General features: G+C 73.7%; 46 protein-coding genes (2 of these 46 cut by a window edge). 24 read left to right on the forward strand and 22 right to left on the reverse strand.

Going from position 1 to position 57671, the window contains the following annotated elements; all coding sequences use genetic code 11:
• From lanM to AB0I79_RS46305, 10 genes are all read right to left on the reverse strand, one after another.
• Positions 1–1590 carry the 5' portion of a type 2 lanthipeptide synthetase LanM gene (lanM, locus tag AB0I79_RS46260; protein ID WP_357887647.1) on the reverse strand. It extends 1584 nt beyond the left edge of the window, so the window shows 1590 of its 3174 coding nt (coding positions 1–1590); its start codon is at positions 1588–1590; its stop codon lies beyond the left edge, outside the window.
• 1 nt (position 1591) lies between these two features.
• The gene (locus tag AB0I79_RS46265; RefSeq protein WP_357887650.1) at positions 1592–4144 is read right to left on the reverse strand and encodes an ATP-binding cassette domain-containing protein; all 2553 of its coding nucleotides are present in this window, start codon (positions 4142–4144) and stop codon (positions 1592–1594) included.
• Positions 4141–6387 (reverse strand): cysteine peptidase family C39 domain-containing protein, encoded by a 2247-nt coding sequence (locus AB0I79_RS46270; protein WP_357887653.1) that lies wholly within the window; start codon positions 6385–6387, stop codon positions 4141–4143. The genes AB0I79_RS46265 and AB0I79_RS46270 overlap by 4 nt, the downstream gene beginning before the upstream one ends.
• Positions 6380–7093 carry a biotin/lipoyl-binding protein gene (locus AB0I79_RS46275; RefSeq protein WP_357887656.1) on the reverse strand — a complete coding sequence of 238 codons (714 nt, stop codon included), beginning with the start codon at positions 7091–7093 and terminating at the stop codon, positions 6380–6382. Before AB0I79_RS46275 ends, AB0I79_RS46270 begins: the two co-directional genes overlap by 8 nt.
• The gene (locus AB0I79_RS46280) at positions 7090–7407 is read right to left on the reverse strand and encodes a hypothetical protein (protein ID WP_357887659.1); all 318 of its coding nucleotides are present in this window, start codon (positions 7405–7407) and stop codon (positions 7090–7092) included. Before AB0I79_RS46280 ends, AB0I79_RS46275 begins: the two co-directional genes overlap by 4 nt.
• Positions 7408–7502: 95 nt before the next feature.
• On the reverse strand, positions 7503–7841 hold the full coding sequence (locus tag AB0I79_RS46285) for a hypothetical protein (protein WP_357887662.1): 339 nt from the start codon (positions 7839–7841) through the stop codon (positions 7503–7505).
• A 133-nt stretch (positions 7842–7974) separates the two neighbouring features.
• Positions 7975–8754, reverse strand: coding sequence for a hypothetical protein (locus AB0I79_RS46290; RefSeq protein ID WP_357887665.1), 780 nt, complete (start codon positions 8752–8754; stop codon positions 7975–7977).
• A gap of 276 nt (positions 8755–9030) precedes the next feature.
• Positions 9031–9366, reverse strand: a complete 336-nt coding sequence (locus AB0I79_RS46295) for a hypothetical protein (RefSeq protein ID WP_357887668.1) — start codon at positions 9364–9366, stop codon at positions 9031–9033.
• Positions 9367–9585: 219 nt separating this feature from the next.
• Positions 9586–11616 carry a DNA/RNA non-specific endonuclease gene (locus AB0I79_RS46300; protein WP_357887671.1) on the reverse strand — a complete coding sequence of 677 codons (2031 nt, stop codon included), beginning with the start codon at positions 11614–11616 and terminating at the stop codon, positions 9586–9588.
• A 346-nt stretch (positions 11617–11962) separates the two neighbouring features.
• Entirely contained in the window at positions 11963–12505 is a 543-nt protein-coding gene (locus AB0I79_RS46305) for a TetR/AcrR family transcriptional regulator (protein ID WP_357887674.1), read from the reverse strand.
• 110 nt (positions 12506–12615) lie between these two features.
• Between AB0I79_RS46305 and AB0I79_RS46310 the strand changes: the two genes are divergently transcribed.
• Genes AB0I79_RS46310 through AB0I79_RS46320 form a run of 3 tightly spaced genes read left to right on the forward strand, consistent with a single transcriptional unit; the run spans position 12616 to position 14339 of the window.
• On the forward strand, positions 12616–13029 hold the full coding sequence (locus tag AB0I79_RS46310; protein WP_357887677.1) for a DUF6463 family protein: 414 nt from the start codon (positions 12616–12618) through the stop codon (positions 13027–13029).
• A 3-nt stretch (positions 13030–13032) separates the two neighbouring features.
• Positions 13033–13434 (forward strand): hypothetical protein, encoded by a 402-nt coding sequence (locus AB0I79_RS46315; RefSeq protein ID WP_357887680.1) that lies wholly within the window; start codon positions 13033–13035, stop codon positions 13432–13434.
• Entirely contained in the window at positions 13431–14339 is a 909-nt protein-coding gene (locus tag AB0I79_RS46320; protein ID WP_357887683.1) for an NAD(P)-dependent oxidoreductase, read from the forward strand. Before AB0I79_RS46315 ends, AB0I79_RS46320 begins: the two co-directional genes overlap by 4 nt.
• A 17-nt stretch (positions 14340–14356) precedes the next feature.
• On the opposite strand, the gene AB0I79_RS46325 is transcribed toward AB0I79_RS46320, so the two are convergent.
• Complete coding sequence (locus AB0I79_RS46325) at positions 14357–15175, reverse strand: ABC transporter permease (RefSeq protein WP_357887686.1); 819 nt, start codon at positions 15173–15175, stop codon at positions 14357–14359.
• A complete protein-coding gene (locus AB0I79_RS46330; RefSeq protein ID WP_357887689.1) occupies positions 15172–16116 on the reverse strand; it encodes an ATP-binding cassette domain-containing protein in 945 nt (314 codons plus the stop codon). Before AB0I79_RS46330 ends, AB0I79_RS46325 begins: the two co-directional genes overlap by 4 nt.
• Positions 16117–16203: 87 nt before the next feature.
• On the opposite strand from AB0I79_RS46330, the gene AB0I79_RS46335 reads away from it, so the two are divergent.
• Positions 16204–16989, forward strand: a complete 786-nt coding sequence (locus AB0I79_RS46335; protein WP_357887692.1) for a TetR/AcrR family transcriptional regulator — start codon at positions 16204–16206, stop codon at positions 16987–16989.
• 115 nt (positions 16990–17104) lie between these two features.
• Here the strand turns inward: AB0I79_RS46335 and AB0I79_RS46340 are convergent, their stop codons facing one another.
• From AB0I79_RS46340 to AB0I79_RS46350, 3 genes are all read right to left on the reverse strand, one after another.
• Complete coding sequence (locus tag AB0I79_RS46340) at positions 17105–18178, reverse strand: saccharopine dehydrogenase NADP-binding domain-containing protein (protein ID WP_357887695.1); 1074 nt, start codon at positions 18176–18178, stop codon at positions 17105–17107.
• Positions 18175–20121, reverse strand: coding sequence for a phosphopantetheine-binding protein (locus AB0I79_RS46345; protein ID WP_357887698.1), 1947 nt, complete (start codon positions 20119–20121; stop codon positions 18175–18177). The genes AB0I79_RS46340 and AB0I79_RS46345 overlap by 4 nt, the downstream gene beginning before the upstream one ends.
• A gap of 72 nt (positions 20122–20193) precedes the next feature.
• Entirely contained in the window at positions 20194–21318 is a 1125-nt protein-coding gene (locus AB0I79_RS46350) for a class I SAM-dependent methyltransferase (RefSeq protein ID WP_357887701.1), read from the reverse strand.
• 112 nt (positions 21319–21430) lie between these two features.
• Here AB0I79_RS46350 and AB0I79_RS46355 point away from each other — a divergent pair, with 112 nt between their 5' ends.
• From AB0I79_RS46355 to AB0I79_RS46385, 7 genes are read left to right on the forward strand one after another with little or no spacing between them, the layout of a single operon-like run.
• On the forward strand, positions 21431–25384 hold the full coding sequence (locus AB0I79_RS46355; RefSeq protein ID WP_357887704.1) for an amino acid adenylation domain-containing protein: 3954 nt from the start codon (positions 21431–21433) through the stop codon (positions 25382–25384).
• Positions 25381–31869 carry an SDR family NAD(P)-dependent oxidoreductase gene (locus tag AB0I79_RS46360; RefSeq protein ID WP_357887707.1) on the forward strand — a complete coding sequence of 2163 codons (6489 nt, stop codon included), beginning with the start codon at positions 25381–25383 and terminating at the stop codon, positions 31867–31869. The genes AB0I79_RS46355 and AB0I79_RS46360 overlap by 4 nt, the downstream gene beginning before the upstream one ends.
• A 2-nt stretch (positions 31870–31871) precedes the next feature.
• Complete coding sequence (locus AB0I79_RS46365) at positions 31872–33398, forward strand: ABC transporter substrate-binding protein (protein ID WP_357887710.1); 1527 nt, start codon at positions 31872–31874, stop codon at positions 33396–33398.
• A gap of 10 nt (positions 33399–33408) precedes the next feature.
• On the forward strand, positions 33409–34341 hold the full coding sequence (locus AB0I79_RS46370; RefSeq protein ID WP_357887804.1) for an ABC transporter permease: 933 nt from the start codon (positions 33409–33411) through the stop codon (positions 34339–34341).
• On the forward strand, positions 34338–35198 hold the full coding sequence (locus tag AB0I79_RS46375; RefSeq protein WP_357887713.1) for an ABC transporter permease subunit: 861 nt from the start codon (positions 34338–34340) through the stop codon (positions 35196–35198). Before AB0I79_RS46370 ends, AB0I79_RS46375 begins: the two co-directional genes overlap by 4 nt.
• Positions 35195–36637, forward strand: a complete 1443-nt coding sequence (locus AB0I79_RS46380) for an ATP-binding cassette domain-containing protein (RefSeq protein WP_357887716.1) — start codon at positions 35195–35197, stop codon at positions 36635–36637. Before AB0I79_RS46375 ends, AB0I79_RS46380 begins: the two co-directional genes overlap by 4 nt.
• Positions 36624–39092, forward strand: a complete 2469-nt coding sequence (locus tag AB0I79_RS46385; RefSeq protein ID WP_357887719.1) for a class I SAM-dependent methyltransferase — start codon at positions 36624–36626, stop codon at positions 39090–39092. The genes AB0I79_RS46380 and AB0I79_RS46385 overlap by 14 nt, the downstream gene beginning before the upstream one ends.
• A gap of 48 nt (positions 39093–39140) precedes the next feature.
• Here the strand turns inward: AB0I79_RS46385 and AB0I79_RS46390 are convergent, their stop codons facing one another.
• Positions 39141–40064, reverse strand: coding sequence for an NAD(P)/FAD-dependent oxidoreductase (locus AB0I79_RS46390; protein WP_357887722.1), 924 nt, complete (start codon positions 40062–40064; stop codon positions 39141–39143).
• Positions 40064–40789 (reverse strand): class I SAM-dependent methyltransferase, encoded by a 726-nt coding sequence (locus AB0I79_RS46395; protein ID WP_357887725.1) that lies wholly within the window; start codon positions 40787–40789, stop codon positions 40064–40066. Before AB0I79_RS46395 ends, AB0I79_RS46390 begins: the two co-directional genes overlap by 1 nt.
• A gap of 226 nt (positions 40790–41015) precedes the next feature.
• Here AB0I79_RS46395 and AB0I79_RS46400 point away from each other — a divergent pair, with 226 nt between their 5' ends.
• The gene (locus AB0I79_RS46400) at positions 41016–42143 is read left to right on the forward strand and encodes a serine hydrolase domain-containing protein (RefSeq protein ID WP_357887728.1); all 1128 of its coding nucleotides are present in this window, start codon (positions 41016–41018) and stop codon (positions 42141–42143) included.
• Positions 42144–42335: 192 nt separating this feature from the next.
• Here the strand turns inward: AB0I79_RS46400 and AB0I79_RS46405 are convergent, their stop codons facing one another.
• Positions 42336–42893, reverse strand: coding sequence for a hypothetical protein (locus AB0I79_RS46405; RefSeq protein WP_357887731.1), 558 nt, complete (start codon positions 42891–42893; stop codon positions 42336–42338).
• A 122-nt stretch (positions 42894–43015) separates the two neighbouring features.
• Here AB0I79_RS46405 and AB0I79_RS46410 point away from each other — a divergent pair, with 122 nt between their 5' ends.
• Both AB0I79_RS46410 and AB0I79_RS46415 read left to right on the forward strand, forming a co-directional pair.
• A complete protein-coding gene (locus AB0I79_RS46410; protein WP_357887734.1) occupies positions 43016–43588 on the forward strand; it encodes a TetR/AcrR family transcriptional regulator in 573 nt (190 codons plus the stop codon).
• Between the two features lie 271 nt (positions 43589–43859).
• A complete protein-coding gene (locus AB0I79_RS46415; RefSeq protein ID WP_357887737.1) occupies positions 43860–44897 on the forward strand; it encodes a LysR family transcriptional regulator in 1038 nt (345 codons plus the stop codon).
• Here AB0I79_RS46415 and AB0I79_RS46420 read toward each other — a convergent pair.
• From AB0I79_RS46420 to AB0I79_RS46435, 4 genes are all read right to left on the reverse strand, one after another.
• A complete protein-coding gene (locus AB0I79_RS46420) occupies positions 44884–45627 on the reverse strand; it encodes an SDR family oxidoreductase (RefSeq protein ID WP_357887740.1) in 744 nt (247 codons plus the stop codon). The two genes, AB0I79_RS46415 and AB0I79_RS46420, sit on opposite strands and share 14 nt — an antisense overlap.
• Before the next feature lie 101 nt (positions 45628–45728).
• Positions 45729–46502 (reverse strand): SDR family oxidoreductase, encoded by a 774-nt coding sequence (locus AB0I79_RS46425; RefSeq protein ID WP_357887743.1) that lies wholly within the window; start codon positions 46500–46502, stop codon positions 45729–45731.
• Positions 46503–46722: 220 nt separating this feature from the next.
• The gene (locus tag AB0I79_RS46430) at positions 46723–47670 is read right to left on the reverse strand and encodes a LysR substrate-binding domain-containing protein (RefSeq protein WP_357887746.1); all 948 of its coding nucleotides are present in this window, start codon (positions 47668–47670) and stop codon (positions 46723–46725) included.
• Positions 47671–47701: 31 nt separating this feature from the next.
• Complete coding sequence (locus AB0I79_RS46435; protein WP_357887749.1) at positions 47702–49012, reverse strand: MFS transporter; 1311 nt, start codon at positions 49010–49012, stop codon at positions 47702–47704.
• 173 nt (positions 49013–49185) lie between these two features.
• Between AB0I79_RS46435 and AB0I79_RS46440 the strand changes: the two genes are divergently transcribed.
• The 10 genes from AB0I79_RS46440 to AB0I79_RS46485 form a co-directional block, all read left to right on the forward strand.
• Complete coding sequence (locus AB0I79_RS46440; protein ID WP_357887751.1) at positions 49186–50619, forward strand: 2-hydroxymuconic semialdehyde dehydrogenase; 1434 nt, start codon at positions 49186–49188, stop codon at positions 50617–50619.
• Between the two features lie 8 nt (positions 50620–50627).
• Positions 50628–51431: a fumarylacetoacetate hydrolase family protein gene (locus tag AB0I79_RS46445; protein ID WP_357887754.1), complete on the forward strand. Its 804-nt coding sequence runs from the start codon at positions 50628–50630 to the stop codon at positions 51429–51431.
• Complete coding sequence (locus tag AB0I79_RS46450; RefSeq protein ID WP_357887756.1) at positions 51428–52165, forward strand: fumarylacetoacetate hydrolase family protein; 738 nt, start codon at positions 51428–51430, stop codon at positions 52163–52165. Before AB0I79_RS46445 ends, AB0I79_RS46450 begins: the two co-directional genes overlap by 4 nt.
• On the forward strand, positions 52162–52590 hold the full coding sequence (locus tag AB0I79_RS46455) for a RidA family protein (RefSeq protein WP_357887759.1): 429 nt from the start codon (positions 52162–52164) through the stop codon (positions 52588–52590). The genes AB0I79_RS46450 and AB0I79_RS46455 overlap by 4 nt, the downstream gene beginning before the upstream one ends.
• Positions 52587–53132: a 3-hydroxyanthranilate 3,4-dioxygenase gene (locus AB0I79_RS46460; RefSeq protein WP_357887761.1), complete on the forward strand. Its 546-nt coding sequence runs from the start codon at positions 52587–52589 to the stop codon at positions 53130–53132. The genes AB0I79_RS46455 and AB0I79_RS46460 overlap by 4 nt, the downstream gene beginning before the upstream one ends.
• The gene (locus AB0I79_RS46465; protein WP_357887764.1) at positions 53129–54112 is read left to right on the forward strand and encodes an amidohydrolase family protein; all 984 of its coding nucleotides are present in this window, start codon (positions 53129–53131) and stop codon (positions 54110–54112) included. The genes AB0I79_RS46460 and AB0I79_RS46465 overlap by 4 nt, the downstream gene beginning before the upstream one ends.
• Positions 54109–55299, forward strand: coding sequence for a carboxylesterase family protein (locus AB0I79_RS46470; protein ID WP_357887767.1), 1191 nt, complete (start codon positions 54109–54111; stop codon positions 55297–55299). The genes AB0I79_RS46465 and AB0I79_RS46470 overlap by 4 nt, the downstream gene beginning before the upstream one ends.
• Positions 55296–56204: an acetaldehyde dehydrogenase (acetylating) gene (locus AB0I79_RS46475; RefSeq protein WP_357887770.1), complete on the forward strand. Its 909-nt coding sequence runs from the start codon at positions 55296–55298 to the stop codon at positions 56202–56204. The genes AB0I79_RS46470 and AB0I79_RS46475 overlap by 4 nt, the downstream gene beginning before the upstream one ends.
• Complete coding sequence (gene dmpG, locus AB0I79_RS46480; RefSeq protein ID WP_357887773.1) at positions 56201–57208, forward strand: 4-hydroxy-2-oxovalerate aldolase; 1008 nt, start codon at positions 56201–56203, stop codon at positions 57206–57208. The genes AB0I79_RS46475 and dmpG overlap by 4 nt, the downstream gene beginning before the upstream one ends.
• Before the next feature lie 372 nt (positions 57209–57580).
• Positions 57581–57671: the start of a D-alanine--D-alanine ligase family protein gene (locus AB0I79_RS46485; RefSeq protein ID WP_357887776.1), read on the forward strand. Its footprint extends 866 nt past the window's final position; only the first 91 of its 957 coding nucleotides appear in the window; it begins with the start codon at positions 57581–57583; the stop codon falls past the right edge of the window.

Raw genomic sequence — 57671 nt, forward strand, 5'->3', positions numbered from 1 at the left:
GAGCAGCTCGACGCAGTCCCAGGTGCTGCGCCAGATGTAGCGGACCGGCGCGTCCTGGAGCAGCGCGAACGGGCCGCGGGCGTCGGCCAGCAGGTCCCGGTTGCTCGCCAGGCACTCCTGCATCTGCCGGTAGCCCTCGGCCACCTCGTCGGCGTAGTGGTTCGGGTGGGCCAGCTCGCCCGCGCCGTACGTCGGCCGGTACGGCGGCGCCTCCCAGCCCAGCGGATACCCGGTGGAGTTCACCGCGACCTGCTCCTGCAGCCCGGCCATGCAGCCGATGTCCTGCGCCTGGACGCCGCCCGCGATCACCCGGGGGAAGCTGATGACGGCGGTCTTGGCCACCGTCTCCTCGACCTTCCCCCACAGGGACCGGATGCGGTCGCCGATGAGGGCGGGCTTGCCGATGCGGGCCTGCAGCACGTTCTCCAGGTCGATGAAGACCGGCGTGTCGCCCTTGGCCACCAGGTTGTCCGCCCACAGGTCGCGGCACTCCAGGAACTGCGCGAGCCTGGCCAGCATGCCCAGCCGCGTGTAGTAGCGCCGGACGCTGTCCTCGTCGGCGGCCGGCTCGGAGGTGACGTACTCCTCCCAGCCGTAGCCGTCGCGGCAGACGACCGTGCGCGTGTGCAGGGCCAGCGGCAGCCCGTGGTTGTTCAGCAGCGTGCACACGTCCATCAGCCCGACCACCGAGCGCAGGTCCTTCGGCTTGTAGACGACCCGCTCGCCCGAGGCGAACGTCAGCAGCGTGACCACCCGGCCGTGGTTGTGCGGGTCGCCGGAGTCACCGGAGTAGCCGGTGACCGGCCCCGGCGCCCGCCAGCCCCACAACGTCCTGCGCAGCTCCGGCAGGTCGGCGTTGAGCCGGTCGAACAGCTCGTGGACCACGCGCCGCCACTGCAGGCAGGTCATGCCCATGACGTAGGCCAGCCCGGGGAGCGTCTCCAGCCGGTCCAGCCAGCCGGACTGGCTGACGTCCAGGCCGGGGCTCTGCAGCCAGGCGGACACGTCGTTGCCGGTCCCGGCGAGCTGCGCCTCGAACGCGAAGCCGGAGAAGCACACCTGCGTCAGGCGCTGGATGAGCTGTCCCGCGATGTCCTCGCGCGCCTCGGGCGTGACGGGCACCCCGCGTACCGTGCCGTCCTTGATGTCCAGCAGCCGGTTGACGGCGCGCCTGAACGCCACGAACGGCGAGCCAGGGCGTCCGGAGGCGGGGTCGGCGGCGGCCGTGGGCGGCTGCGCGAGCAGGAAGTCCACCAGGGCGTAGCCCCAGTCGGGCAGCCTGCGCGGGTCGGCCAGCCGGACGTCGATGAGCCCCGCGCCGAGGTCGCGGCCCGAGCGCCTGCGGTGGTGCAGCAGCGCCCGCTTGGCGTCCTCGTCCTCGCCGACCGCCGCCTTGAGCCAGCGCTTGGTACGTTCTGACGCCTGACGCGGGCTGCGCCCCGCCACCGGGACGAAGAACTCGCCCGACACGCGCTCGGGAAAGGGCGCGGCCGCGGCGAGCACGGCCATCAGGCGCTCGTCCCCGCCCGGCACCGCGAGCAGGCCCTCGCCCTGCGCTTCCGCGTATCCGGCGTGAACCGGGACCGTCATCTCAGACCTCCTGTCGGCGGACCATGCGGGCGAAGAGCGGGCTGTGGTCCAGCAGCTCCTCGAAGGGGCCGTCGGCGACGACCCGCCCCTGGTCGAGTACGTAGATTCGATCCGCCGACTTGATGGTGCTCAGCCGGTGCGCGATCACGATCCGGGTGATGTCCAGCTCGGCGATCCTCCGGCTGACCAGCGCCTGCGTGTGGTTGTCCAGGGCGCTCGTGGCCTCGTCGAGGATGAGGATGCGCGGGCGCTTGACCAGCGCCCTGGCGATGAGCAGCCGCTGGAGCTGGCCGCCCGAGAAGGAGGCGTTGTCCTCGCCGACGATCGTGTGCAGGCCCATGGGCATGGCGGCGATGTCGCCGTCCAGGTCGGCCAGGCGGGCCGCCCGCCAGGCGTCCTCCTCCGTCGCGCCGGGCACGTCCCCGACGATGTTCTCCAGGATGGAGCCCCTGAGCACTCTGGCCTGCTGCATCACCACGCCGACCTGGGCGCGTACCCGGCGCAGGTCCAGGTCGCGCAGGTCGCCGCCGTCGTAGAGCACCTGGCCCGTGCGGGGCGGGTCGAAGCCGAGCAGCAGGCGGACCAGCGTGGACTTGCCCGCGCCCGACGGGCCCGCGACCGCGACGAACTCGCCCGGCCTGAACACCATCGAGACGTCGTCCAGGATGCGCATCGCGGTGCCGGGGTAGGCGAAGGAGGCGCCGCTGAGGCGTACCAGGCCGCTCAGCTCGCCCGGGTCCTTCGCGCCGGGCGGCGTCTCCGGCGCCCGCTCCAGTACCGGGCGCAGCCGCTCGAACCGGGGCCGCAGGGCGAAGGCCGCCTCGACCGCCCGGTTCATCTGGCCGAGCGCGAGCACGAACTGGCCGAGCGCCACGGCGGCGATCACGAAGGAGGCCGTGGGCACGCCCACGGTCACCCCCGCGACGGCCAGGAGCAGCAGGAGCGCCGGCTGCGCCGAGGCGCCGATGGCCGCCGACACCGCCCGCTCGCGCTGGGCGCACGCCGCCGCCCGCTGCTGCGTGGCGAACAGCCTGGACCACAGCCCGAACACCTGGGACTCGCGGCCCGCGACGTGGATCTTGTCGATCGCGCCGAGGCACGCGTACAGCAGGGAGTAGACCTTGCCGTACTGCTCGTGCATGATCAGCTCGTGCTGCTGCTGGCGGACCGCGCGGCCGGCGAGCACGCCGAGCAGCCCGCACACCCCGCCCAGCGCGACCAGGGCGAGCCGCCAGTCCACGGCGATCAGCGCCAGCAGGCCGACCAGCGAGAACATGCCGCCGAGCAGCGAGTTGACCGCGGCGTCGCCGAGCGCCTTGCGCATGTCGGAGATGGCGTTGGCGCGCTGGACCAGCTCGCCGGTGCTGTACTGGTCGAAGAACGGCAGGTCGAGCGAGACGAGGTGGCTCCAGACGGCCGGTTCGAGCCGTTCCTGCAGCCGCCCCTGTACGCGGACGAGCACCGAGTTGCGCACGGCCAGCAGCAGGGTGCTCGCGCACACCATGGTGGCGATGGTCACCGCGATCCAGATCGTCGTCGGCCCGCCGCCGGGGCTGCCCGCGGAGTTCAGCAGGCTGAACGTGAGCAGGGGCACGCCGAGCGAGAGCAGCGCGGCACCACCGCCGGCCGAGAGCAGCCAGGTCAGCTCCCTGCCCAGGCCGCGCATGCCGAACCTGAGCAGCTCGACGGGCGAGGCCATGCCCGGGCCGAGCGGCGGGTAGATCTGCCAGGCGTCCGGCGCGAGGGCCGCGGCCACCGATTCCGTCACCCGGCAGGGGGCCGCCGCCGGGTCCTCGGCGCGGTAGCCGCCCCGGTGCGGTAACAGCGCCACCGGCCGCCCGCCGTCCCGGGTGAAGCCGATCAGGGGGACCGTGGCCCTGCGCCACCAGCGGCCCTCCAGGCGCACCCGCCGGTGCCTGACCCCGGCGGCGTCCAGCGCCGCGCCGAGCGGGTCGCCGGCACTCGGGGCGGCCTCCGCCGTGGCGAAGCCGCAGTGCTCGCCCAGCGTCCGAACCACCTTCGCGGCGTGGTCCGCGCTCGTGCGGGGCCCGCCGTCGGGTGCCGGCGGCGCGCCGGCCGCGGCCGCGACGTCGGCGAACGACTGACGGAGCGTCTCGTCCGTGGCCGCCACCCTGGCCGCCCGCCAGTTGTCCCGGTCGGCTTCCTCGGCCTCGCCCAGCAGCAGCACCCGCTCCAGCGCCGCGCGGTGCAGCGCCCGCAGCTCACGCTCGCCCGGCGGGTCCTGCGTGGGATCGAGGCGGCGCGCCCAGGCCGACAGCGCGGCGGTGTCCCTGCGTACGCGGTGCACCGACGTCCCGTCGGCGGGGGAGGCCACGACGGTGTAGCCCGCGGGCAGGTCGGTGGCCGCGAAGCCGTGCATGACCTGCCCGCTCTCCACGCGCAGGACGCGGCGGCGCGGGCCCTGGCCGTCCACGGGCGACAGCAGCACGTCCACGAAGCCGCCGACCACGCGCCAGCAGGCGTAGGGGTCGATCAGCTCGATCTCGCTGACGGGGTAACCGGGGCGGCCGAGGCCGCGCGTTCTCACGTTCATGCCGCTTCCTCGACGAGCGTGCGGTAGAGACCGGGCTCGGCGATGAGCTCGGCGTGCGTGCCGCGCTGGACGACCTTGCCGCGGTCCAGCACGAGGATCAGGTCGCTGTCGCGCACGGTGCTGAGCCGGTGCGCGATGACCACGCACGTGCAGCCCCTGGCCTTGAGGTTGGCGTCCACCAGCGCCTCGGTCTCCGCGTCCAGCGCGCTGGTGGCCTCGTCGAGCACCAGCACCGACGGCGCCAGCGCCAGCGCCCGGGCGATCTCCAGCCGCTGCCGCTCGCCGCCCGACAGGTTGCGGCCCCGCTCCTCGACCCAGCCGCCCGACAGCCCGCCCCTGCGCTGGACCACCTCGGCGATGCGGGCGTCGCCGACCGCCCGGTTCAGCCGGTACGCCGGAACCGTCGGGTCCCACAGCGTCAGGTTGTCGGCCACCGTGCCCTCGAACACCTGGAGGTTCTGCTCCACGTACCCGATCGAGGTGGACAGCGTCTCCCTGGGCAGCTCGTCCCTCGGCACCCCGTCGAACCTGATCTGCCCCGACCACGGCATGACGGCGCCGGTGAGCAGCCGGGCGACCGTCGACTTGCCGCTGCCCGTACGCCCGACGATCGCGACGCGCCGGCCGGGCTCCGCGCGGAACGTCAGCCCCTCGATCACCGGGCCGTGCTGGCGGTCGTAACCGAAGGTGACCTCGTCGAACTCCACCGCGCCGCGCAGCCCGCCGGCCCCCACGGGGGCGTGCGGCGGCTCGGCGTGCCGCGGGTCGGGCTCGGTGGACAGCGCGTCGTCGAGCATGCTGGTCTGCGCGACCACGATCTGCGCCTCCGCCCCGATCCCGACCAGCGAGGACATCGGTACGAGGAACGCTCCCACGAGGAGCTGGGCCGCGATGACGGTCTCCATCGTGACCTCGCCACGGGCGATCAGCGCCGCCCCGGTGATCACCATTGTGGCCCCGGCCAGCGAGCCGAGCGCCGCGGGCACCACCATCAGCGCCTGCGTGACCCGCATCAGCTCCTGCGCCGCCGACATGGTCCGCGCCGACAGCCCCGCCCACTTGGCGAAGAACCAGCCCTCGGCGCCGTCGGCCTTCAGCGACTCGGCCATCGAGACGCCGTTGAAGGCCATGCTGTCCCTGCGGTGCTCGTCGAAGATGAGCCGCTGCTGGTGGGGCGCGGTACGCCGGCTGACCGCCCGCATCGCCACCAGGTTCACCGCCGCCAGCACCGCGGCGACCCCGGCGAAGGCCGGATGGAAGTGGAACAGGATCGAGGCGTGCACCACCATGGTGAGCACGGCCGCGATGGTGGTGGCGACCCGGTCCGACAGCAGCAGGGCCAGGCCCGCGCCGAAGGACGTCCTGGTCACCAGGCCGCCGGTCTGCCGCCGGTGGAAGTGGTCGCCCGGCAGCCTGAGCATCCGCCACACGTGGCGGCCGGACAGATCGGCCGCCATCGCGAGCTGCACGGCGCTGAGCAGCCGCTGCTGCGCCCACGTGCCGATCAGGGTGAAGCCGACGCAGCACAGCAGCCCGAACAGCACGGGCGCGGACCAGGCCGCCCCTCCGGGGACCAGCACCTTGCCCAGCAGCAGCCTGGTCAGCAGCGCCGTGACCGCCGCGGGCAGGGCCAGCATGAACGACATGACGGCGACGGCGAGCAGCGTGGACAGGTACGGCCGCACCTTCGCCAGCGCCGAGCGGGCATTGGGGAAGCGCGCCCCTCCCGGGGTGAAGTTCTCCCCGGGCCGCGGCACGATCACGATCCCGCTGTATCGCCGCCGGAACTCCTCCCTGCTCAGCCGGATCCGGCCGACGGCGGGGTCGTTGAGGTAGGCCCACCGCTTGCGCAGGCCCTCCAGCACCACGTAGTGCCGATGGTCAACGAAGATCATCGACGGTACGGGGAAGGTCTCCAGCGCGTCGGCCTCCACCCGCCAGCCGCCGATGGTGAAGCCGTACTCGTCGGCCGCCGCCTTGAGCCCGGCCCCGGTGAGCCCGTCCCTGCCCACCCCGCACCGCTCCCTGACCTCGTGCACGGGGACGCGCAGGCCGTGGTGGGCGAAGATCGTGCTCAGGCAGGCGGGCCCGCAGTCGGCGTCCTCCATCTGCGGCCGGCGCTCGGTGCGTACCGGCCGCGGCCTGACCGGGCGCTCGGCGACGCCGGCCGTGCTGCCGGCCGTGCTGCCGCTCGTGCCGCCGGTCGTGCCGCCGGTCGTGCCGCCGGTCGTGCGCTCAGCCACGGCGGCCTCCGGCGAACAGGGCGTCCACGGGGCGGACGACGGCGACGGTGATCTCTCCCGAGACGGGGGTGAGCGTGGCGCCGGGCCAGGCCGGCCGGTCGAGGTCGACGGTCACCAGGTGCCGTCCCTCCACCCGCAGGTCCTGGCCGAACAGCGGGCGCAGCACCTCGTCCGAGGCCGGGTACGGCTGCACCGCGCTCACCCGGCCCCGCCCGCCCGCGCCGGCCAGCGTGACGCTCTGGCCGGGTTCGAGCACGCCGAGCCTGTCCCGATCGACCAGGAGCAGCGCCCGCAGCGGGCCGGCCGGGTCGACGGCCGCGACGGCGCCTCCCGCGGCCAGGGCGGTGCCCGCGACCGCCGTCCGCAGCACCCGCCCGCTCGCCGTGCCCGTCACGACGTGCCTGCGTCCCCGCTCGTCGGCCAGCACGGCCAGCGGCGTCCCCTGGCTCACCTCCTGGCCCACCCGGACCAGGACCTCGGCCACGCTGCCGGACACGGGCGCGGCCACCGGCACGGGACCGTCCCCTGCCACCAGCACGCCGGTGCCGGGGACCACGTCACGGACCTGTCCCAGCCACGCCCAGCTCGCCCCGCAGGCCGCGACCAGGATGAGTGCGACCGCGGCGAGCCACGCCTTGGTCCGGACCGTGGAGACGAGCTCGTCGATCCGCTCCCCTCCCGGCGCCTCCACCGCGGTCGTGGTCATCGCACGTCTTTCCCTGTCGGCGAGTACAGGCAGAAGCAGAGGCTGAGCAGGCACGGTGGGGGAGGTGGCGGGGGTGGCGGCAGGATCCCCGAGGGCGATCCGGCCAGGAGCTCGATGACGAGCTCGGTGCCGGGCTCCGGCGGCAGCGCCGGCGCTTGCGTGCCCTCGGGCAGCCGGAGGTCGTACTCGGCCAGGACCTCGAGGGGCTCGCGCTCGTACCGGATCCTGAAGTCGGCGTCGAGCCACGCCCTCGCGGTCAGCTCACCGAACGCTCTTCGCTGGGCGGTGTCCCAGCCGATCGTGTCCACAGTCATCACAAGTCCTCCCGCCGCGGTGTATGAGATGCTCGTTCCGGCGGGGTGGTGGGCATCTGGACTGCCCACCACGCCGCCTGTGACGTACGAGGTCGTCAGGCGTTCCGCCCGCCGGAGAAGCATCCGGTCGGGCAGCTCACGGTGCCGATCGTGCCGAGGGCGCCGCCCGCGGACGATTCGAGGCTCTCCAGGTCGATCGCCTGGCCCGGGTGGTCGGGCAGGCCAGGCGGGGGCAGTTCGCGCGGCCAGTCGACGCCGGCTCCGGCGAGGGCGGCGCGCGGGTCCTGTTCGAAATCCCGCCGCAGCGACTCGTCGGACCAGGCCCGGGCGACGAATCTGGCGAGCTGCGTGCGTACTTCCGGGGACAGTGCTTCCGATGACAGTGCTTCGGGGGACAGGCTGGGATCTTCGTTCGTTCCCGGCGTTCCGGGCATGAGCTCACCTCTTCGACGAGGCCCCGGAGCTCGCGCTTCCGGGTGATCGGGGGTGGCCGCCTACGAGAACCAGACTCGCCATCGGCGGCGATCGCCGCCAGAAACAACTAACACCGGCGCATTGTGATGTTCGTCATTTCTGGTGATCGATATTTCCTGATGGGAGCCGCTGCGCGCGATGCGCGAAATCTCGCATCTCTCTCTGGGACTCGCGAGCCATGTCAAGCATGCGGCTCAGCTCTTTCTTGATGACCTCGGCGTCGCCCTCCATGTTGGCGGCGACCCTGCGGCCCTGCTCGGCGATGGCGTCCAGCCGGCTGCCGAGGATGCCCTCCAGTTCGAGCATCGCCCGCGCGCGCTGCGCCGCCACCTGAACCCTGGCCAGCTCGGCCCTGGTGGTGTAGAGAACCCGCGCCGTCTCCGCGAAGTGCGTCAGGCCGGCCAGGGGAATGGCCGCCACGGTGACGGACAGCATCCAGGACAGCCCTCCAGGGAGGTCGTCGCCGAGCGCCATCGCCTTGGCCGTCTCGCCGGCGGCCACGAGCAGGAACGCCGGGAGCGCGTACGGCCTGGGCAGCAGCCCCAGCGCCATCGCGGCGAGGAAGACGCCCGAGGCGGCCCACCACTCGCCCAGGAGCGGCAGCGGCAGATAGACCAGGAGCGCCATGATCCCCACGGCCCACCGGTGCCAGCGCCCGCGCGGGCCGGTGCAGCCGGTCGCGATGTAGACGGCGAGGACCGCGACCGCCAGGCCGGGGCCCACGATGCTGGTGAGGAGCGGGGTCTCGAAGTAGTAGACGAACGTGGGAATGATCAGATAAAGGGCGAATGCCACGATCGCCGCGCGGCCGAGCCGCACTTCCAGTGGCGCCCGAGCCGCCACCTTCGTACCGGGAACACCTGTCTCGGCCACAAGCGGATCATGACAACCCATCTGGGCGAAGGCAACGCATCGCCGATGGCTTTTCTCATTGCTCGCCCATTCGCGGCTTTTCGCACCGTCGGCGATCCGGCGCCGTTAACCCGGTGATCTGGAGCCGTCAACCCGGCGATCCGGACGAGACACCTGGTGGCGGCGATCCCGGGGAGACACCCGGTGGCGGCGGGCCACCGGGTGCCACGGCGAAGGTCCCGAGGGCGCGCCGCGGGCCGGACCGCGCCGACCGCCGACCGCGCCCCCGGGACGCGGTCACTCCGTGACGCTCGCGCCACAGCCGAAGGTGGCGGCGGTGAAGGCGCAGCCACCGATGGTGCTGACCGAGCTGGCCGAGCCCATGCAGCCGTCGGCCGGAGCCTCGACACCGGCCGCGACCTCGAGCTCCTCGATGCTGAACTCGCCGGCGGGCTTGGGGGGCAGCGGCGGCGTGGCCACGCCCTCCGGGTAGACGATGCCGTACTCGGCCAGCATCGTGCGAGGCTCACTGCCGTAACGGTTCTTCACCTCGTCCGCCGACCACGCGGCGGCGATCAGCCTGGCGAACTTCTTGCGGTCCTCGTCACCGAGAATGTAGAGGCTTTCGGCCATCGGGCCCACTCTCCTTCCGCCCCGGCTCACAGCCGAGATCCGATGGGAGTGGCAGCGGGCATCTGGACTGCTCGCTGCCCCTTGTCGCAGCTCAAGCCTCGCCCGCGGCGCCGTCCGCCGGTAGAAACAACTAACACGAACCGCCTGTGATAACTGTCATGTGACATTTGCCCCCCGCCCCGATCGGGACGGGGGGCCAGCGGCGACCTTCAAGCGCTTTCAGAGGGTGAGCCGGCGAAGGTCGGTGATCTCCAGGGCCGTGGTGGCCGCTTCCATGCGGGCCAAGGGGTCGGCGTCGGCGAGAGTGCCGAACGACAGCCGGGTGAGGTCTTCGATGCGCCGGATCGGGACCTGGTAGGTCTTGTAGGCGCCGTAGGAGAACTCCGCGGGGACGGCTTCCAGACCGGCGACGAGGTGGTCCTGGCTGAGCAGGTAGCCGGTGGCCGACAGCTCGTTGTTCTGCTTGACCATCGCCACGACCTTCCAATACTGGCGGGGCAGCTGGACGCCTCGGTAGGGGTCGTCGTCGGCCGCCAGGACCGGGCCGGTGAAGACGGTGGCCTTCAGGTCGCGGGTGTCGGCGTTGTCCAGGATGTAGTCCTCCAGGCCGGCCCAGGTCGTCTGGTTCTGGTTGAAGTCCTTGTGCTGCGGGGTGCAGTTGGTGAAGTGGAAGGTGTCGTCGTTGCCGGACTTGGCCACCGCGTGGCTGGCTCCCCACGCGGGGTCGAGGCGGCGGACCAGGTGGCCGCGGTCCAGGGGGTTGTCGCGGTAGACCTCCTCCCCGGTCTGTTCGCTGTCGGGGAGGCGAGGGTCGAAGATCCAGCGGTCGGGGTCGCGGCGGATGCGCAGGCTGGTCTCGCCGTCGATGTTGACCGCGGTGAAGAAGGCCAGCCGCCGTTGCCGGTTCATCACCACGCTGAAGTGGTGGTAGTTCAGCACGTACGCCGGCCCGTCACCGGCCTGCCGGTTGATGGCCGCCAGCGGGACGAGCTCGGGATGCAGGGTGGGCAGCGGCACCCGATGCGCGCCCGGCAGGAAATCCGGGTCGTAGCCGCGGCGACCGGCATAGTCCGGATCGATCTGGATCGCCTCCGGCGCTGCCGCGACCGGGCCGTTCCCGGCGACCGGCCCGCGGAGCCGGATGTCGAAGGGGGCCGTCAGGGTGAGCGTCAGCGGCAGCTGCCCGTCGGCCGGCCGCTCCATCGCCGGCTCCACGGGCTCGGCCTGCCGGGTGAGCGAGCGGTCGGCGGGAACGGGCGGGGCAGGCGAAAGGCTGACGCGTTCGGTGAACAACCGGTCGAGCAGGGCCTGCTGGGCCGGCGGGAACGGCTGGCGGTGCAGGAAGGCCAGCAGGCTGCTGACCCGTACCCCTTCGTTGATGAAGCCGCCGTACTGGTCGTGCTCGGGGGCGGGGACGCCGGCGTGGTGCAGGGCCACGATCTCCCACTGGTCGTTGAAGACGGGGGAGCCGGAGGAGCCGGGTTCGGTGTCGGTCTGGTAGTGCAGGAACGATTCCAGGATGTCGACGATCCGGTTCTCCCGGAGGGCGACCTGTTTCTTCTCTCCGCCCGGATGCTGGATGATCGTGACGAAGTCGCCGATGATGACCTTGCCCTCGGACGCCACCAGCGGATTGAACCCGAACGGGGCCAGCTCACCCGGGGTGGCCTTCACCGCCACCAGCGCGAAGTCCAGCTCTCGGTCGGCGAAGAAGAACCGGCCCGGATCCAGGGAGAACCCCTGCAGCGGCAGCGGCCGCCCGTCCATGCCGTCCTGGTAGTCGAACTCGACGCCGCTGCGGCCGGCCGTGCCGGCATCGGCGAGCACGTGGTGGTTGGTGAGCAGCAGGTCCGGGGAGACCAGCGATCCGGTGCCGTAGCCGGCCAGCCGCCCTCGGGGGTCACGGACGACCACCCGCCCGACCGCTCGTGCCGCCGCCGCCCCGCCTTCCAGGTAGCCGACAGGGAGCAGGTCATCGGTTTGGATGATCCGCTCCAGCACCGCCACCGCCGCTGTCACGGCTGCCGGGTCCGCCGCGGTGATCGCTGCGGGGTCGATGGGGTGGATGTCCCGGTAGTGGTGGCTGAGCCGATCGATGCGGGTGGCCACCCGTACCGGCTCATCGGCCCGGGCGATCCCGCCCGGCTCGGCGAGCAGGGCGGCCGTCCGCCGGCGCTGCTCACTTCTGGTGGCCACCCGCGCCGCCACCTCTTCCCGCAGCCCGGCGGGCGCTCTTTCGACCGTGGTCATGCCCTGTCCTCATTCCCCCGATATCCGGCCAGCCCATCGCTTTCCTGGCATGGGGGCGTATTCCCCGACAGAGAGCATGTAAGTCTCCCTCGACCCTCTGACCTGCATATTTGTGGGAAACTTCGCCGGTCCGAGACGGCACTGGGGGAGAGCGCCGTGGCGGCCGGGCGATGGTCGTCCAGGAGCCTCGCGCGAGCCGGGGTCCTGGCCTTCTGCGCGCGAGAGCGCGATCACTCCACAGGTGATCAGGCTGCTCCGGTCAGCGGCTCAGGGCGGGCGGCCACACAGCGTATTCTCGGGTCGGTCCCGTCAGGTGCGCCGGATGTGCGGGTGGCCGGAGGACCGGTCAGCCGGGAGAGGCGGAGCGCATCGCCAGGGCGTAGACGCCGCGCAGCTCCTCGGCTGGGACGGGCGGAACGACCTGCTGGGCGCCGACCAGGATCAGGTAGAGGAGCATGGCCATGCGCTCGGCCTCCTCCGGCCTGCCGCCGAGTTCCAGCCACAGCGTGCGCAGGTAGTCCACACGCATGCCGTCGACGCGTTCCTGGAACGCGCGGACGCCGGCGTCCTGCCGGGCCCAGGCGCGTACGGCAGTCTCCAGGTCGCGGCTGCCCGCATGTGCCTCCAGCACCAGGTCGAGGAGGCGCTGGATCTTGTCGTGGCCGCTCGCGCCCGCGGCCTCCGCGTCGGCGATGAAGCGGCCGGTGTGCTCGGCCTCGATGTGCGCGAGCAGGTCGGACTTGTAGCCGCGGATGCCCTTGAAGTGGTGGTAGAAGGAGCCCTTGGTGAGGCCGAGGCCGGCGCACAGCCGTTCGATCGTCAGTGCTCGGATGCCGTCCCGCGTCGCGATGGCGAGCCCGGCCTCCAGCCAGTCACGCTTGGACACCATGGCCATACCGTACCAGATGGTATACCCCGCGATCGGGCCATACCATTAGGTACGGTATGGTCGGCGGCACGACATCACGGCCACCGGCCGGCAGAACTGGGAGGCATCCCGTGAACACGCTGACCCGCTGGGTCCCCCGACTGATCATCATCACCGCGCTGCTGCACTTCGTGTGGGCCTTCGTCCAGCCCAACGCCTGGGCCGCCATCGCCGGCGACGGCTTCTGGCGCACCGTCGTCGACACCGAGGCCGGCGACTACTTCGCCCGCGAGGCCAGCGTCTGGTTCCTGGTCTCCGGCGTCACCCTCCTCGCCATGGGCACTCTCGCCCGGCACGTCATCCGTACGACGGGCCGCCTGCCCGCCCAGCTCGGGTGGTACCTGGTGGTCATCGGCATACCGTTGTGCGTGTTCTACTTCCCCGTCACGGGCGGCTGGCCCGTCGTGGCCATCGGCGTGCTGGCCCTGCTGGCCGCGCGCCGGCCGGTCAAGGCCGGTGAGGCCGTCGAGACCGTCGAGGCATGACCCATGAGCACCCTCGTCAAGATCGTCGTTGTGCTGTCCGCGGCGTCGATGCTGGTCACCGGCGTCTGGGCGCGGGTCGATCCGGCGGGCTTCGCCGCCTGGGCCGGCTGGCCGAACCACGTGCACTTCCTGCATGACGCCGGGGTGTTCCAGATCGGCATCGGGCTGATGCTGGTGTGCGCGCTGCGGTGGCGTGACGCCGTCACGCTGGTGCTGGCGGGGTTCGTGGTCACGAACACCTTCCACGCGGTCAACCACGCGACCGACCTCGGCCTCGGCGGCCGCGCCTCCGATCCCTGGCTGCTGCTGGCGTTCTCCCTGGTGGGGCTGGCGGGGCTGGTGGCCAGGCTGCGCGTACTGTCCGGCCGCCGCGCCCGCCCGGCGGGCGAGGGGGTGAGGGCGTGAACGTTCTGCTCGCCGGCGCGACCGGCACGCTGGGCTCGGTCCTGGTACGCCGGCTGCTCGCCGCCGGTCACCGGGTGTGCGGCATCACGCGATCCGCCGCCGGCGCCCGGCGGCTCGCCGGCGCGGGCGCCACCGCCGTGGTCGCGGACGTGATGGACCGTGACGCGCTCCTGAGCGCGGTCGACGGCGTGCGGGCGGACGCCGTCGTGCACCAGGCCACCGCGATCACCGGTCTCCCGCTCTTCCACCGCGCTCTGTACGCCACCGACGCCCTGCGCGAGCGCGGCACCGCGCACCTCGTCGAGGCCGCCGGGCTCGTCGGCGCCGGCACGTTCCTCACGCAGTCGTTCTTCCTGGGGTACGGCTACCGCGACCACGGCGAGGACCCGGTGACCGAGGACCGCCCCTTCGCCGCACCCGGCCAGGGCGCCTTCGAGCCGCACATGCGCTCGATGCGCGCCAACGAGGAGCAGGTCTTCGCGATCGGCGGCATCTCCCTGCGCTACGGCATGTTCTACGGCCCGGAGCCGACCACGGCGAAGCTGATGGAGATGGCCAGGAAGCGGATGCTTCCCGTCCCCCGTCCCGCGGGCACCGTCTCGCTGATCCACATCGAGGACGCCGCGTCCGCCACGGTGGCGGCGCTGGTGGGCGGCAGGCCGGGCCGGGCGTACAACGTCGCCGACGACCATCCGGTCCGGTTCGACGAGTACGTCAAGGCGCTGGCGAGGGCGGCCGGCGCTCCCGTCCCGCCGGCGGTGCCCGGCCGGCTGCTGCGGGTCACGCCGTACATGCACGCCCTCATGGTGGGGACCCGGCTGCGGCTGAGCACCCGCCTGGCCAAGAGCGAGCTCGGCTGGACGCCCGCCTACCCGTCCTACCGGGAAGGGCTGGCCCTTTCATGAGGGGATGCCCGGAGCGTTCAGCGTCCTCTGCGCAGGTAGGCGCGGAGCGACAGCGGGACGAAGATCGCCAGCAGCGCGGCCGACCAGAGCAGGACGGCGGTCACCGGATGCGCGAGTGGCCAGGCCACGTCTCCGGCCGGGGCGCCCGGGTTGCCGAACAGCTCCCGTGAGGCGGCGGTGAGGGCGCTCACCGGGTTCCAGTCGGCCAGGAAGCGCAGCCAGCCCGGCATGCCGCCGGTCGGGACGAACGCGTTCGACAACATCGTGAACGGCAGGCCCAGCGGCACCATCGCGTCGGCGACCTGGTCGTTCTTCACCGCCAGGCCCACATAGACGCCCACCCAGCTCAGCGCGTACCGCAGCACGATCATCAGCAGGAACGCCTGGGCCGTGGGGATCAGGCCGCGGTGCGGCTGCCAGCCCACGAGCAGGCCCGTGCCCACCATGATGGCCAGCATCAGCAGGCCGGTCAGCAGGTCGGCGCCGGTCTGCCCGAACGGCACCGCCAAGCGCGCCATCGGCATGGAGCGGAACCGGTCCATCACGCCGCGGGAGGCGTCGGCGGCCATCCGCGTCATGACGCCCAGCCACGCGGAGAAGGTCACCATCGCGAACAGGCCGGGCATGAGGTACTCGCGGTAGTCGCCGCCGTCCGGCACCTGGATGGCGCTGCCGAAGACGTAGCCGAACAGCAGCACCATGACGGCCGGGAAGATCAGCGCGGTGATGATCTGCCCGGGCTCCTGCCGCAGCCGTCCCAGCTCGCGGCCGACCAGGGTCAGCCCGTCGGTGAGGGTCCAGCGCAGGCGGCCGAGCGGGGAGGTGAGCGCGGTCATCGGACGGTCTCCTTGCGGTCGGTGAGGCGCAGGAACACCTCGTCGAGGGTGGGACGGCGCAGGCTCACGTCGGCGGCGGCGACGCCGGCGTGGTCGAGCTCGCGCACGATGTCGGCGAGGCGGAGGCCGGTGCCGGGCAGGGTGACGCTGAGCCGGTCGGCGCCGGTGGTCGTGGGTCCGGTGCCGGTCAGGGCGTTCAGGACGGTCGCCGCCGCAGGCAGTGCGGCGGGGTCTTCGAGGGTGACGTCGAGGCGGTCGCCGATCGTGGCCTTGAGCTCGTCGGGCGTGCCCGTGGCGATCACCTGGCCGTGGTCGACGACCGCGACGGCGTCGGCCAGGTGGTCGGCCTCGTCCAGGTACTGCGTGGTGAGCAGCACGGTGGTGCCGTCGGCCACCAGCTCGCGGATGCTGTCCCAGATCTCGCCGCGGCTGCGCGGGTCCAGGCCGGTGGTGGGCTCGTCCAGGAAGAGCACCTCGGGGCGCAGGATGAGACAGGTGATCAGGTCGAGGCGGCGCCGCATGCCGCCGGAGTAGCCGGCGACCTGGCGGTCGGCGGCGTCCATCAGGCCGAAGCGGTCGAGCAGCTCGTCGGCCCGCTGGTGCGCCCGGCGCCGGGGCAGGTGCGAGAGGCGCCCGAACATGCGCAGGTTGCCGCGGCCGGTGAGCTTCTCGTCCACGGCGGCGTACTGGCCCGCGAGCCCGATTCGCTCGCGCACCTCGCCCGCCTCGCGGACGACGTCGTACCCGGCGACGCGGGCGTGCCCGGCGTCGGGCACGGACAGGGTCGCCAGGATGCGCACCGCGGTCGTCTTTCCCGCGCCGTTCGGCCCGAGCACGCCGCAGACCGTTCCCTTCGGGACGTTCAGGTCCAGGCCTCGCAGGGCGTGGGTGGAGCCGAAGGACTTGTGCAGCCCCTCGGCGACCACGATCGGATCGGTCACGATTCCTCCACTGGGTACGTTGTACGCGGTTGTGGCGGCCAGGCTAGATCACTGGGTACCATGTACGCAACTGGAGGGGGTGGAACAGTGACCGATGCCGAGTACGTGAACATCTGGATGCGACCCGAGCGCCCCGCCCGCGGGCCCAAGCCGGCCTACAGCCGCGCCCAGATCACCGAGGCGGCCGTCCGGATCGCCGATGCCGAGGGGCTGGAGGCCGCCACCATGCGGCGGATCGCCGCCGAGATCGGCGCCGGTGCGATGTCCCTCTACCGGTACGTCCCGAGCCGCGACAACCTGATCGAGCTCATGGCCGACCGGCTGATGGGCGAGATAGACGTCACGGACATGCCCTCGGGTGACTGGCGTGCCGACCTGACCCGCTACGCCGACGGGCTGCGGGCCATGTGGCTGAGGCACCCGTGGATCGCCACCGTGCAGCGGTCACTCCCCAGCTTCGGCCCCAACCAGCTGCTCCTGATCGAACGGCTGATGGGAGTGCTCGACGCCTTCGTCTCCATCGACGAGAACCTCGGCTTCGTGGCCATGCTGAACGGCTACGTCGAGGGCACCGTCCGGGAGGAGGTCAGCTCGGCCGAGGAGTTGCGCCGCAGCGGGCTCAGCGAGCCGGAGTGGATGGCGCGCAGCCACCCGTACGTCGACCAGCTGGTGAAGAGCGGGAAGTACCCGATCTTCACCAAGATCGTGACGGAGGCGCGCCGGCCGCACCTGAGCCGCGAGGACCAGTTCCGGCACGGGCTGAAGCACGTCCTCGACTACATCGCCACAGCCCTCCCGCCAACGGCCGGGTCCGCGATGCCGGCAAGCCGCGAGGGGCGGGAAGGGCAGGACGGGCCGGCGCAAGGCTCGTAGCCGGCCATCCCGGAGCCGCCTGGCCCGCTCGCCGGCCGCAAGTCGGATGCCGGGTTCCGACGGTGGCGCACGAGCAGGCGGCGATCGTGCCGCAAGGGCGACTCTAGGGTTCGCCCTATTCGATGGTGAGACCTCCCACCAGCGCGTCCTTCTGCAGCGCGGCCGTGGTGGCGTCGGGGTCCAGCACTTCGGCCGCCAGGTGGACGCCGGCCGGCACGGAACCGGACGACACCGCCCGGGTGGCCAGCGCCATCACCACCCCGCTCAGCGCGTAGGAGTCCACAGCCGTGAGCAGCACCCTGGTGGGTCCTGGCGGGGTGCCCGGACGGGGGCGCGCGGTGAAGAGCATGACGTAGAAGGCGCCGAAGTCGGCATGGTCACGCAGGGAAGCGCGCACCACGGTCTGCGCGTGTGGCGCCAGTGTCTCGGGGCGGGCGTCCGGCGCCTCGGCCCACGTCGCGGCGAGGGCTTCGGGGAGGCGGTTGGAGACGAAGACGTTGTAGGAGCGCACTTCGCCGGCCCCGGTGTCGGTGGCCAGGGTCTGGGCCTCGGTGGTGAGGTACGGCCAGGCGTGCACGGGCACCGGGAAGCCCGGCAGCCGCACCTGGTGCAGCGGGGCCAGCGTGTTGGGGGCCACCCGGCCGTCCCGCCAGGCCGCCATCGGCTCGCCGAACCTCGGCCCCCTGGTCAGCAGCGCGTCCACCGCGGACAGCGGGGTGAAGACAGCGGCTCCGCCCACGTACACGTCGAGGCGGCGCAACGGGCGTCCCTTGGCCAGCAGCCGGGGCAGCAGGCCGGAAAGGCCGGGCATGACCCCGGCGGAGAACACCGCGATCCGGTCACCGGCGACGTCGCCGCCGGTGAGCGCATCCTTGGCGGCCAGCTCGCCGCCGATGTCGACGTAGTCGGCGCCGGCGGCGAAGGCGGCACGGGCGACCGTGTCCAGCACCTGGTACGTGGGCCCCGCGCAGTTGACCACGATCCGGCACCCGTCGCAGAAGGCAGCCAGCTCGGCGGGGTCGTTCAGGTCCACCCGGACCGCGTGCGCGGGGGCGGTGAGCGAGGCCGCGAGGTCCGCGGCCCCCGTCACGTTCCTGCCGCCGACGCGCAGCGGTCCGAGGCCGTAGGCGGCGATGCGCTGCGCGGCCGTGCGGCCGACCGCGCCGGTGGCGCCCAGGATCCCGATCACCGCTGGTCACCGAGGCGGGCGCGGACGACGGCGGCCACCCCCGCCACCGTGGAGTCGGCCAGGAACTCGCGCACGGGCACGGACCCGCCGACCTCCTTGGCGAGCCGCACGACCGCCCGCACCGCGAGCAGGGAGTCCCCGCCGAGGCCGAAGAAGTCGGCGGCCCGGTCGAGCACCGGCACCTCGAGGAGCTCCTCGAACACGTCGGCGACGGCCTGCTCCAGGTCGTCGGCCGGTGGCCCCTCCCGGTGGCGGACGGCCGGCTCGGGCAGCAGGCCGAGCCGCAAGCCGCCGACGGACCCAGGATCCACGGCGTCGGGCAACCCTGGCACCCGGTCCCAGCCGCTCCCGTCGGCGAGGGCGTCGACCAGCGCGACGAACTCCGCGAACGCAGCCGTCACCTGATCGGTCTCGAACAGCTCCTCGACCAGGGAGAAGACCGCCACCATCTCCGGGCCCAGCTCGAAGCAGCGCACCTCGATCGCCACCTGCGGCGTGCGCAGCTGGTGGAAGTAGTCGGCGGCGATCACCCGGCCCAGCGGCCCCGCCTCCTCCGGCGGCCCGCCCCCCATGGCCGCGTCCACCCCGAGCACGCTCTGGAACACGACCGGCCCGACCGGCCGCCAGCTCCCGCGGCGGCGGGCCACCTCGCGCCCGACCTCGACACCGGTGATCAGGTTGTGGGCGGCGTGCTCGCCGGACGTCGCCTGCACGGCGGTGGCGAGCCCGGCGAACGTGGCCCTGGGGTCCAGGTCGAGGGGGAGCAGCATGGTCGCGGCGAAGGCGCCCACCACGCGCTGCACCTCGGGGTGGATCGGCAGGCGGTTGAGCTGGAGCGAGTTCAGCAACATCCGGCGGTGCCCGGCCCAGCGCGCCAGCACCACGCCGAACGCCGTCAGCATGGCGGTGGACGGGGTCACGCCCCGGTCGGTGCACTGCCGCCGCAGCGCCGCCCAGCTCCCGGCGCTCCAGCGGTGTTCGCGGTTGCCCATGGTGACCGGCCGCACCTCCTGCGGGTCGGCGGCCAGCGGCAGCGCCGGCGGTCCCGGCAGCGTGTCGAGCCGGGACCACCACCAGTCCCGGTCGGCCTGCCAGGCCTCGGTGGCGGGCAGGTCGGCGAGCGAGGTGACGTAGTCGCCGAAATGGATGTCCAGGGGCGGCAGGGCGGCGTTCCAGTCGGCGGCGAAGGTGAGCAGGTCGCGGCTGAGCACGCTGGACGACCAGCCGTCGAAGATCAGCAGGCTCAGGCCGAGGTGCAGCCGGCCCTCGTCCCCGGGCAGCAGCGTGAGCCGGACGTCGATGCCGGGGCCGCTGGTGGGGTCCGGGCCGCTGGTGCTCATCTCCTGCCGCACGTCGCCGAGCGCGGTGGCGATCTCGTCCGGGCCCGCCTCGCGCAGGTCGTACACGCGGACCCGGGGCACCGCGCCGGGTGCGTCGGCGGGCAGGACGTGCTGGCGGCCGTCGGGGGTCACCCGGGCCCGCAGCGTGGGCTGGTGCGCGGCGAGCCGTTCGACCGCGTCCGCCAGCGCGTCGGCGGCCTCGTCGCCGTCCACGCCGGTCAGCGCGTAGTCCAGGTAGTAGTGGGCCGAGTCGTAGGACAGCTCCCAGCCGTCCTGCTGGCCGACGAAGTAGCCCTGCTGGAGGGGGAGCAGGGGGAACTCGGCGTGCGGGTCCGGCCGCGGCGTGACGGTGAGCGGTAGCGCCCGCGACGCGGGGCCGTCGCCGGAGGTGTGCCGGCGTACGAGCTCGGCGAGGTCGCCCAGCGTGGTCTCGACCCGCACGTCCGACAGGGCGAGCGCGACGCCGAGCCGCTTGCGGACCAGTGCCGACATGCGGACCGCCAGCACCGAGTCCCCGCCCAGGCGCAGGAACCCGACATCGTGCGGGATCTCGCCGGGCGGCAGGCCGAGCAGCTCCGACCAGATCTCGGCCAGCTCCTTCATACGTGCACTCCCATCGTCGGGTGAACAGTCGGGTGAACAGCAGGGTGAACAGCAGGGTGAACAGTCGGGTGATCAGCGGGTGGCGACGAGCAGGCGCTGCGACAGCGCGGCCAGCGGGTCCCCGGGACGGGGCAGGTCCACCTCGACCCGCAGCCCGGCGCCTTCCAGCGCGCTCAGCCATTCCTCGCGGCTCAGGTACGTGCGGGTGGTGCCGGCCCGGCCGTCGAGCCGGCGCGGCGGCCCGTCCTGCGTGGACAGCGCGAACGGCATCGAGGTGAGCGACTGGGGGTGCTCGCGGACGGTCTCGATGAGCAGCACCCGCCCGCCGGGGGCCAGCAACGCGGCGGTCTGGCCGAGCAGGCGGCCGACGTGCGGGGCGTTGTGCGCCATGGTCGCCGCGACGATCAGGTCCAGCTCGCCTGCCTGGCGCGGCAGGTCGTGGGCGATGTCGAGCAGGGCGTAGCGCAGGAAGCCGGCGTCGAACCGGCGGCGCGCGGTGTCGAGGAAGAACGGCGACAGGTCGGTGAACAGGTAGAACTCGACCGGTCTGCCCGCCAGCACCGGCAGCAGGTCCGCGGTGGTGGCACCGATGCCGGCGCCCAGCTCCAGGATCCGCAGCGGCCGGGTGGCACGCTCGGCCAGCTCCCTGAGCACCTCGGCCGCGGCGGCGTTGAGGTAGCGGCTGATCAGGTTGCCGCGGTAGACGGCCTCGGCGGTGCCGGGCTCGCCGTCCGGGTAGAGCAGCGCCTGCACGCCGACCTCGTCGCGCAGCAGGGAGGGCAGCAGCCGCAGCGAGCGCAGCATCAGCTCGGCCAGCTCGGCCGGGTAGCCGAGCGCCAGCCGCGCGGCTTCCATGCGGGTGCGGGCGGCGGCCAGCTCCGCGCGCCGGGGGACGTGCAGGTCGTGGTAGCGGCCCTCGGCGTTCCTGTGGACCAGGCCGGCCTCGTGGAGCGCGGCCAGCCAGTGGCCGGCGATCCAGCGGTGCCGGGGTGCGGCTCCGAGGTCGCTCGCGATCGCGTCGGTCTCCTGCGCCGCGCCCCGGCCCAGCCTGGTGCGCCGGTGCAGGCCGGCCGCGATGCCCAGCAGGATCAGCCGGTCCAGGTCGTGGACGGCTTCGGCCGCGCCGGCCAGGTCGGCGCCGGTGACGGCGACGGCGGCGTGCCCGGCGCCGTCGGCACGGTCGTTCAGGGGCGACATGAGGCGAGATCGTACGAAATAACGGTAATCATTTTCAAGATCTAGACAAACGGGCCAAGTTGTGTAGCAATGAAAACCGTTTCCATTGCCATGCTTGGGGAAGGGGTCACCCTTGAGTTCCGCCACCGTCGAAGAAGTGCTCGCCTGCCTGGCCGACGTACTGGAACTCCGGCCCTCGGACCTGGACCCCGACGTCCCGCTCACCGCCTTGGGGCTGGAGTCCTTCACGGCCGTGCGCCTGCGACGGCGCCTGCTGGAGGAGTCCGGGCTGGAACTCCCGCTGACGGCCTTCCTCGGGTCCGCGACCGCGCGGACGGTGGCCGCCGGGATCGTCCCGGACGAGCCCGCCGAGGGCGGGGAGTCCTTCCCGCTGACTCCCATCCAGACCGCCTACCTGGTCGGCCGGGATCCCGCGTTCCCGCTCGGGGGAGTGGCGACCTTCTACTACTTCGAGTACGACCGCGTGCCCCAGAGCCCTCAGGAGGAGGACCTCGACCGTTTGCAGAGCGCGTGGAACCGGCTCGTCCGGCGGCATCCGATGCTGCGCATGGTCGTGGGCGCCGACGCCAGGCAGACAGTGCTCGACCAGGTGCCCGACTACGCCATCACCCGCACTGACCTGCGTGCTGAAAGCCCGGAACGGGTGGAGCAGGCGTTGGAGGCGTTGCGTGCGCAGTGCTCGCACCAGGTGCTGCCCGCCGACCGGTGGCCGCTGTTCGACCTGCGGGCGGCGTTGCTGCCGGACGGCCGTACCCGGTTGTTCGTCGGCGTGGACGTGCTGGCCCTGGACCTCATGAGCTGGATGCGGCTGATGAGGGAGTGGGGCCGGTACACGGCCGATCCGGGCCTGGAGCTGCCCCCGCCGCCCCTCGGCTTCGCCGACCTCGTACGGCGCCGGCTGGAGGATCCGGCCGAGCTGCGGCGCCGCGAGATGGACTCCGCCTACTGGGCCCGCCGCGCACCCGTCCTGCCGGACGGTCCCGCCCTGCCCTGGACCCGCGGTCCTGCCGGGTTCAGCGGCCACCGCCTCGTCAGGCACGCAGCGGAGCTGCCCGCCGAGGAGTGGGCGCAGCTTCGCAAGCAGGGCGCGGCGCACGGGCTGAGCCCCACCGGCCTGCTGCTGGCCGCCTTCGGCCTGGTGCTGCAGCGCTGGGGCGCCCGCGACCCCTTCTGCCTCAACACCACCCTCTTCGACCGCGACGACCTCGCCCTCGGCGACGACACCCCGGGCCTGGACAGCATCGTCGGCGACTTCACCAGCACCGTCCTGGTGGAGATCCCCGTCGCCGACCCCGGCCGCTGGTACGGCTTCGCCGGCTACGCCGCGGCGGTCAACCGCCAGTTCTGGGCCGATCTCGACCACCGGGCCGTCTCCGGCATGGAGGCGCTGCGTGCCGCGATCGAGTCGGGGGAGCGCCCCCGGGTGACCGACGAAGCCACGGGCCTGCCCGTGCCCACCCACACCGTGGTCTTCACCAGCGGCGTCGGCCTGGCAGGGCCGGGGGAGCCGCCTGCCGCCTGGCTCGGCACCGAGGTCTTCGGCGTCTCGCAGACGCCCCAGGTGATGCTGGACCACATCGTCTGGGACGAGGACGGCAGGCTGCGCATCGCGTGGGACGCCGTGGACGGCGCGCTGCCCGCCGGGTTCGTCGACGGCATGCTGGCCGCGCACGTCCGCCTCCTGCGGCGGCTGGCCACCGAGCCGGAGTTGTGGACCGACCCGGCGCTCGGCTGGGACCCGTCGTTCCTCCCCGACGAGGAGGTGGCGGGCGGGGCGTTCGGCGGGGCCGGTCCACTTCTGGACGACCCGCTGCGCGCCGCCGCCGGACGGGCCCCCTCCGCGCCCGCCCTGCTCGACCTGACCCGCGAGGTGACAGCGCAGGACCTGGCCGGGCGAGCCCTCCAGACCGGCCGCGCGCTGGCCGCGCTCGGGATCGGGCCGGGCGATCTGGTGGCGGTCGTGGCGGACAAGGGCATCGCCCAGGTCACCGCCCTGCTCGGAGTTCTGGCCGGCGGAGCCGGGTACGTGCCCGTCGAGCCCTCCTGGCCCGCCGGCCGGGTGGCCTCGCTGAGCGAGCAGGCCTCGATCCGGACGGCGCTGCTCGCGCCGGAGGCCGACGACACAGCCTGGCCGGAGCACGTCAGCGTGCACCGGCTCGACGCCGACGGCGTGCTCCGGCTCCCGGGCCCGGACGAGGCCGAGCCCCGGCGGCCCGCGCCGGACGACCTCGCCTACGCGATCTTCACGTCGGGCTCGACCGGGCGGCCCAAGGGCGTGGCCATCGAGCACCGTGCTGCCCGCACCACCCTCGACGACCTCGACGAGCGTTTCCCCCTCGGCCCGGACGACCGGGTGCTCGCCCTGTCGGCGTACAGCTTCGACCTGTCGGTCTACGACATCTTCTCGGTGCTCGGCTCCGGAGGCGCCGTCGTCCTGCCCGAGGCCCACCGCCAGCGCGACCCCGGCCACTGGCTGGAGCTGATGGCCCGCCACCGCGTCACCGTGTGGAACACCGCTCCCGCCCTGCTGGAGATGCTGGTGGAATACGCCGAGCTGGAGCCGGAGACGGTGCGCGAGGCGCTGTCCACGCTGCGGCTGGTGTTCCTGTCGGCCGACTGGATCCCGGTCACGCTGCCCGGCCGCCTGAGGGCGCTGGCCCCCGGCGCCGAGGTCGTCAGCCTGGGCGGGGCGACCGAGGCGTCGATCTGGTCGATCTGCCACCCCATCAGGGAGGTCGATCCGTCCTGGCCGAGCATCCCGTACGGCCGGGCGCTGCACGGCCAGTCCTTCCACATCCTCGACGAGCACGGCCGGCCCTGCCCGGTGGGCGAGCCCGGCGAGCTGCACATCGGCGGCGACGGGCTGGCCCGCGGCTACGTCGGTGATCCCGGGCAGACCGCCGAGCGGTTCATCACGCACCCGATCCTGCGCCGCCGCCTCTACCGCACCGGCGACCTCGGCCGCTGGCGGTACGACGGGACGATCGAGTTCCTCGGCCGGCTGGACCGGCAGGTCAAGATCCGGGGCCACCGGATCGAGCTGGGCGAGATCGAGGCGACGCTCGATCGGCTCCCCGCCGTACGGCAGGCGGTGGCCCGCGCGGTGCCCGGGCCCGACGACCGGCCCAGACTGGTCTGCCACGTGGTGCCCGCCGATCCCGCGGCGCCGCCGTCGGACGACGAGCTGGTCGAGGCCCTGCGGGCGAGCCTGCCCGGCTTCATGGTGCCCAACCGGTTCCTGATCACGGACACCTTGCCGATCACCGACAACGGCAAGATCGACTACAAGGCGCTCGCCAACCCCTACCGGTCGTCCGGGAGCCCGGCCGAGGCCGAGGGCGAGGGCGAGGCCGAGGACGTCGTGCCCGGTGACGAGCTCCGTGCGCAGGCGCCTCCCACGACAGCGCCGCAGGCGACGGCGATCAGCACCACGGTCACCCGCGGGCTGCGCCTCAGCCTCACCGTGTCGCCCGACGGGGTGATGGAGCTCGTCGTCGAGGGTGCCGCCGACGGGCCGCCCGCCCGTGACCCCGCCACCCCGCCCGCCCGTGACCTCGCCACCCCGCCGCCACCCGCCACGCCCGGCGCCGGCCCGCAGCCCGCCTCCCGCCAGGAACCGCCGCCCGCTGCCCCGGCCACGCTGCAGGCGGGGCCGGATCCACAGGTGGAGCGGGCCGTGGCCAGGGTTTTCAGCGAGCTGCTCAAGACGCCGGTCGAGGTGAGCACCCCCTTCTTCCGGCTGGGAGCGTCATCCCTGACCATGGTGCTCGCCCACCGCACCCTCAGAGCCGAGCTCGACGAGGGGCTGACGGTGGTGGACATGTTCGCCCGGCCCACGGTCCGGGAGCTCGCCACCTTCATCACCGCCCGCAGGCAGGCATCCGGCGCCGCCGCCCCGGCACCGCGGGAGAACCCGCCGCCGGTACACGCCGCCCCCGCCCTGCGGGAAGGCCCGCCGCCGGTAGACACCGCGCAGCCACCGCGGGAAAGCCCATCGCTGGCATCCTCTGACCAGGCCGCCGCCCGCCGCGCGGCTCGGGCGCGTGCGGCGGAGCTCGCCGGATGAGCGCCGCGCAGCATCGGATCGCCGTCGTCGGCCTGGCCTGCCGCTTCCCCGGCGCGCCTGACGCCGAAGCGTACTGGGAGCTGCTGCGGGACGGCCGTGACGGGCTGACCAGGTTCACCGACGACGAGCTGGCCGCACGGGGCGTGCCGGAGAGACTGCGGGCGCATCCGGGCTTCGTCCCGGTCGGCGGGCTCATCGAGGGCCAGGCCGACTTCGACCCCGAGCCGTTCGGGTTCAGCGACGCCGAGGCGGCCCTGCTCGACCCCCAGCACCGCCTGTTCCTCGAATGCGCCTGGCACGCGCTGGAACACGCCGGTCACGGCGGCGGGCGCGGGGCCGGCGCGGTCGGCGTCTTCGCCGGCGCCATGCAGAGCGCCTACCTGGCGAGCAACCTCGCCGGCCGGTGGGACCCCACCGGCGCGGGACGGGACCCGCTCGGCAGCCTGCAGACGGCGATCTCCACCCAGGCCGACTACCTGCCGCTGCAGACGGCCTACCGGCTGAACCTGACGGGACCCGCGGTGGCGGTGGCGTCGAGCTGCTCGACCTCGCTGGTCGCCGTGCACCTGGCCGCGCAGTCGCTGCTGTCCGGCGAGTGCGACACCGCGCTCGCGGGCGGAGTGTCGCTGATCGTGCCGCAGGGCCAGGGTTACGTGCACGTCGCCGGCGGCGTGTACGCGGCGGACGGGACGATCAGGCCGTTCAGCGCGGACGGCACCGGCATCGTCTACACCCAGGGCGTGGGCGTGGTGGTGCTGCGCCGCCTGGACGACGCGCTGGCCGACGGCGACCCGGTGCTCGCCGTGCTGCACGGCTCGGCGGTGAACAACGACGGAGCCGGCAAGGCAGGGTTCACCGCGCCGTCCATGCGCGGCCAGGCCCGGGCCGTGGCCGAAGCGCTCGCGGTGGCCGGCGCGTCGCCGCACGAGATCGGGCTCGTCGAGGCGCACGGCACCGCCACCGCGCTCGGCGATCCCATCGAGGTGGCCGCGCTGCGGCGGGTGTTCGGCGACACCGGACCGGCCTGGTGCGGGCTCGGCTCGGTGAAGGGCAACATCGGCCACGCCAACTCGGCCGCCGGCATCGCCTCGTTCATCAAGGCCGTCCTGGCGGTGCGGCATCGGGTGCTGCCCGCGTCGCTGCGCGCTCACCCGCTCAACCCGCTGCTCGGCCTGGAAGGCTCGCCGTTCGAGGTGATCGCCCAGACCCGGGACTGGGACACGCCTTCCCTGGCAGGGGTCAGCTCGTTCGGCATCGGCGGCACCAACTGCCACGCGGTGCTCGGGCCGGCCCCGCACCGCCCGCCCGTCCCCGCCGACCGGCGGCCCCAGCTGCTGGCCGTCTCGGCCGCCACCCCTGAGGCGGCAGCCGCCACCGCCCGCGCCGTCGCCTCCCGGCCCGCACCCGACACGGCCGATCTCGCCTACACGCTGGCCGCGGGGCGTGCCGAGCTGGCCTACCGGGTGGCGGGCGTGGGCCAGGCCGGGCTGGCCGCGGCGACGCCGGTCAAGGCGGCCGGCACCGCCCCGCGCCTGGTCTTCGCCTTCCCCGGCGCGGGAAGCGCGTACCCCGGGATGGGCGGCCGGCTCTACCGGGACGAGCCCGTCTTCGCCCAGGCCGTGGACGAGTGCGCGGAGCTGCTGCGCCCGCGGCTCGGCGCCGACGTTCGCGACGTCATGGATCCGGCGATCGCCGAGACCCGCGTCCGCGACGCCGGCTTCGGGCTGCCGGCCGTCTTCGCCGTGTCGTACGGGGTGGCCCGGCTGCTGGCGTCATGGGGCATCGTGCCCGACGCCCTCGTCGGGCACAGCCTGGGCGAGTGCACGGCCGCGGCCGTGAGCGGCGCGCTGCCCCTCTCCGAAGCCGCCAGGCTGGTCGCCGCCCGGTGCGCCGCCGCGGCCAGGGCCGCCGCCGGCGGCTCGATGCTCGCGGTGCCGCTCGGCGAGGACGAGGTACACGAGCTGCTGTCCCACCACCCCGGCCTCAACCTGGCCGCAGTCAACGCCCCCGCCGCGTGCGTGGTGTCCGGGCCCGCCGCGGCCATCGGCCGGCTGGCGGACGAGCTGCGCGGGCGCCACATCACGGGCACGAGGCTGCGGGTGGACGCCGCGATGCACTCCCGCCTGATGGAGCCGGAGCTGCCCGGCCTGGGCGCGGCGCTGGCCGGGCTGACGGGCGCAGCTCCCACCGTGCCCGTGTTCAGCACGGTCACCGGCGCCTCGATCGGCGCCGAGCTGGCGGACGCCGGTCACTGGACGCGGCAGCTGCGCGAGCCCGTACGGTTCGCGCAGGCCTTGCGGGCGGCACTCGGCCCCGAGGAGGAGACCCTGCTCCTGGAGGCCGGGCCGGGAAGCGCCCTGTCCGCCCTCGCCCGCAGGAACGCCCTGCCCGGCGTGCGGTCGGTCGTGACCACGCTGCTGCCGGACGAGCCGGAGCCGGCGAGCCTGCGGGAGGCCGCCGGCACGCTGTGGGCCCATGGCCGGCCGGTGGACCTGGCCGCGCTGCCCGCGGCCGGCCGGCGGCGGGTGCACGCGCCAGGGTATGCCTTCCAGCGCCGCCGCCTGTGGATCGACCCGCCTTCCTCGGGCACGCCATCGGAGATCGATGCGGACGAGCCGCTGCAGGTCCCGGTCTGGAGCCAGCTCCTGCCCGGCGACCCGGCCCCGATCCCGGCCGGGCGCTGGGCGGTGATCGGCACCGGCGCGCTGGCGGACGAGCTGCGTGACCGCCTGCAAGCGGCCGATCCCACGGCTCCCTTGGCCGCGCTGGTCGCGGTGGCGACCAGGGACGGCGACGCCGCGTCCGCCGAGCCGGACGCCGCTGCCGTCTCCGCAGCCGTGCTGGCCTTCGGCGAGGTCGCCGCCGCGGCAGCAGAGCAGCCCGGCTCGCCGTCCCTGCTGCTGGTCACCCGGCACGGCGAGCGGGTGGGCGGCGATCCGCCGCCCGATCCGGCGCAGGCGGCCGTCCGCGTGCTCCCGCGGGTGCTGGGCCAGGAGCAGCCCGGCCTGCGGTGGGCCACGCTCGACCTGGGCGCGCCGGCCGACCCCGCCGACGAGGCGGGCGCCGTGCTGCGTGAGCTCGGCGCTCTCGCGGGCGGGGCAGGCTCGGGGACGGAGATCGCCCTGCGGGGCGCGACCAGGTGGCGACGCCGCCTGGAGCCGTGGACCCCGCCCGGTGCCGCGGACGGCGCCGCACCGCCCGGCACCGTGCTGATCACCGGCGGTCTCGGGGCGGTCGGCCGGCTGTTCGCACGTCACCTCGCCGCCCGCGGGCACCGGGTGGTCGTCACCTCGCGTACGGCGGATCGCCGGGGAGCCGCCCTCGCCGAGACCGGGGTGGACGTGCGGGCCTGCGACGCCACCGATCCCGAGGCGACCGCGGCCCTGATCGGGGAGCTCTCCGCCGGCGGGCCGATCGAGCTGGTCGTCCACGCGGCCGGCGTGGTCGCGGGGGCGAGGCTGGACCCGCTGCGAGCGCTCGACGCCGAGCAGGCCACCGAGCACGTACGGGCCAAGGCCGGGGGAGTGCTCACACTCGCCGGCGCGATCGCCGCGCTGCCGGCGGAGCGCCGTCCCCGGACGGTACTGCTCATGTCCTCGGTCACCACGCTGGTCGGCGGCGTCGGGATGGGCCCCTACGCGGCCGCCAACGCCGCGATGGACGCGCTCGGCCTCGCCGCGCCCGGCCCCACCCGGTGGGTCAGCGCGGTCTGGGACGGCTGGCGGGTGGCCGAGGACGGCACCGAGGCCACCGTCGTCCTCGCCGGTGCGCTCGACGCCGCCACCGGCACCAAGGCGCTGGACCGGCTGCTGGCCGCGCGCGAGACCGGGACGCTGCCCCCGATCGTGTCGGTCGCCGCCACCGCTCTCGACCCGCGCATCGCCGAGGCGGCCAAGCCCAGGACGATCGCGGCCACCGGCGGCGACGCGGCGCGCCTTTCCCCGGCCGAGCGGGTGGTGGCCGAGTTGTGGTCGGAGCTGTTCGGCGTCCCGGTGAGCGATCCCGACGCCGACTTCTTCGCGCTCGGCGGCCACTCCCTGCTGGGTGTGCGGATGCTGGCCGCGCTGGGCGAGCGCTTCGGCGTACGGCCGGGCATGCGGGACCTGCTGGCCGTGCCCACCGTGGCGGGGATCGCCAAGCTGGTCGAGTCGGCGGGTGCCGGGCCGGCCCCGGAGGTCACGCCGGAGGAGGACGTCCTCGACGGCGACGGCACCTTCGCGATGACCCGGGTCCAGCACGCCTACTGGATCGGCAGGGACGGCGGCTACCAGTGGGGAGACCTGCCCTGCCGCTTCTACCTCGAGTACGACTGCCAAGGCCTGGACCTCGCCCGTTTCGAGGAGGCGTGGAACCAGGTCGTGGCCCGCCACCCCATGCTGCGCGCCGTGGCCACGCCCGAGGGGCGGCTGCGCGTGCTGGACGACCTGCCGCGCTACCGGATCCGGGCGCACGACCTGACCACGATGACGCAGGAGCGCCGGGAACAGCGGCTGGCCGTCCTGCGGGAGAGGCTGTCCTCCAGGCCCGGCCCGCCCGACCGCTGGCCGCTGGCGCAGATCCAGGCGGCCCGGCTGCCCGGAGGCGTGGTCAGGCTGTTCATCGGGGTGGACGTGCTCATCTGCGACGCCGCCAGCTGGTGGATCATCGAGTCCGAGCTGCACGCCCGCTACACCAGCCCTGACGTCCCGCTGCCGCCGCTGGACCTGCACCCTGCGGCCTGCGCCGCGGCCCTGGAGCGGCGGGGCGACGACCGGGCCGCGAGCTACTGGCGTGAGCGCCTCGGCACGCTCCCCGGCCCGCCCCGCCTGCCGGTCCGCGAACCGGACGGGACGCCGCCGAGGTTCGTACGCCGCTCCGCACGGCTGGGCCGCGAGGAATGGGCGGCGTTCCGGGAGGCCGCCGCCCGGCACCGGGTCACTCCGGCGGCGGCGCTGCTGACCGTCTACGCCGACGTCCTGGCCCGCTGGTCGGGGTCGGCCGGGTTCTGCGTGACGCTGACCCTCTTCGACCGCCCGGCCATCCATCCGCACGTCAACCGGGTCGTCGGCGACTTCACCTCCCTGCTGCTGCACGAGGTCCCCGCCGAGCCCGCCGCCGTCCTCGCCGACCGGGCCGCCGCCACGCAGGCGAGGATGTTCGACGATCTCGACCACCGCGGCTTCTCCGCACTGGACGTGCTCGCCGAGCAGGCTGCCAGGACGGGAGAGGTACGGCCGGTGCCCGTGGTGTTCACCAGCGCGCTCGGCATCACGGACCTGGTGGACGGCGGCGGCCACCTGGAGTGGGCGGGCGAGCAGGTGTACGCGCTCTCGCAGACCCCGCAGACCTGGCTCGACCACCAGGTGCTCGAACACGACGGCGAGCTGCGGCTGCAATGGGACGCGCTGGACGGTGTCCTGCCCGGCGACGAGCTGGAGGCGGCGATCGCCGAGCACGTGGCGCGGGTGCGCGAGCTGGCCGGATCGCCCGCCGCCTGGACCCGGCCCGAACCTGGTCACGCCGTGGCGCCACGGCCGCCCGGCGACGGCGTTCCCCCCTCTGGCCGCGCCGCGTCGTCACCCGGCGATGCCGCACCGTCCCCGGTCCAGGCGAGCCCCGCGCGGGACATCGTGCTGCCGCTGCGCGCCGAGCCGGGCGGAGCGGCCCGCCCCACCCTGTACCTGGCCCACCCGTCGGGCGGTGACGTGCTGTGCTACGCCGAGCTGTCCCGGCTGCTGGATCCCCGCGTGGACGTCGTGGCGCTCGCCGACCCCGAGCTGGCGGGCGCGTACGGGCCGGGGCCGGAGACCGTCGAGGGCATCGCCGAGCAGTACGTGCGGGCGATCGACGCCTCCGGCGGCCCGGGGACGGGCCCCTGGCTGCTGGGCGGCTGGTCGATGGGCGGCACCGTGGCCCAGGAGATGGCCCGGCACCTGCACGCCGGCGGCCGGCACACCGCGCTGCTGGCGCTGCTCGACTCCAACGACCCCGCGCTCATCCGTGAGGTTCCCGGCCGCGACGCCGCCGAGGTCGAATGGCAGGTGACGGTCCGGCACCTGCACGCCCTGGAGGCGTACCTCGGCATCGACCTGAGCATCGGTGACGTGCCGGCGGAGCGGCGGATGACCGCGGTCGCCGACCGGCTGCGCGAGCACCGGCTGCTCGGCCGCGGCGAGGACCTGGCGGGGCGGGTGGCCGTGTTCGCCAGGCACCTGCGCGCGCTGGCCGCCCACGCCCCCCGGCGGCTGGCCGACCCGGACACGGCCACGCTGCTGATCCGGGCGGAGCGGCCCTCACCCCGCAACTCGGGTATCGGGATGGGCGTCGACGACACCCCGCCAGGCAGGCCCGACCTCGGCTGGGGACGCTACCTGGCCGGGCCCGTCGAGGCCACCGGCGTCGACGCCCACCACTACGGCCTGCTGCACCCTCCTGTGCTGCCCGCCGTGGCCCGGCTGATCAACGCCGCGCTCGACAGGGCGCTGGCGCGACTTCGAGAAAGGTAACCATGCACACCCAGCTCCGCCGCCGGTCAGCGGCGGTCGTCACCGCGGTCGCCCTCCTGGCGGGCTGTTCCGCGACCGCGCCCGGCGCCTCACCGGCCGCCACGGGCACCGCCACCGTGCGCTACGCCGCGCCCGGCTCGCCCTCCAACGCCGTCACCGACCCGCACGGCCTGCTGCCCGGCGAGAGCGATGTCGTCAGGATGGCCCTGACGTACGACGTCCTCACCGTTCCCGGCGCCGACGGCACCACCAAGCCGCGCCTGGCGACAGGGTGGCGGCCCGACGCCACCCTGACCAGGTGGCGCATCACCATCCGCGGCGACGCCACCTTCTCCGACGGCCGCCCGGTCAAGGCGGCCGACGCGCTGTTCTCGCTGCGCCGGATGGGCAAGAAGGCGGCGGAGAACTTCGGCCGCATGGCCATGTTCGACCTCGACGCCTCCGCGACGATCGACGACACCACCTTCGAGCTGGTGACCAGGAAGCCCTACGCCGAGGTCGGCAAGGCCCTGGAGGGCGCGACCTTCGTCGTGCCGGAGGGCAGCGACGACTTCGGCAAGCCGGTGCCCGGCTCCGGCCCGTTCCGCCCGACGGACAAGGGCGGCGCCCAGGCCGTGGTGTTCGAGCGCAACGACGACTGGTGGGGCCCAGAACCGCCCGCCAGGACCATCGAGGTACGCGCCGTGCCCGATCCGCAGGCGCGGGCCCAGGCGCTGCTGTCCGGCCAGGTCGACCTGGCCGGGGGAGTGCCCGCCACGCTGGCCAAGCAGCAGGAGGGCAACAGCGCGGTGCGGCTGCTCCGCCGGCCGGGCGCCACCCTGTACCCGCTGGTCATGCGCATGGACACCAAGCCCTTCGACGACCTGCGGGTACGCCGGGCCGTCCGGCTAGCCCTCGACCGGCAGCAGCTCCTGGACACCGTCTTCCTCGGCTACGGCGAAGTCGGCAACGACCTCATCACCCCCAAGGACCCGACCAGCCCGGCGACCCTGCAGCAGCGCACCCGCGACCTCGCCCAGGCCAGGAAGCTGATGTCGGAGGCAGGTCTCGCGGACGGCGTCGACCTCACGCTGCACACCACCACCGCCTACCCGGGCATGGACAGCGCCGCCACGCTGATCGCCCAGCAACTCGCCGGGATCGGGATGCGGGTGAAGGTGGCCGTGGAGCCGGCCGACACCTACTTCTCCGCCGTCTACGCCCGCAAGCCGTTCTACATCAGCTACCTGGGCGGCATCCCGTTCCTCGACGTGGTGAGGGTGGCGCTCACGCCCGGCTCCCCGACCAACGAGACGGCGTGGAAGGACCGCACCTGGTCGGCGGAGCTCGACAAGGCCCTGGCCGAGCCGGACGACACCGAGCGGCACGCCCTCCTGGGCGATCTGCAGGCCAGGCTCCGCGACCAGGGCGGTTACGCGATCTGGGCGCTCAGCGATCGCCTCGACCTGGCCAGGGCCGGGCTGAGCGGCGTGCCCGAGGGGATCGGCTTCGCCTCGGCGTTCATCGACCAGGTGAGCTTGGACGGCTGACGTGTCCCGCATGCCGTGGCCCGCCCGCGCGCTGGCCAGGACCGTCCTGCTGATGGCCGCCGCCTCCGTGGTGATCTTCCTGTGCACGGCGGCGCTGCCGGGTGACGCGGCGGACGTCCTCGGCGGCGGCCGTGCCGCTCCCGGGGAACTGGCCCGGCTGCGGGCGGAGCAGGGGCTGGACCGTCCCCTGCACGCCCGCTACCTGGACTGGGTGACGGGCGTGCTCACCGGTGATCCGGGGGTGTCGCTCATCACCGGCCGGCCGATCGGCGAGCTGGTCGCGCAGCGGGCCGGCGTGACGATCACGCTGGCCGTGGCGGCGCTGGCGGTCAGCGTGCCCGTCACGGCGGCTCTGGCCTGGGCCGCCGCGCGCGGACCCAGGTGGCTGCGGCATCCGGCGAACGCCGCCGTTGTGGCGGGCGCGGCACTGCCTCAGGCCGTGGTGGCCGCCGCGCTGGTGGCCTGGCTGTCGGCGGCCTGGGGGCTGTTCCCGCCGGTCTCGATGCTGCCCGCCGGAGAGCCGGCCTGGAGCCGGCCCGATCTGCTCGTGCTCCCGGTGCTCACGCTCGCGCTCCCGATCGCCGCGTACGGCGCCGCTCTGCTCCGCGGGGCGATCGCGGACGTGGTGGCCCGGCCTTACGTGCGGGACGCCGAGCTTCGCGGCCTGCCGCCGGCCACGATCGCGCTCCGGTACGTGCTCCCGATGATCGCGGCGCCCGCCACCCGCCTGTTCGCCGTCACCCTCGGCGGGCTGGTCGCGGGCACCGCCGTGGCCGAGACCCTGTTCGGGCTGGCCGGGCTGGGAGAGCTGCTGGTCACGGCCATCTCGACGAGGGACGTGCCGGTCGTCCAGAGCGTCGCCCTGCTGGCCGCCGCTGTCGTGGTGGCCGGCCTCGCCGCCGCCGACGCCCCCCGCCGGCGCCGGGAAACGGCGCGCCCATGAAGCGCGTGAACGGCTCCGCCGGGCCGGTTCCGCCGGTCCGCGCCGAGCAGGACGTCGTGACCGAGCGCCGCCCGCGTGCCGTGCTCGTCCTCGGGGCCGTGTCCGGGACCGTGCTCGTCCTAGCGCTCGGCGGCGAGGCGGTGGCCGGGCACGACGCGGTCGCGATCGTCGCGCCACCGTGGTCACGGCCCGCACCCGGCCTGCCGCTCGGCGCCGACGCGCTGGGCAGGGACGTGCTCGCCAGGGTCCTGGCCGGCGGCAGGGACCTGACCCTGACCTCGCTGGCCGCCGCGTTGACGGCCTCGGCTCTGGGAGTGGCGGGCGGGCTCTGGGTGGGATGGAGCCGCGGCCGGCTCGGGCGTGCCGCCGCCGGTGCCGCCGACCTGCTGCTGGCCCTGCCCTTGCTGCTGCTCGCCCTGCTCGCGGTGGTGGCGCTGCCGGGGCCCGCGGCCGTGGTCGCCGGCACCGTGCTCGGTGGCACGCCGCTGACCCTGCGGGTGGTCGCCGACGCCACGGCCGCGGCCAGGCACGCGGGATACGTGGAGGCGGCGCTGTCCCGCGGGGAGCGGGGTGGTGCCGTACTGCTGCGCGAGGTCCTTCCCGCGCACGCCGGGCTCGTCGGCGCGGACCTCGGCCAGCGGCTGGTGCTGGCCGTGCAGCTCGCCGCGGCGCTCAACGTCCTCGGCTTCGGGCCGGCGCCGCCCGCGCCGGACTGGGCCGCCATGCTCCGCGAGAACCTCCAGGGCCTGGGACTGAACGCGGCGGCGACGATCGCGCCGGCGGCGGCTCTGGCGATCCTGGCCGGCAGCGTGGCGGCACTCTCACACTCCCTCGCCACCCGGGACGGCCTGTCATGAACAGGCACGGGCTGACCGTTCGCGGGCTCACCGTCACCGGCAGGACGGGAACGGTGATCGTCGACCGGCTGGACCTGCGGATCGCGCCCGGCGAGGTGCTCGCGCTCGTGGGGCCGTCCGGGGCGGGCAAGACGACCGTGCTGCGGGCCGTACTGGGCGCGCTGCCCTCCGGCCTGAGGCAGGCGAGCGGCCGGATCGAATGGCACGGCGCCCCCGTACGGGCCCCGCGCCGCTGGCGGCGGCGCACCGTCGGCTTCCTCGGCCAGGACCCGGCCTCCGCGCTGCATCCCCTGCTGGACGCGCGGGCGGCTGTGCGGGAGGCGCTGCCCAGGTCCGGGCGCGACGGGGGAGAGGAGGAGCGGGCACTCGCCGAGGTGGGCCTGGACCCTGCCGGCCTCGGCCGCCGTCGCCCGCACCAGCTCTCGGGCGGGCAGGCGCAGCGGGTGGCGCTCGCCCGCGCACTGGCGGCGGATCCCGAGTTGCTCGTGCTGGACGAATTCACCAGCGCGCTCGACCCGGCCGCGCTCGTCCTCGTCCTGGAGCGGGTACGGCGGCGTCGCGGCGACGGCCGCTCGGTGACCCTCATCGTCTCCCACGACATGGCTGTGGTGAGCGAGCTGGCCGACCACGTCGTACGGCTCGGCCCCGGCGAGGGGAGCCACGTCGCACCGCGGCCGCCGGTCCTTCCGCCGGCCGGTAAGCGGCGGCCGGGCGGCGCGCCGGTGCTGGAGGCGCACGGGCTCACCATCGCGCAGCCGCCGGGCGGGGCACCGCTGCTGTCGGACGTCGACCTCACGATCTCGGCAGGCGAGGGCGTGGCCGTGCTCGGGCCGTCCGGCTCGGGCAAGAGCACGTTGTTGCGGGTGCTCGCCGGACTGCACCCCGCCGGACAGGGACAGGCCGCCGCAGCCGGACGACCGCTGCCCTGGCCCGTGACCGAGCGGGGCCCGGCCGCGCTGCGGGCCCTGGCTTTGGTCGGGCAGAACCCCCTCGACGTGCTCAACCCGGCCCGCACCGTCGGCGCGGCACTCGCCCGCCCCCTGCGCACCCTGCGCGGGCTCCCGCGCCGGACCGCCCGCGCGGAGGTCCTCCGCCTGCTGGCGACCGTCGGGCTGCCGGAGGACCTGGCGCATCGCTACCCGGCCGCGCTCTCCGGTGGGCAACGCCAGCGGGTCGCGCTCGCCCGAGCTCTCGCGGGAGGGCCCGCCGTGCTGCTGGCCGACGAGATCACCGCCGCTCTGGACGACCGGACCGCCGCCCAGGTCCTCGACCTCATCGACGCGCTGCGCCACCGAACCGGCCTCGCCGTCCTCGCGGCCACCCACGACCCGGCCGTCGCCGCCCGCGCCGACCGCGTGCTCCGGATCGAGGCAGGTCGGCTGCATCCCCATCCCCGCTCTCACGACGATGACCGGAGGCCATCCCTTGACGTCCTATGAACCCCTGCTCGCCCACCCCTGGATCGCCCGCGTGGACCCGGCAGGATCAGGCGGGCTCGTCGTCACGGCCGACCCCGCGGCGCTGGCGGTCCGGTACGAGCCGGGACGGCCGCCCGTCCTCGGCGACCTGGTGGCGGAGCACCTCGAACACTGGGGAGAGGTCTACGACTGGACCTACAGCTCCGGCCAGGGCGCACACCGTCCCGACCTCGACCTGTCCGGCTGGCGGGCCACCGGCACCGGCCGTCCGATGCCTGCCGACCACATGGCCGAGTGGGCCGACCGCACCGCCGAACTGGTCCTGCGGCACCAGCCGTCCCGCCTGCTCGAACTCGGCTGCGGGACCGGCATGCTGCTGCACCGCCTCCACCCGCACCTCAAGGGCTACGTGGGCACCGACATCGCCGGGCACGTCGTGACCCGGCTGAACGGGCTCGGCCTGGACGGCGTCAGGGTCGTACGGGCTGCGGCCCACGAGATCAACGGCGGCGCCGTGCGCGCCGCCCTGGCCCGGCTCGGCGACCGGCCCGACTGCGTGCTGCTCAACTCCGTCACCCAGTGCTTCCCCAGCGTGGCCTATCTGGCGGCCGTGCTCCGCGACGCCGTCGACCTCGTGACCCCCGGCGGGACCGTCGTCGTCGGGGACGTGCGCCACTCGGGGCTGCTCGACGAGCACTCCCGCGTGCTCGAACCCGGATCGGCGGACCGGGCCGCGCAGCGGGCCGCCGCCGACACCGAGCTGCTGTTCGACCCCGCGACCCTCGCGGCGGTGGCCGCGAGCGCGGGCCGGCGGGTCACCATCAGCCTGTTCGCCAAGACGCTCACGGCCGACACCGAGCTGACCCGGTATCGGTTCGACGCCGTGCTGCACGTCGAGCCGCCGCAGGGCCCGCCAGCCGCCGTCCACCGGTGGGACGAGCTCGGGCCCGGACCGATGGCCGCGCTGGCCCGTCAGAGCGGCCCCGTCCGCCTCACCGGCATCCCCAACGGCCTGTTCGAGCCCGGCGCGCCGACGGGGGCGAGCCTGCGGGCCGCGCTGGAGGGAACGGGTGGCGCGGTGCTGCTCGACCCGGACGACCCCACGCGGCTGCAGGTCGCGATTCCGGCCGCGGCGGGCGCCATGCCTCCCGACGCGCTGGCGGGGGTGGGCCGGCCGCACGAGCCGCTCGGCGCGTTCGCCCGGGCCCGGCTGGCCGAGGTGGCCCGCCGCGAGCTCCGGCGTGCCGAGCTGCCGATCCCGGAGCAACTGACGGCACGGATCCCCAGCGGCCCCGGGCACGACGCCGCCGCTGCGGCGCGCGAGGCGGCCGATGCCGACCGAGCCGGACGCCTCGCCCTCGCGCGCATGGTTCCCGCCGTGGAGGGGTGGGCACTCGAACCGGTGCCCGACTCCGCGCTCACGCACCTGCCTCACGCCGTCCGGCGCTTCGACGAGATCGCGCTGCGGGCGTTGACCCGGCTGGTCGCCGGCGTCGCGCCGCCCGGCACGCCCCGGACAGCCGGGCAGATCATGGCGGCGCTCGGGGTGGCCCCCCGGCACGAATGGATCGTCCGGCGCTGGCTGGAGGTGCTGGCCGCCGAAGGGCTCGTCCGCCGTGACCCCGGCGGCCGGATCGACGCCGTGGCCTCGGACGACGCCGGGGAGGACGACGCGGCCGGCCTGGATCGCGCCTGCGCCGAGCTCGGCTACCCCGATCAGATGGCGATCTTCTATCGCACCGCTCTGGCCCGCCTTCCCGAGCTGCTCCGGGACGAGATCATGGCGCAGGCCCTGCTGTTCCCCGACGGGGACCTGCTCACCTCGCTCAGCAAGGACCAGAACAACGTCAGCAACACCTACCTGAACGCCGCCATGGGACATCTGGTGGCGAGGGCCGCGGCCACCCGTACCGGACCCTTGCGCGTCGTGGAGCTCGGCGGAGGCGCGGGAGGCAGCACCGCCGCGGCGCTGGGCGGGCTCGGCGACGCGCCGGCGGACTACCTCTTCACCGACGTGTCCAGATTCTTCACGATGGCGGCCGAGGACCGGTTCGGCGACCGGCTCCGCTACGCGCTGCTGGACATCAACGCCGACCTCGTGGCCCAGGGGGCCGTCCGAGGCGGCGCCGACGTGGTGATCGCCGCCAACGTGCTGCACTGCGCACGGCATGCCGGACGATCCCTGCGCTGGATCGGTGAGCTGCTGGCTCCCGGCGGGCTGGTGGTGGTCACCGAGGCGATCCGCGAGCACTACCTGGTGCTCGCCACCATGCAGTTCCTGCTGTCGCCCAGGCAGGGGGAGCCGGATCTCGGCGCGGGCGACCGCCGCGGCGGCACGGGCCGGGTGTTCCTCACCGGAAGGGAGCTTCCGGCGGAGCTGGCGGAGGCCGGGTTGCGCCCGATCCTGGAGCTGCCGCGGGCCGATTCCCCGCTGGCCTCGCCCGCCCAGCACCTGTTCGTCGCGACGAGGCCGTGAAACTCCGGTACGGCGGGCGCGCGGGCCCGCCGTACCGGTCCGCGGGGGTCAGCCCAACGCCACCGGCAAGCCGGCACGGAACAGCTCCTGCTCCAGCCAGACCGCCGCCCGCACCCCGTCGGCCGCGCTCGGCCCCACCAGCGTCACCGGGTCCGGCACCGCCTTCAGGTGGGCCGCGTCCCCGGCTGCGTAGACGCCCGGCACGCTGGTCCTGCCGTACTCGTCCACCTCCACGCAGCCGTCGGGCAGCAGCGTGCAACCGAGCTGGACCGCCAGGTCGGTGTTGGGCCGGGTGGGCGCGCGATGGTAGACGGCCTCGCGCGCCAGCGCCGTCCCGTCCGCGAAGGTCAAGGTCAGCGCGTCCAGCTCGCCCCCGATGGCCGCCAGCGGGGTCTCGACCACCTGGACGCCACGCGCCTTGACGGCCGCGGCCACCGGCTCGGGCAGGGTGCTCGGGCCGTTCGTGCACAGCACCACGTCGTCGCTGTACCGGTCGGCGACGTAGGCGGCCAGCATCGCCTCGAAGCCGTTGCCGATGACGGCGAGCACCTTCCCGTTCGTCTCGTAGCCATGGCAGAAGGGACAGTGGAACACGCTCTTGCCCCACCGCTCCGCCAGCCCGGGAACCGCGACGGGTTCGTCGGTCAGCCCGCTCGCCAGCACCAGCCGGGACGCCTCCACCCGCTCGCCGTCCTCCAGGGTCAGCGTGAACCTGCCGGACTCGCCCTCCGCCGAGCTCACGCGCCCCTGCCTCAGCTCGGCCGTCGGATAGGCGCTCACCTCCGCACGGCCATCGGCCAGCAACTTCGCGGGGGCGCCGCCGTCCCGGCCGAGGAACATGTGCATCTCCGCCGCCGGCGCGTTGCGCGGCCTGCCGGCGTCCACCAGCAGGACCCGGCGGCGCTGCCGTCCCAGCACCAGCGCCGCGCTGAGCCCGGCGGGCCCGCCGCCGACCACGACCACCTCGTACATCACGCGCCTCCTCTGTCGATGACGTACATGCCGAGCTCGTCCGGGCCGGTGCGGCGATGCACCAGGCCGTGCCTGCCGAGCTCCTCCTTCAGCCGCCGCTCGTCCAGTACCCACCAGTCGTAACGCGCCTCCAGCACGCCGGTGAGCCGGTCGTCCTGGTAGGTGCGGTAGGTCATGTGCCAGGTGATCCGGTCCGGGCCGGCGGGCTCGGCACGGCCCCACCCTTCGTACCTGCGCCGCCCGATCCGCATGTCGGCGAACCTGGACTCCGGCACCGCCATCGGCTCGGCGGGCGGCTCCAGGTTGAGCACGGCCCGGCCGCCGGGGACCAGCCGATCGGCGAGCACTGTCCAGAGCGCCTGCCGTCCGGCCGCGTCGAAGTGGCCGATGACGTTCATCGCCACGACGGCGCTCAGCCGGGGCGGCAGGACCGCTTCGGAGAAGGGCTCGGGCAGCACCGTCACCCGATCCCGCAGCTCCGCGGACTCGTTCACCCGGGCCAGCAGGATGGACCGCAACGGCATCGACGGCTCGACGGCCACGATCTCCGCCTCGGCGACCGCCTTCGCGATCACCCGGGTGCCGTGCCCTCCGCCGGCGCCCACGTCCACGATCGGACCGGTGACCCCCTGCAACGCCTCGGCGAGGGGCGGACCGAGCGCCGCCCAGTGCGGCGCGAGCATCACATCGACGAACTCTGCGGATCGTTCGTATTCGTCGGCCACTCTCACCCTCTTGTTGAAGTGATAACCATTACCATTTCTGGAGACTAGGGACCAAAGGGAACGATCGTCAAGAGCGTGCCGCCGACGTGATGAACCGTCACCTCGGCAGGCGTGGCGTCGTGGCCGCGGTGTGGAAACGGTCGAGAAACAGCGGCACGACTAGACAGGGGGCCAGCTCGTGACGCTGCCCCGAGCAGTGACACACCGTTCGAGGGAAGGAGCAGTCATGAATCGAGCGACCGGAGCCGGGCTGGCCGGCCTGGCCTGCGCGATGCTGGCCCTGAGCGTCATGCCCGCCGCCACCGCGACCACCGCGAGCCGCCCCGACCTGGGGGACGTGCAGAAGGCGCTCACCGAGCTGGCCAGGCACCCCGAGGTGGTCGGCGCGATCGGCGCGGCATACGTCGGCGGCAAGAAGGTCGACAAGGGCTCCGCGGGCACGAAACTGCTGAACGGGGGCGGCAGGATCCCGCCCGGCGCCCGCTTCCGGATCGGCTCGCAGACCAAGTCCATGACCCAGGTCGTCATCATGAAGCTGGTCACCGAGGGCAGGCTCAGCCTGGACGACAAGCTCGGCGACCTGCTGCCCGAGGTCGCGGAGAAGGGCCTGGTGCGGCTCGCCGACCAGATCACCGTCGAGCAGCTCGTCCACCACACCTCCGGGATCCCCAACTGGTACACCCCGGACCTCGTGGACTACTTCGACTTCGACACCTACCACCCGCCGATCGAGCTGATCGCGAAGACCAAGGACCTCAGCCGCCCCTTCGCCCCCGGCGAGGGGTACTCCTACTCCAACACCAACTACTTCCTGCTCGGACTGATCATCGAGAGGCTCTCCGAACGCCACTCCGTGGCCGCCGAGTTCGAGGAACGCATCTTCGACCGGCTCGACATGGACGACACCTACCTGCCGGTCACGTTCCCCGACTCGATCAGGGGCCCGCACGGTCACGGCTACTTCCCGGACGAGAACGGCCGGCTGCGCGACGTCGATCGCCTCAACATGAGCTACGGCTACGCCGCCGGAGGCGTGATCTCCACCACGGACGACCTGAGCGCCTTCCACCGAGCGCTGGCGACCGACCTGCTGACGAAGGCGGAGAAGGACGCGCTGAACGCCGGGCGTCCCGCCCCCGGGCAGCCGTCGGAGCCGAGGCCCGATCCTCGCGTGTGCGGCGAGTACGCGCCGATGAAGGGCGGCTCGCCGGGCTTCAGCGCCCTGACCTACAACAACCAGGACGGCAGCCTGCAGTTCATCGTCTCCGTCACGCTGGGCACGAGGAACAACGATCCTGCCGTCGATCCGCTGGTGAAGAAGGCGGCCGAGGCGGTCCTCTGCCCCCAGAACTGACGCGGGCCTGACCTCGTCGCCGGTGAATCCGCCACAGTCGCGACACCGGCTGATCCGGCCGCTTGCGGAGCACGTCGGCCGACCTGGAGCCCATGCGGCACGAATGCGGCCGGGCACCGAGCGGCACGAATGCGGCCGGTGCGTCGCGCCGGCCCCCGTGAGGGGCGCCGGGCTGGTTCCGGGGCCGGGATTTCAGCTGCTCTTCGCGGTGCGGTGCAGGCGCAGGGCGGAGACGAGGAAGAAGACGCCGCCGATGGTCGCGTACCCGGCGAGGCTGGTCAGCGATGCGGCCGGCGTGCCGGCCTGGAGGATGAACGCCGTTCCGGCGATCGCGGAGATCGCCCCGCTGAGGATCATCGCCCATTGGCCGCCGAGCCTGCGGCGGCTGACGGCCACCACGAGCTGCGCGATTCCGGCGGTGATCGCCCAGGCGCCCCAGACGCGCAGCACCGCGGACGCGCCCGAGGCCGCTGTGGTGGCCAGGCCGATGGCGGTGAGCAGGCTGAGGGCCAGGTTGACGTACAGGGCCGCGGCGGGGCGCGCGGTCCTCGAGACGCGCAGATCGGTGATGGCCGCGGCGACGTCGAACAGCGGGTAGATCACGAGCAGTGCCACGCTCGCCGGACCGGGAACCGGCCCGGCCAGGAACAGCAGGGCCGCCCAGACGAGCGCGAATCCGAATCGCACCACGTAGAGGTTCCGCAACGCCGCGGCAGTGCGGCTGGCGTTCGTGCCGGTGACGGTGGTCATGGCCTTCTCTTCTCGACGGAGGGGCGGAGGTAGAATGACTAGTAACTCTACCGCCGTGACGGTAGCCCGGCGGTGAGGTCCGGCGCAAGGGGGGAGGTGAAGGGGCGCGTATGATCTCGTTCATGAGCAGCCCCATGCGTGAACGCCTCCTGGAGGCGGCGAGCGAGCTGTTCTACGCGCACGGGCTGCGCGCGGTGAGCGTCGACAAGGTCATCGACCTCGCGGGCACCACGAAGGTGACGTTCTACCGGCACTTCAAGAGCAAGGACGACCTCGTCGTCGCCTACCTCGAACGCCGCGCGGCGCTGGAACGGGACGGCATCGGCGGGGCCATCAAGCAGGGTGACGGCGATGTCGATGCCACCCTGCGGGTCATCTCCGAGGCGATCGGGCTCATCGCCTGCGCGCCCGGGTTCCGCGGCTGTCCCTTCATCAACGCCGCCGCCGAATACCCCGACCCGGACAGCCCCGTCCGCAAGGCCGTCGACGCGCATCGCCGCTGGAACAGGACGACGTTCGAACAGCTCATCGCCCCGCTCGGCCTCACGGATCCCGCGGAGGTCGCCGACGACCTGATGCTGATCCGCGATGGCGCCATGGTCGCCGGATACCTCGACCAGCCGTCGACCGTCGCCGCCTCGTTCCTGCGCAGCAGCCAGGCCGTCGTCGGCACCGGCCGCGCGACCCGGAGCTGAGCCCGCCGCCTTCGGTCGTGCCGCTCGACACGGCGGGATCGCACGCGGCGCCAGGTGGCTGTGCCCCTGCCGGTGACGGGCGACCCGCGCAACGGCCACCGGCCGGTGCCACCGCCGGGAAGGGTTCGGGACGAGAGTGTGTTGAGGCGAGGGTGCCGGGTGAGCTGAAGGACGTTCACCTCCGGTCGCGGAACCCGGCCGACGTGAGCGGTTCGGGACGCGGTGACGACGGGGGTGGACCGCGCTCCACCCCAGGAGGGGGCGGGAGCCGATGAGCCTTCGCCAGTTCGAGTACGCCCTGGCGGTCGCGGCGGAGGGCTCGGTGACGGCGGCGGCGGAGTTGTTGCACGTCGCCCAGCCGTCGATGTCCCAGCAGATCCGCACCCTGGAGCGCGACCTGGGCGTGACGCTGTTCGCCCGGACGGCGGCCGGACTGGTGCCCACCGCGGTCGGCCGGGCGTTCCTGAAAGAGGCGGAGGTCGCGGTGAGCGCGGCGCGGCGGGCGCGCGCAACGGCGCGGGCCGGTGCGGACGACCTGGTGGGCGAGCTGGTCGTCGCGGTGCAACTGGGCTTCGGCACCCGGCAGCTCCCGGGTGCGCTGAGCGTGCTGCGGCGCCGCTTCCCGCGGCTGGAGGTCACCGTCTTCGAGGAGTCGAGCTCCGCCGAGCTCGATCGGCTGTGCCGCAGGGGCGCGCTGGGCCTCGCCCTGATGGCGGCGTGCAAGCGGAGCCCCGCGAACGCCCACCGCCTCGGCGAGGAGGAGTTCGTCGTGGTGATGGGCGCCGGGCACCGGCGGCTCGCCGCGGACCGGGTCGAGCTGCGCGAGCTGGAGGGGGAGCCGTGGGTCAGGTTCGACCGCGACAGCGCGCTCGACGGCGTGCTGCTGGAGGCGTCGCGGGACGACGGGCTGACCCCGGCCACGGTCGCCCGCGTGTCCCAGACGGCGACAGCGGTGCGGTGGGCCGCCCACGGCCTGGGCGTGACGCTCGTCCCGGCCTCCGCGGTGCCCCGCGGTTACGAGCACCTCGCGCGTCCGGTGTTCCCGGCCGTGTCCCAGCCTGTCATCGCCGTGGTGCAGTCCGACTCGGGCCCGGCGGCGACGGCGCTGCTCGAACTCCTGCGTCAGGAGATCTGGGACAGCTCCGCCTCCTTCCACCGGTCAGGGGCCGGTGAGCCGCACGACGAGGGTGCCGCGGTGAACGCCGGCGAGGGTGCCGCGGTGAACGCCGGCGAACAGCTCGTCGTGAGCGGTGATCGCTCGTTCCGGCGAGTCTTCGACGACGGTGCGGGGCCGCTCAGAGCTGGGTGACCCCGCCGTCCACGGCGAGCTCGACGCCCGCGGTGTACGTCGCGTCGAAGGCGAGGAACGCGGCCGCGGTGGCGATCTCGTCGAGGGTGCCGAAACGCCGCATGGGATTGTCCGCGACGCGCTCCGCCTTGAACTGCGCGGCGGCCTCCTCTCCCATCGAGCGCTCCAGAACCCCCGTGTCGATGGGGCCGGGGCTGATCGCGTTGACGCGGATCGTGCGCGGAAGCAGCTCTCGGGAGAAGCTGCGGGCCATGGAACGCAGCGCCGCCTTGCCGGCCGCGTAGACACTGGTGTCCAGCATGCCGACGCTGCCGGCGACCGAGGTGGTGAGGACGACGCCCGCGCCCGTGCTCAGCAGCGGGGCGAGCTTCTGCACGGTGAAGAAGGCGCCCTTGACGTTGATCGCGAACAGCTCGTCGTAAGCCTCCTCTGTCGTCGACTCGAAGGGTGTGAGTGCGGTGATGCCCGCGTTGACGAACAGGGCGTCGATCGTGCCGAGCTCGACCTTCACCCGCTCTGCCAGGGCGTCCAGGTCGGACAGCGAGGACACGTCGCCGCGGAAGGCCACCGCGTTCTCGCCCAACCGCTCCCGCGCGGCGTCGAGCGTGGCCCGAGAACGGCCGGTGATCACCACGCGGGCTCCGCCGTCCGCCAGGAACTGCGCGATCGCGAGCCCGATGCCGCTGCTGCCGCCGGTGACCACTACATTCTTTTCGCTGTATTTTGCCATTGCGGTGATTCCTTCGTCGTTCAAGATGACAGCCGGGCGGCGCATCCGTTTCTCGCTTCGATGAACGCCGCCGAATTTCCGGGGGCGAAATGCCGTCGGCGTCAGTTCCTGGGATATTCGCCGCCGTCCACGGAGAAATAGGTTCCGGTGAGCCAGCTCGCCCGGTCGGACACGAGGAACAGCACCGCGTCGGCGATGTCGTCAGGCCGGCCGTCGCGCCCGAGCGGGGGCGTGCCGGTCGCGCCCGATCCCGGGTTGTCGCTCGCCCACCGCTTCCGCGTCTCCTCGCCGCCGGGTGTGGCGGTCCTGCCGGGGCCCAGGGCGTTGACCCGGACTCCGAACGGGGCCAGCTCCGTGGCCAGGGCCCGGCTGTAGCTCTCCAGCCCCGCCTTCGCCGCCTGGTAGTGCGCGAACGCCGGCACCGGCGGGAGGAGCGCGGCAGTGGAGATGTGCACGATCGCCCCCGATCCCCGGCCCCGCATCCCCGGCGCCAGCAGGGAGTTCAGCCGCACCGCCGCCAGGAGGTTGAGCTCCAGCGTGTCCTGCCAGTCCTCGGCGGGGATCGTCATGGCGCCGCCGCCCGGGTTGGCCTGCGCTCCACCCGCGTTGTGGACCAGGATGTCCACCCCGCCGAGCGTCTCCTGCGCGGCCGTGGCCAGCGCCTGCGTGCCGGCCTGCGTCCGGATGTCGGCTGTCACGAAGGCGGCCCCCTCCGGCGCCGGGTACGTGGTCGACCTGGCGGTGGCCAGGACCTCGGCGCCCGCGTCCAGGAGCTGGCGCACGACGGCCGCTCCGATTCCGCGGGAACCACCTGTGACCAGAGCTCGCTTTCCCTTGAGCCCTCGCGTCTCGGATCCGTTTCCGAACGTGGTCATGCCGCCATTCCTCTCGTATGCGTGGTGATTCGCTCGGCGTGATGAGCCGGCGTGCACACGGCGCGAATGTTGCAACAATCGCGGGGTGCACCTCGTCGAGTCGAATTCACGGTACGCCGGGAAAAGCGCGAGAGGCAAAGACGAAATGTCAGCGGCTGCCATAGGGTCTTCCTATGGCGCCCCCCGTGCCGCGAAGACCGTTGTTTCGCGGTGCGGACGGTCAGGCGGGGGCGCCGCCGGCCGTCGCGTCGAGGTGCTGCGCCTGCTGCTGGAGGTGGGACAGCATGGCCTTGCCCGCGGGGGTGAGAGCGCGGGCGCCGGGCAGGGTCACGCCGACCTGGCGGCGCACCGACGGCAGCGGCACGCGCAGTTCGAGGAGCCGGCTGTCGGTCCTGACGAACAACGCGGGCAGCGCGGCGATCATGTCGGTTTCCAGGAGCAGCGACCGGATGGTCAGGATCGAGGTGCACTCGGTGCGGTCGCGCGGCAGCGGCAGGTCGTTGCGGCGGAAGACCTGCTCCAGCTCCTGCCGCAGCGAGGTCTGCTCCAGGGGCAGGATCCACGGGTAGGCCATCAGGTCGGCCAGCGTCTCCGCCTCCCCGGCCGGGTGCCCTTCGCGGGCCACCAGCAGCACCGGCTCCTCGTAGAGGGGGAGCTGGCGCAGGCCGGGATGGTCCTCGATCGGGTTGAGCCGGCCGAGGATCACGTCGAGGTCGCCGTCGATCAGGCGCGGCACCAGGGAGTCGAACGTGCCCTCCCTGACGATCACGGTGATGCCGGGCCGGTCGGCCTTGAGCGCGGCGATGGAGCGGGGGAGCAGCACGTTCGTGGCGGTGAGCAGCGTGCCCACGGTGACGGTGCCGGCGTCGCCGTCGGCCAGGCCGGCGATGCGCTCGCCCGCGCGGCGCAGCTCGGCCTGCACGGCGCGGGCGTGCTCGATGAACGCCTCGCCGAACAGCGTCGGCGTGACGCCGCGCGGCCCGCGGACGAACAGCTCGACGCCGAGGAGGTGCTCCACCTCCCGCAGCCCGCGCGTGACGGCGGGCTGGGCCAGGTGGAGGTGCTCGGCCGCGCGCAGGACGCTGCCCTGCTCGGCGATGGCGGTGACGAGCACGAGGTGGCGGAGCTTGAGCCGGCCGCTCAGCAGGTCCAGGGGACGAGATATCACCGAATCAGTATACGAACGCGACGATGGCGCACTATTTTGCTATATCGGCCGTGGGTGGGCGGTCGCCGAGGCGTTCGGCGTCGTTGCGCGGGATCACCAGGGCCGCGACCAGGCTGATGGCCGACACCACGGCCAGGTAGGCCGTGATCGACAGGGACGTGCCGGTCGAGGCGAACAGCGACGCGGCCACCAGCGGCGTGATCCCGCCGCCCAGCAGGGACGCGAGCTGGTAGGCCACCGACGTGCCCGAGTACCGGATCGCCACCGGGAAGAAGCTCGCGGTCAGCGTCCCCTGAGGGGCGTGCGTCATGGCCAGCACGGCCCCCATCGCCAGCATGAACACCGCGACGAGCACGGTGTTGCCGGTGTTGACGACCGGCAGGATGGCCAGCGCGCCGGCGAGGAGCACCACCGAGCCCCAGGTGAAGACGGCCCTGAGCCCGAGCCGGTCGCCGAGGTGCGCCCAGATCGGCGCGGTGACCAGCCAGACGGCGGCGCCGCCGATCACGCAGGTCAGCAGGAACGTCCGCGACAGGCCCGCCGCGGACTCGCCGTAGCCGAGGATGTAGACCATGAAAACGTAGGCCAGGGCGCTGTTGCCGATGATCACGCCGATGGTGTGCACCACCTCGCGCCAGTGGTCGCGCAGCACCACCGCGATCGGCAGCTTCACCGGCTTGCGGCGCTCCACGAGGTCGGCGTAGTCGGGGCTCTCCTCGATGCGCAGCCGCAGGTACAGGCCCACCGCCACGAGCACGATGCTGAGCAGGAACGGCACCCGCCAGCCCCACGCCATGAAGCTCTCCTCGCCCAGCAGGGACGAGGTGCCGAGGAAGACGGCGTTGGCGCAGAGCATGCCCGCCGGGGTGCCCATCATCGGGAACGCCCCGAACAGGCCGCGGCGGCCCTTCGGCGCGTGCTCCATCGTCAGGACCACCGCGCCGCCCAGCTCGCCGCCGAGCCCGATGCCCTGGGCGATGCGCATCACCACGAGCAGGACGGCGGCCCACACGCCGATGCTGGAGTACGTCGGCAGCACGCCGATCAGCGTGGTGCCGATCCCCATGATGAGCAGCGACACCACGAGCGTGTTGCGCCGCCCGATCCGGTCGCCGAAGTGGCCGAACACGATGCCGCCGAGCGGCCGGGCGAGGAACCCGACGGTCATGGTGCCGAAGGAGGCGATGGAGCCGGCGACCGGGTCCATGGCCGGGAAGAACTGCTTGTTGAAAACGAGGGCGGCGGCCGTGCCGTAGAGGAAGAAGTCGTACCACTCGATGGCGGTGCCGATGAAGGCGGCCCGCGAGACGCGGCGGGCGGCCTGGCGGTGGTCTGTGTCCATCACACCTGTGCCTTCCGATGGGGGTAGGGACGAGGATGCACGCAGGTGGTATGCCAGGACGAATACCGATATGCGCCCTAGATATAGCAGGACGGATATATAACGAAACGAAGATAGCTCGCCCTGATTTAGGTATTGGACTGTTATGGCAGGCGCTCAGCAGAATGGCCGCCATGAAGCCCGCGCACTACGTCAACGGCGTCTTCACGACGGCGGGGACGCCCTTCCCGCTCCGCTCTCCCGTCGACGGACGCCAGCTCGCCGCCGTACCCGAGGCTCCGCGCGAGACCGTGGACGAGGCGGTGCGCGCCGCCCGCGCCGCGATGGACGGCGCCTGGGGCCGGACGAGCACCGAGGAGCGGTGCGCGTTCCTGCGCCGGATCGCCGACGGCATCGAGGCCAGGTTCGAGGAGTTCGTCGCCGCCGAGGTGGCCGACACCGGCAAGCCGCGCAAGCTGGCCAGGACGGTGGACATCCCGCGCGCCGTCGCCAACTTCCGCGCCTACGCCGATCTCGCCTACGGCCGCCCGGAACGCGCGTACCGGACGACCGTCCCCGGCTGGAGCGGCAGCGGCCAGGCGCTCAACTACACCGCGCGCCGCCCCCTCGGCGTGGTCGCCGTCATCTCGCCGTGGAACCTGCCGCTGCTCCTGCTCACCTGGAAGGTCGCGCCCGCGCTCGCCGCCGGCAACGCGGTCGTCGCCAAGCCGTCGGAGGAGACCCCCTCGACCGCGACCCTGCTGGCCGAGGTGATCGACGCGGCCGGGCTGCCGGCGGGCGCGTTCAACCTCGTGCACGGCCACGGCGCCGGAGCGGCGGGGGAGCACCTGACCGCGCACCCGGGCGTGGACGCGATCGCCTTCACCGGCGCGTCCGCCACCGGCAGCGCCATCATGCGCAACGCCGCCGCGCACGTCACCCCGGTCTCGTTCGAGCTGGGCGGCAAGAACGCCGCCCTCGTCTTCGCCGACGCCGACCTGGAGGAGGCCGTCGAGGGCACGCTGCGCTCCAGCTTCACCCACTCGGGCCAGATCTGCCTGTGCACCGAGCGCGTCTACGTCCAGCGGCCCCTCTTCGACACGTTCGCCGGTGCGCTCGCCCAACGGGCCGCCGAACTGCGCGACTACGGGCCGATGATCTCGGCCGAGCACCGCGACAAGGTGCTGTCGTACTACCGGCTGGCGGTCGAGGAGGGCGCGACGGTGCTGGCCGGGGGCGGCGTCCCGGAGTTCGGCGACGCCCGCGACGGCGGCTACCACGTCGAGCCGACCGTCATCACCGGGCTGCCGCAGAGCGCGCGGACCGTGCGCGAGGAGGTCTTCGGGCCGATCTGCCACGTGGCGCCGTTCGACGAGGAGGACGAGGCCGTCCGCCTGGCCAACGACAGCCCGTACGGGCTGGCCGCCACGCTCTGGACCACCGACCTGTCGCGCGCCCACCGCGTCGCGCCCCGCATCGAGGCCGGGATCGTCTGGGTGAACTGCTGGAACCTGCGCGACCTGCGCACCCCCTTCGGCGGCGTCAAGGCCTCCGGCATCGGCCGCGAGGGCGGCGAGTACTCGCTCGACTTCTTCTCCGAGCCCGTGAACGTGTGCGTCAAGATTTGAGGACCCCAGTGACTTCCGTTTCAGACGACCATCGCGCCGCCGCCGCGCGGCTGCTCGCCGCGCACGCGTCCGGCCGGCCGTGCGAGCCGGTCCGCGACCTGGTCGACGGCCTGGAGGCGGCCTACGCCGTGCAGAGCCTGCTCACCGAGCGGTGGCTCGGCGAGGGCCGCCGGCTCACCGGCCGCAAGATCGGCCTGACCAGCAAGGCCGTGCAGGAGCAGCTCGGCGTCCGCTCGCCCGACTTCGGCGCGCTGTTCGCCGACATGGCCGTGCCCGACGGCGCGGAGATCCCCGCCGGGGCCGTGCTCCAGCCGCGCGCCGAGGCCGAGGTCGCCCTCGTGCTGGAGCGCGACCTGCCGCACGAGCGGCACACCGTCGCCGACGTGATCGCCGCGACCGCGTTCGCGCTGCCCGCCATCGAGGTGGTCGGCAGCCGCATCCGCGACTGGGACATCACGCTGGCCGACACCGTCGCCGACAACGCCTCGTCCGGCCTGTACGTGCTCGGCACCCGCCCGGTCCTGCTGCGTGAGGTGGACCTGCGGATGGCCGGGATGGTCATCGAGCGGCGCGGCGAGCAGGTCTCGACCGGCGTCGGGGCGGCCTGCCTCGGCCACCCGCTGCACGCCGCCGTCTGGCTGGCCGACACGCTGGCCGCCCTCGGCCAGCCGCTCCGGGCCGGCGACACGGTGCTGACCGGGGCGCTCGGCCCCGTCGTCCCGGTACGGCCGGGCGACGTGCTGGAGGCCCGCATCGACGGGCTCGGAGACGTACGCGCGGCCTTCGCCGCCGCGGAAGGGGGAACCACGTGAACGCGCTGGCCGAACTCCTCGACGAGGCCGCCCTGGCGGGCCGCGCCATCCCGCGCCTGACCGACACGGCCGACCTCGACGTGCCCGCCGCCTACCAGGTGCAGCGCGCCACCATCGAGCGGCGGCTGGCCCGCGGCGAGCGGATCATCGGCGTCAAGATGGGCTTCACCAGCCGCGCCAAGATGCTCCAGATGGGCGTGGACGACGTCATCTGGGGCCTGCTCACCGACGCCATGCTCGTCCAGAACGACCTCGACACCGCCGGCCTCATCCACCCGCGGATCGAGCCGGAGATCGCGTTCCTGCTGGAGCGGCCCGTACGCACCCCGGCAGACGCCGCGGCGGCCGTCGGCGGCGTCGCCGTCGGCTACGAGGTGCTCGACTCCCGCTACCAGGGCTTCAGCTTCACCCTGCCCGACGTCATCGCCGACAACGCCTCGGCCAGCGGCTTCGGCCACGGCCCCTGGCGCCGCCCGCGCGACGTCGCCAACCTCGGCCTGGTCATGGAGATCGACGGCCGCCCGGTGGCGAGCGGCTCGTCGGCCGCCATCCTCGGCGACCCGCTCCGCTCCCTGACCGCCGCCGCCCGGCTGGCCTCCGCCGCCGGCATCGAGCTCCAGCCCGGCTGGGTCGTGCTCGCGGGCGCGGCCACCGCCGCCGTCCCGCTGCCCGCCGGCGCGCACGTACGCATCGCCGCCGCCGGGCTCGGCCACGTGGAGGTGACCACCCGATGACCGACGACGCTCTGCTGGTCGAGGGCAAGGCCCGCCCTCGTGGCCGCTTCCCGCACGTCAGGCGGGCCGGCGAGTTCGTGTTCGTCTCCGGCACCAGCTCACGCCGCCCCGACGGCACCTTCGCCGGGGCCCGCGCCGACGAGCTGGGCACCACCAGCCTCGACATCCGCGAGCAGACCCGGGCCGTCATCGAGAACCTCGCCGACCTGCTCGCCGCTGCCGGAGGCAGTCTGGCCGACGTGGTCAGCGTGACCACGTACCTGGTCAACATGAACGACTTCGGCGGCTACAACGAGGTCTACGGCGAGTTCTTCGACGAGAGCGGCCCCGCCCGCACCACGGTCGCCGTCCACCAGCTTCCCCACCCGCATCTGCTCATCGAGATCTCCTGCATCGCCCACCTACCGCAAAGGAGCCGGCCATGATGCCCCCCTTCAACCTCCAGAAGTGGATCGACGAGCACCAGGACTTGCTCAAGCCGCCGGTCGGCAACGCGCAGATCTGGAAGGACGCCGATCTCATGGTCACCGTCGTGGGCGGGCCCAACCAGCGGACCGACTTTCACGACGACCCCATCGAGGAGTTCTTCTACCAGCTCAAGGGCGGCATGGTGCTGAGGGTGATGGAGGAGGAGGAGGGCAAGCCGCCCGTGGACCTCCAGATCAGGGAGGGCGACGTCTTCCTGCTGCCGCCGCACGTCCGGCACTCGCCGCAGCGGCCGGTGCCCGGCTCGATCGGCCTGGTCGTCGAGTTCGCCCGGCCGCAGGGCGACCTGGACGCCTTCGAGTGGTACTGCGTGAACTGCCACCGGCTCGTCCACCGGGCCGAGGTGCAGCTCGAGTCGATCGTGGACGACCTGCCGCCGGTCTTCCGCGCCTTCCACGAGGGCGAGCGCACCTGCCCGCACTGCGGCGCCGAGCACCCCGGCAAGGACTGGCCTGACCACCTGCGGCCGGTGGTCCGGTGACGGTGATCGACGTCCACGCGCACGTCTTCCCGCGGATCTCCCGCGAGGAGGCCAGGATGCTCGCCGGAGCGGGAGAGCCCTGGCTGCGCGACGGCATGATGATGAGCGGCGAGGACGACTACCGCCCTGTCACGCCGGAGCTGTGGGACGCCGGGGCCCGCGTGGCCGCCATGGACAGGCTCGGCGTGGACGTGCAGGCGGTCTCCTCGACGCCGCTGCTGTTCGGCTACGCCGCCGGCGCGGCCCGCGCGGCCGAGTGGTGCGCCATGGTCAACGACCGGGTCCTGGCCTACTGCGCGCAGGCCCCCGACCGGCTGCTGCCGCTGTGCCAGGTGCCGCTGCAGGACGCGGGCCTGGCCGCCAGGACCGTCAGCGAGGCCAAGGCGGCCGGGCACCGCGGCGTGCACATCGGCAACCACGTCGGCCCGCGCAACCTGGACGACCCGGACATCGTGGCGTTCCTCGCGCACTGCGCCGACGAGGACATGCCGGTGCTCGTGCACCCCTGGGACATGCTGGGCGCCGAGCGCATGTCCGGCCACATGCTGCCGTGGCTGGTCGGCATGGCCGCCGAGACGCAGCTGGGCATCCTGTCGCTGATGCTCTCCGGCGCGTTCGAGCGGCTCCCGTCGTCGTTGCGGCTGTGCTTCTGCCACGGCGGGGGCAGCTTCGCCTACCTGCTCGGCCGGGCCGACAACGCCTGGCACAACCGCGACATCGTACGGGCGCACTCGCCCCGGCCGCCGTCGGCGTACACCGACCGGTTCTACGTCGACTCGGCCGTGTTCGACCCGCGCGCCCTGCGGCTGCTGGTCGAGGTGATGGGCGCCGAGCGGGTCATGCTGGGCACCGACTTCCCGTTCCCGCTCGGCGAGCAGGAGCCGGGCTCGGTCGTACGGGCCTGCCCCGAGCTGGACGACGCCGCCCGCGCGGCCATCCTCGGCGGCAACGCCGCGGCCTTCTTCGGGCCGGCGCGATGACGCTCGCCCGCACACCCCTGGGAACGCTGCGCGGCCTCGCCGCCGGCGGGGCGCTGGCGTTCAAGGGTGTGCGGTACGCCGCGCCCGCCCGGCGCCTGAGCCCGCCCGAGCCCGCCCGGCCGTGGGACGGCGTCAGGGACGCCGTCGCGCCCGGCCCGCCCGCGCCGCAGCGGCCGGGCCGCATGGCCTGGGTGCCCGGCCTGGAGCTCGACCCCGCCACGTCCGGCGAGGACTGCCTGTACCTCAACGTCTGGACACCCTCCTGCGAGGGCAGCAGGCCGGTGCTGGTGTTCCTGCACGGCGGCGCGTTCGTGTTCGGCTCCGGCGCCCAGGCGATGTACGACGGCACCGCCCTGGCCCGCGACCACGGCCTCGTCGTGGTGACCGTCAACTACCGGCTCGGCCTGCCCGGCCTCTGGTACGGCGACGGCGTGCCCGCCAACCTGGCGCTGCGCGACCAGATCGCCGCCCTGAACTGGGTACGCGGCAACGTGGCGGCGTTCGGCGGCGACCCCGCCCGGGTCACCCTGGCCGGCCACTCCGCGGGCGGCACCTGCGTGCTGGCCCTCATGACCTGCGCCCCCGGCCTGTTCGCCAGGGCCGCGGCCATGAGCCCCGTACCGTACGGCTTCCTCACCCCCGGCCAGGCCCGCGCCTGGACGGGGACGGCCGTCGCGGCGCTCGGCGGCAGGGACCCGTTCGAGGTGCCGCTCGCGGACCTGCTGGCCGCCGAGGCCGGGGTCGTGAGCGCCCGCGCCGCGGCCGGCGGCCTGCTGCCCGTGGCGCCCGTCGTGGACGGCGACCTGCTGGCCGTCCACCCCGTGGACGCCATCCGCGCGGGCGCCGCCGCGCCGGTGCCGCTCCTGGTGACGACGACCGCAGAGGAGACCCGGCTGTTCACCGCCATCGGGCAGGACGGCCTGGACACCCAGGCGATCTTCGGCGGCCCCGCCGACGAGATCGTCACGGCCCACCGCGCCCCCGCCCGGCATCTGGTCTGCCGGCACCGCTCGCCGATGAGCCACGGCGGGATCGCGCTGGGCGCGTGCCACCTCGTGGACGTGCCTCTCTACTTCGGCACCCACGGCACCCCCTTTACAGGCGCCGGCCCCGAGGTGGCGGAGACGGCGCGGTCCATGAGCAACGAGCTCGCCCGGTTCTGCCGCGGCGGGGAGGCGGAGGAATGAGCAGAGCCAAGGTCGCGATCATCGGGTCGGGCAACATCGGCACCGACCTGATGATCAAGGCGATCAGGACGTCGAAGACGCTGGAGGTCGCCGCGATGGCGGGCATCGACCCGGCCTCCGACGGCCTGGCCAGGGCCCGCCGGCTCGGCGTGGGGACGACCAGCGACGGCGTCGAGGGCCTGATCGCGCTGCCCTGCTTCGAGGAGGTCGCGGTGGTGCTCGACGCCACCTCGGCCGGCGCCCACCGGCACAACGACGCCGCGCTGCGCCCGTACGGCAAGCAGGTCGTCGACCTGACCCCCGCCGCCATCGGCCCGTACGTCGTGCCCGCCGTCAACCTCGACGACCACCTGGCCATGCCGAACGTCAACATGGTGACGTGCGGCGGGCAGGCCACCGTGCCGATCGTGGCCGCCGTCTCCCGGGTCGCGCCCGTCCACTACGCCGAGATCGTCGCCTCGATCGCCTCGAAGTCGGCGGGCCCCGGCACCCGCGCCAACATCGACGAGTTCACCGAGACCACTGCCCGCGCCCTGGAGGAGGTCGGCGGCGCGCGCCGCGGCAAGGCCATCATCGTGCTCAACCCGGCCGAGCCGCCCGTGTTCATGCGGGACACCGTGTACTGCCTGGCGGGGGAGTGCGACGAGGCGGCCGTCGCCGCGTCGGTGAAGGAGATGGTCGAGCAGGTCGCCGCGTACGTGCCGGGATACCGGCTCAAGCAGGAGGTGCAGTTCCGGCCGGTCCGGGCGGGGGACCCGCTGGCGGACCTGGGGCAGCCGGGCGTGCTCGTCTCGGTGTTCCTCGAGGTCGAGAGCGCCGCCCACTACCTTCCGGCCTATGCCGGCAATCTCGACATCATGACGTCGGCGGCGCTGCGTGTCGCGGAGAGGATGGCCGTCCGATGAGGCTCTACGTGCAGGACGTGACGTTGCGCGACGGCATGCACGCCATCAGGCACCGCTACACGGCCGCCCAGGTGGCCGAGATCGCCGCCGCGCTCGACCGGGCAGGCGTCGCCGCCGTCGAGGTCGCGCACGGCGACGGCCTCGCGGGCGGCAGCGTCAACTACGGCCCCGGGGCCTGCACCGACGACGAATGGATCGAGGCCGCGGCGTCCGCCATGTCGTCGGCGGTGCTCACCACGCTGCTGCTGCCCGGCATCGGCACCGTCGCCGACCTGCGCCGCGCCCACGCGCTCGGCGTGCGCTCGGTGCGCGTGGCGACCCACTGCACCGAGGCCGACATCGCCGCGCAGCACATCGGCGTGGCCAGGGAACTGGGCATGGACGTGGCCGGCTTCCTGATGATGTCGCACATGGCGCCCCCCGCGGAGCTGGCCCGGCAGGCCAAGCTCATGGAGTCGTACGGCGCCCACTGCGTGTACGTCACCGACTCCGGCGGCGGCCTCACCATGGACGGCATGCGCGAGCGCGTCCGCGCGTACCGCGACGCGCTCGACCCCGACACGGAGATCGGCGTGCACGCCCACCACAACCTCGGGCTCGGCGTGGCCAACTCGGTGGTCGCCGTCGAGAACGGCGTCACCCGCGTGGACGCCTCGCTGGCCGGCATGGGCGCCGGGGCGGGCAACTGCCCGCTGGAGGCGTTCGTCGCGGTCGCCGACCTGATGGGATGGGAGCACGGCTGTGACCTGTTCGCGCTGATGGACGCGGCCGACGACCTGATCAGGCCGCTGCAGGGCCGGCCCGTGCAGGTGGACAGGGAGACGCTCACGCTCGGGTACGCCGGGGTGTACTCCAGCTTCCTGCGGCACGCCGAGGACGCCGCGGCCCGCTACGGCCTCGACACGCGGACCCTGCTCGTCGAGGCGGGGCGGCGGGGCATGGTGGGCGGCCAGGAGGACATGCTCGTCGACATCGCCCTCGACCTGTCCTCACGCGACGGCTGAGCGGGGCGCCGGAGGCCTCGCCCGACGGGCGCTCCGGTCGTCGAGTCCCACACGCCCTCGCCGCCACGCAGCCCAACGTCTCCGCTGCCCCGCAGTGCCCTGCCTTGGGAACTCGCCGGTCCCTCGCTCCCCTGACCTGGTCCCCACCAAGTTCGAGATCCATGAGGCGGTCGATACAGCGCGATCTGCGCGACAGAGCCCGCACATCGCCGGGGAAGGGAGCCGACGGCGGTCCGGTGCGGCCGTGACACAACCATGACACGGCGCTGACGAGCCGGGGACACGGCCGGCCGACAGTGGATGGGTCCACCGGCGCCCGTTCCCAGCGATGGGGCGGGCCGTCTCCGTGCCACCGAGGAAGGCTGATCGATCGTGACTGGACGCTTGCGCGTGGCTGTGCTGGCGGGAGGGCCGTCCGCCGAGCACGAGGTGTCGCTGCAGTCGGCGCAGGCTGTGCTGGATG

This window comes from Nonomuraea sp. NPDC050202, from assembly GCF_040656115.1.
Taxonomy (GTDB): Bacteria; Actinomycetota; Actinomycetes; order Streptosporangiales; family Streptosporangiaceae; genus Nonomuraea.

Coding starts and splice junctions, on each gene's coding strand:
- AB0I79_RS46400 (WP_357887728.1), top strand. CDS start 41,016: ATGAATCGAGCGACCGGAGCCGGGCTGGCCGGCCTGGCCTGCGCGATG.
- AB0I79_RS46475 (WP_357887770.1), top strand. CDS start 55,296: ATGAGCAGAGCCAAGGTCGCGATCATCGGGTCGGGCAACATCGGCACC.
- AB0I79_RS46440 (WP_357887751.1), top strand. CDS start 49,186: ATGAAGCCCGCGCACTACGTCAACGGCGTCTTCACGACGGCGGGGACG.
- AB0I79_RS46360 (WP_357887707.1), top strand. CDS start 25,381: ATGAGCGCCGCGCAGCATCGGATCGCCGTCGTCGGCCTGGCCTGCCGC.
- AB0I79_RS46265 (WP_357887650.1), bottom strand. CDS start 4,144: ATGAACGTGAGAACGCGCGGCCTCGGCCGCCCCGGTTACCCCGTCAGC.
- AB0I79_RS46305 (WP_357887674.1), bottom strand. CDS start 12,505: ATGGTGTCCAAGCGTGACTGGCTGGAGGCCGGGCTCGCCATCGCGACG.
- AB0I79_RS46295 (WP_357887668.1), bottom strand. CDS start 9,366: ATGGCCGAAAGCCTCTACATTCTCGGTGACGAGGACCGCAAGAAGTTC.
- AB0I79_RS46420 (WP_357887740.1), bottom strand. CDS start 45,627: ATGGCAAAATACAGCGAAAAGAATGTAGTGGTCACCGGCGGCAGCAGC.
- AB0I79_RS46375 (WP_357887713.1), top strand. CDS start 34,338: ATGAAGCGCGTGAACGGCTCCGCCGGGCCGGTTCCGCCGGTCCGCGCC.
- AB0I79_RS46470 (WP_357887767.1), top strand. CDS start 54,109: ATGACGCTCGCCCGCACACCCCTGGGAACGCTGCGCGGCCTCGCCGCC.
- AB0I79_RS46390 (WP_357887722.1), bottom strand. CDS start 40,064: ATGTACGAGGTGGTCGTGGTCGGCGGCGGGCCCGCCGGGCTCAGCGCG.
- dmpG (WP_357887773.1), top strand. CDS start 56,201: ATGAGGCTCTACGTGCAGGACGTGACGTTGCGCGACGGCATGCACGCC.
- AB0I79_RS46350 (WP_357887701.1), bottom strand. CDS start 21,318: ATGTCGCCCCTGAACGACCGTGCCGACGGCGCCGGGCACGCCGCCGTC.
- AB0I79_RS46415 (WP_357887737.1), top strand. CDS start 43,860: ATGAGCCTTCGCCAGTTCGAGTACGCCCTGGCGGTCGCGGCGGAGGGC.
- AB0I79_RS46345 (WP_357887698.1), bottom strand. CDS start 20,121: ATGAAGGAGCTGGCCGAGATCTGGTCGGAGCTGCTCGGCCTGCCGCCC.
- AB0I79_RS46410 (WP_357887734.1), top strand. CDS start 43,016: ATGAGCAGCCCCATGCGTGAACGCCTCCTGGAGGCGGCGAGCGAGCTG.
- AB0I79_RS46425 (WP_357887743.1), bottom strand. CDS start 46,502: ATGACCACGTTCGGAAACGGATCCGAGACGCGAGGGCTCAAGGGAAAG.
- AB0I79_RS46370 (WP_357887804.1), top strand. CDS start 33,409: ATGCCGTGGCCCGCCCGCGCGCTGGCCAGGACCGTCCTGCTGATGGCC.
- AB0I79_RS46285 (WP_357887662.1), bottom strand. CDS start 7,841: ATGCCCGGAACGCCGGGAACGAACGAAGATCCCAGCCTGTCCCCCGAA.
- AB0I79_RS46455 (WP_357887759.1), top strand. CDS start 52,162: ATGACCGACGACGCTCTGCTGGTCGAGGGCAAGGCCCGCCCTCGTGGC.
- AB0I79_RS46280 (WP_357887659.1), bottom strand. CDS start 7,407: ATGACTGTGGACACGATCGGCTGGGACACCGCCCAGCGAAGAGCGTTC.
- AB0I79_RS46365 (WP_357887710.1), top strand. CDS start 31,872: ATGCACACCCAGCTCCGCCGCCGGTCAGCGGCGGTCGTCACCGCGGTC.
- AB0I79_RS46300 (WP_357887671.1), bottom strand. CDS start 11,616: ATGACCACGGTCGAAAGAGCGCCCGCCGGGCTGCGGGAAGAGGTGGCG.
- AB0I79_RS46405 (WP_357887731.1), bottom strand. CDS start 42,893: ATGACCACCGTCACCGGCACGAACGCCAGCCGCACTGCCGCGGCGTTG.
- AB0I79_RS46275 (WP_357887656.1), bottom strand. CDS start 7,093: ATGACCACGACCGCGGTGGAGGCGCCGGGAGGGGAGCGGATCGACGAG.
- AB0I79_RS46325 (WP_357887686.1), bottom strand. CDS start 15,175: ATGACCGCGCTCACCTCCCCGCTCGGCCGCCTGCGCTGGACCCTCACC.
- AB0I79_RS46380 (WP_357887716.1), top strand. CDS start 35,195: ATGAACAGGCACGGGCTGACCGTTCGCGGGCTCACCGTCACCGGCAGG.
- AB0I79_RS46435 (WP_357887749.1), bottom strand. CDS start 49,012: ATGGACACAGACCACCGCCAGGCCGCCCGCCGCGTCTCGCGGGCCGCC.
- AB0I79_RS46315 (WP_357887680.1), top strand. CDS start 13,033: ATGAGCACCCTCGTCAAGATCGTCGTTGTGCTGTCCGCGGCGTCGATG.
- AB0I79_RS46460 (WP_357887761.1), top strand. CDS start 52,587: ATGATGCCCCCCTTCAACCTCCAGAAGTGGATCGACGAGCACCAGGAC.